We start from the raw sequence: 57,671 nt of genomic DNA, 5'->3' as shown, positions 1-57,671 counted from the left end.
AAAAGGAGAATAAATTTATTCACCTTATAATGAAAGGTCCTGCTCGAAAGAGCAGGACTTTTTTTTTGGGTCTATGCTTTAGGCCTGTTCCGTTTAATCAAAAGTCAGACAAACGTTTGCTTCATTTTTTCATTACATAGCAGTAATTCGACTATGTATCTATAAATTAGCTTAAAATACTATTGCAATGAAATTTAAGCTTTTTCTTTTTTTCCTTTTTTTTTCTTCACTGTCTGTTAGCGCCCAGATTTTAAAATATACCAATGGAAATGGTGCCTGGAATCCTGACTCGTTGGGTAACCACCGCGTTGTAATTTTTTTCAAGGGGGTAGGCAAGGTAGCGCATACTAGAATCTTTTGGCGCCGTCGTGATGAGCACCCCGGGTTAAAGGGAATGATTGTGCAGAATGAAAAAGGAAAAAACGTTAGGATATTAGGGACTGAAAATTTCAGCAGGGAAAGTGCTGATATCTATTTTGAGGCTCCTAATCATGGTAAGTATTATGTTTACTATATGCCATATAAGAACGAAGGACGAAGTAACTATCCTAAAAGTACATATCTTAAGGCAAACAACATCAAACTGTCTGGGAGCGATAAGGTTGCAATCAACGCCAGCCCCTTAGAAATTCAGTCAATTGATTCATTCAACAGCTTTTACCCTATGGAGGTTATCGCAACTGCAAAGGAAACAGCTGCTCTCGTATCCAGGTATCCTAATAAGCCCTTTCTGGTGTTTCCTGAGGACAGAATGTTTCCTGTTAAGATGCAGAGGGATTTGCCTTACCGCTGGATACGTCAGGGGCCGTCAAAAGTTTTTGTAGGTTCAGCAAGTAGGGGTGAAAATTATTCTTTTCAGTTAGGCATTTACGCGTTAAAACAATTAACAGATGTAAAAGTTAGTTTCGGCGATTTGAGGTCTGCCAAAGGCAATAGCATTTCCTCAAAGTATATTACTTGTATAAACACTAATGGAACAGGTTATGACAGCAAGCCTTTAATAAATGTTGTGACTGTAAATAAGGGAAATGTTCAGCCACTTTGGATTACGGTTAACATTCCGAAAAACATGCCTGCCGGAGTTTACAAAGGTAAGTTCACGGTAAAGTCTAATGGTGCCGCTAAGATAATCGATATACAATTAAATGTTGCTAATAACCTTTTGGCAGATGCTGGGGTAGGAACGCCTGAGAAACAGACCCGTTTAACGTGGCTGAATTCTACACTTGCACAGGCCAATACCGTTGTGGCACCCTATACTTCTTTAAAAGTTAACGGAAATGTAATTTCCCTGCTGGGCAGGAAATTTGAAATTAATGCAGATGGTTTTCCAAAACAAATCCAGACGTATTTCAATTCCGAAATGACGGATTATACAGATAAACCCAATAATATTTTATACGAGCCGATACACTTTCATTTTTATACCACTCCTAAAACACAGGAGAAATTTACCACTGCTGGCCTGCAAATTACTACTAAGGAAGATGGAATAGTTAAATGGGTAGCCGGTAATACTTCAGAAAACCTGAAGATGAATATTGAAGCATCGCTGGAATTTGATGGTTATGTTCATTATAGCGTTAAAGTTGAAGCTCTAAAAGATGTTAGCTTTTCTAATATTAATTTCCATATCCCTTTCGATAAGAATTCTACAAACTACTTGATGGGCCTGGGTGAAAAAGGCGGATTAAGGCCCGATACTGTACAGTGGAAGTGGGATGTTGGACACAAAAATCAAGATGCTGTATGGATAGGAAATGTAAATGTGGGCCTATATTACAACTTAAGGGATGAAAACTACGTGAGGCCCTTGAACACCAATTTTTATCTTCAGAAGCCTTTAGTATTACCTAAATCATGGGGTAATGAGAATAAAGGAGGAATTCAGATTAATGTAAAAGGAAGTTCGATGCTGGCAGATAATTTTACCGGAGCGAGAACAATGAAAAAAGGGGAGGTGCTGTATTATAATTTTAATCTGCTCATTACCCCATTCCATTTACTCGATACCGATTTTCAGTGGGATAACCGTTTTTACCATAAATACGGCGATCTTGATTCGATTAAAGCAACTGGTGCAACCGTAGTAAATATACATCATGCCACACCGGTTAACCCCTGGATAAACTATCCGTTTATTGAATGGAAAAAAATGAAATCATACGTTAATGAAGCACATCAGAAAGGATTAAAAGTTAAGATTTACAATACGGTTCGCGAGCTTTCCAATCATGCCTATGAATGGCCCGCCTTGAGAAGTTTGGGAACCGAGGTTTATTCGCCAGGTAAAGGTGGCGGTTTTAGCTGGTTGCAGGAACATTTGGATTCAAACTACATTGCTGCCTGGTTTGTACCGGAGATCAAGGATGCTGCGATCATAAACAGTGGCATGAACCGCTGGCATAACTATTACGTTGAGGGAATGAACTGGCTGGTTAATAATGTTGCTATCGATGGCGTTTATCTTGATGACGTAGCATTCGACCGTATTACCATGAAACGGATTAAACGTGTCCTGACTCAAAATAATCACCCAGGTATTATTGATCTGCATTCTGCTAATCAATATAATAAAAGCGACGGTTTTAACAACAGTGCCATCCTTTACATGGAACATTTTCCATATTTAAACCGGTTGTGGTTTGGAGAATATTTCGATTATGAAAAAAATAAACCCGATTTCTTTTTAACCGAAATAAGCGGTATTCCATTTGGCTTGATGGGCGAAATGCTACAGGACGATGGCAACCCCTGGCGCGGAATGATTTACGGTATGACAAACCGGTTGGGTTGGTCTGATAAAAGTGACCCCAGGCCATTGTGGAAGGTCTGGGATGATTTTGGAATTAAAGGTTCGGCAATGATAGGCTATTGGAGCGATAATTGCCCGGTAAAAACAGATAATCCAAAAGTTTTGGCAACGGTATATAAACAGAAAAATAAAACAATGGTTGCACTGGCGAGTTGGGATGAGGCAGATACAAAAGTTAATCTGACAATTGATTGGGGTAAGCTGGGATTAGATGCTGCGAAGGTAAAAATTTCCGCCCCGAATATTGATAAATTTCAGCCTTCAGGAAGTTATCCAGAAGGAAAATCTATTCCTGTTGAAAAAGGGAAGGGTATGATTTTGATTCTGGAGTAGTTTACACTCCTCTATTCATCATGCGAAGAGCGGCGGCAAAGCAATCTTATTTGTGTTAAGACTGCTTCGCCAGCTGATAAAGCCACTCTGTAATGACGGTTTGTTATTATATTTTAATATTCTCCATTCCGTATTGTTTTAGTACATCAGCAGGAACACCTTCCCATTGGTTAGGCGCATTTCCTGCATACCCAATATCTTTTACCCCAATTTCTGTTGTGTAAAAACCTGATGCAGTTAAATCACGCATCCTGTTAAAAAAAGTTACTCCAGGCTGAACCTCAGGTTTGGCCCTGTTCGGATAGGCTATTTCATCTATAATGGAAATGCGCTGGCTTTCTGAAGCTTCGACAAATGATTTTTCAAATTTGTTAAATGAATAAATATCAAGCCACTTTAGTCCGCCCCTCATCGGTACTTTATGTTCAGGAATATCCTTAACAATAAACTCGATAAATTCCGGAACCTTCGCATCTGATGCGCTTCCCGAAATATCATCTTTTGGTATGATAATGTCTGCGAGAATGGTGATGGTTGCCATTTCATGCTCATTGAAATATTTTTCAGCTTTTAGTTTTTTATCACGGTCTGTTTCCCATTGTTCCCTGCCGGTCTCTGCTTTCGGTTCTTCGGGAATAGGTTTGTCGGCAGTATTTTCAGGTTGTTTGCAGGCTTCAACAAGTACAGTTGTACTTATGGCGGTTAAACCTAAAGCCTTTATGGAATCTCGTCTGTTCATGTTAAATGTTCTGTTTTTTCTTTTGAGCTAAAATATATTCTGCAGTTCGCATAGATAATGCGAGGATAGTCCAGGTAGCATTTTTATCTCCCTGTTGTACAAACGGTCCGGCATCTACCACAAATAGGTTTTTACAGTCGTGTGCCTGGCAGTATTTGTTCAGAGCAGATTTTTTGGGATCATCGCCCATGCGGATGGTTCCAACTTCGTGAATAATCTTGCCTGGATTCAGGAGACCATAATTAGTGTCGGCACCGTGAATTTCGGAGGTAACTATAGCACCCATTTCTTTCATAATGGAAAGAAAGGTTTCCTGCATGTGTTTGGCCTGAAGAATTTCCTCTTTAGCCCATGTGTAATTAAATCTTAAAACGGGAATGCCATATTTGTCAACCATATTGGGGTCTATTTCACAATAATTATCCTTCCTTGCAATCGCTGTTCCGCGACCTGCCATGCCTACACTTGTTCCGTAGAAGCGGCGATAGTCGTCTTTTAAAGACTTTCCGTACCCTCCAGCCTCCTTAGTTTTACCGTTTCTATCCGGTACTAAGCCATTTATTTTGGCAACCCCACCTCCAAACCCGTAAGATGGCATACCCATTCCACCTCCGTATTCTATATGGTATCCCCGGGGAAAATCAAGCTTTTTATTATCCAGCCACCATGGCGAATAAATATGAACACTTCCCAATCCATCTTCGTTATAGCGTTTTCGATCCATTAGCTGCGGAAGAAAACCATAAACGCCCGCACCTGTAGAATCATGTAAATATTTCCCTACAACACCACTGCTATTCGCCAAGCCGCCAGGATGTGCTGACGATTTCGAATTCAAGAGTATCCGGGCAGATTCACACGCGCTGGCGCCCAAGATGACCAACTTTCCGGTTACCTGATACTCCTGAAGATCTTTTCGGTTTACATAAGAAACACCTTTGGCCGTACCATCTTTATCTGTAATTACTTCTCTAACCATCGCGTCTGTAATCACAGTTAAATTACCGGTTTTAACTGCGGGAATTACCAGGCACGAGGAAGCTGAAAAATCGCCATAAACTTTACAACTCCGTCCGCATTGACCACAATAGAAGCAAGGTGCACGGTCGTTATTACCTTTTATCGATTCGGTCATCACTGCTCCGCGGCCTGTAATTACTTTTACACCTGCTTTTTCGGCACCTTTTTTTATAAACAATTCATTCAATCTTGGTTTCGGTGGTTTCATGAATATTCCATCTGGCTCACTTTCTATACCTTCTACAGAGCCATAAATTCCAATCATTCTGTCAACTTTATCATAGAAAGGCTTAACATCATCATAAGTTATCGGCCATGAATCAGTTAATCCATCGGTAGGCTTAAAGTCCTGTGGCCCCATTCTTAGTGAGATTCTACCCCAATGATTGGTACGACCACCCAGCATACGCGAGCGGAACCATTCAAATTCGGTCTTGTTTTTTTGAGTATAAGGCTCACCTTCAAGCTCCCAACCTCCGTAAGAGGCATCAAAATCGCCAAAAGGACGCACCGTTCCTGCGCCACGGCGAGGGGATTCCCATGGCCACTTCAATTGATGAGAGTCTAATCTTGGGTCAAAATACTGGCCCGCCTCTAACATTAAAACTTTCTGACCTGCGTTGGCAAGTACATACGCTGCCATACCTCCTCCAGCTCCCGATCCAACAACAATGGCATCGTAAACTGTAGGTGATTTTTTAATCTGGAAATCGTTCATGAAATTATGCTGTGATGTTTTGTTTATCCTAATTTATCTTTTTTTTCTTAAATCTAAAAGATAAGACTGTTTTTGGAATCATTACAGATAATCTATTCTCCGTAATTCCTAAATCGTATTACCTCTATTGAAGTTCTGTGGCGTTTACAGCCATTGTTTGTCAGTTTAAGGATATTGTACTTTTTAAAAAGTCGCTCAATTGTTACAATCCTTTAACTTAGTTTTTCTGCAAGGAATTTGGGCTATCTTTGTATTTTAAATTTTCGTATGGCTTTTTCGACACATATTCAAACATTCATTACTGCTTTTCAGAATAGCTTAGCAACCGGGAACTTTGTTAAGATTTCTTTGGGAAATTATAAGGGAACAGAAGATTCACTAAAACAGCTATTGGTGAGGAGGGTTTTGATTAAGCATCAAGAAAAGCTAGCCATCACGTTTCGTTACAAAACCAAAGATCTTATAAAGAATTACCTGGCTACTGACGGAATAGACCTGATTGCCGGCTATATTTCCAACGGGTTTAAGATAGCTACTTTGTTTACTACCCGAAGAGATTTAATTATTGAAGAATTGAATAATGGAAAAGTTGTTTTAAGAGAAACGAGTGCGTCTGTCAAAGAGCTTCCAGGAACAGATCATGATAAGGAGAAATCCAGGTTGATCAAATCTGATGCTAAATCTTACTTAACGGACTTGAAGATAACAGATGCAGATGGAAAGGTTTTTAAAAATGCACAGGACAAGTTTAGGCAGATTAATCATTATGTTGAGATTCTAAGTTCTTTAATCAAAGAGTTACCAGAAGGCACGATAAAAAAAGTCGCTGATATGGGCTCTGGGAAAGGTTACCTTACTTTTGCATTATATGATTACCTACATTCAGTTTTGAAATTAGATTCGGCGGTGACAGGCGTTGAATATCGTAGGGATATGGTTGATTTATGTAATGATGTGGCCAGTAAATCTTCTTTTAATAAACTGAATTTTATTCAGGGTACTATTGAGGATTATAACGCTGAAGGTATCAACTTACTAATTGCGCTCCATGCTTGTGATACTGCAACTGACGATGCCATTTTTAAAGGTATCAAAGCCAATGCCGAGTTAATTGTTGTTGCCCCTTGTTGCCACAAGCAGATCAGAAAGGAAATTGAACACAATAAAGTGAATAACGACGTTACTTTTTTGACAAAATATGGGATTTTCCTGGAACGGCAGGCTGAAATGGTGACCGATGGAATCCGGGCTTTAATTTTAGAGTATTTTGGTTATAAAACAAAGGTTTTTGAGTTTATCTCTGATGCACATACACCAAAAAATGTGCTCGTTGTTGGTACTAAAAGGACAGAAAATTTAAATACGAAGACTGAAAAGGGGAGGCAGGAAGAAATTAAAGATAAAATTAAGGCAAGCAAAGCATACTTCGGAATTGGATATCATCATCTTGAAAGATTATTAGAGTTGTAAAAGTGATCCTTTGAGTTAGTGGAAACCCTTAATCACAAATAAAACTCATCTTCAGGATTTTGCCCTGAATTACAAATGGAGCAAAATCAGCGCTACCAACGCGGGAATAGACTGCACGTAAAGTACTCGTTTGCTCGCTGTCGCTGCACCATAAATTCCCGCAATAATCACACAAGTTAGAAAAAATATTGCAACATAAAATTTCCAGTGATGATCGGTTATACAGAGCGACCAAATTAATCCGCCAGCAAGAAATCCATTATATAGCCCTTGGTTTGCAGCCAATGTCTTGGTTGGCTGAAATAAATGTTTTGGTATGGTTTTGAAAACTTTTGGTGCTTTCGTTGTCCATGCAAACATTTCCAGCCAAAGAATATAAATATGGATAATGGCAATGATTCCGATAAGAATTTGAGCTGCAAGTTGCATAGGTTTGAGTTTGGTATTTAAAGATAGAAACTTTAGTTATATATTAATTGGTATTTTTCTTCCCCGGTTTAACAAAGTCTTTTTTTACCCGATTCAACGGGTTTCCAACTATCGTTTTCGAATTGTCTATTAAAGCTTAAGCGTTTCCATATTCCACTTTCTGTCATGCTGTCAGTAATATGAGCTTTGTTTTTTAACATTTTATCAGTCTTTTAAGCTTATTCTCTGCCAAAAACCAATTGGCACAAGCATTGTTTAACAGGAGTAGAAATTATAATACTTTAAAAAGAGAAAATAAAAATACAATGGGAAAAATTATTGGAATAGACTTAGGAACAACAAACTCTTGCGTAAGCGTAATGGAGGGCAATGAGCCTGTAGTTATCGCAAACAGTGAGGGTAAACGTACTACACCGTCTATTGTTGCTTTTGCAGAAAACGGTGAGCGTAAAGTTGGCGAGCCTGCTAAACGTCAGGCTATTACCAACCCAACAAAAACGATATATTCGATCAAACGCTTTATGGGTAACAGCTACGACGAAAGTGCGAAAGAAGCTGGACGTGTACCTTATAAAGTTGTTAAAGGTGATAACAATACACCTCGCGTTGAAATCGATGACAGAAAATATACTCCACAGGAGATTTCTGCAATGATTCTTCAAAAAATGAAAAAAACTGCTGAAGATTTCCTTGGTCAGGAAGTTACCGAAGCAGTTATTACTGTGCCTGCTTACTTTAATGATGCACAGCGTCAGGCTACAAAAGAAGCTGGCGAAATTGCAGGTTTATCTGTAAAACGTATCATTAACGAGCCCACTGCAGCTGCTTTAGCTTATGGTTTAGATAAAGCACACAAAGACATGAAAATAGTTGTTTTTGATTGTGGTGGTGGTACACATGATGTTTCTGTTCTAGAATTAGGTGACGGTGTATTCGAAGTGAAATCTACTGATGGTGATACGCACTTAGGTGGTGATGACTTTGACCATATTATTATTGATTGGTTAACAGAAGAGTTTAAATCAGAAAACAGCATGGATCTTGCAAAAGATCCGATGGCTCTACAACGTTTAAAGGAAGCTGCTGAAAAAGCTAAAATTGAGTTATCTAGCACAACTTCTACTGAAATTAACTTACCGTACATTACTGCTGATGCGAGTGGCCCTAAACACTTGGTACGTACATTATCTCGTGCTAAATTTGAGCAATTGGCTGATAGCTTAATTAAACGTACTATCGAGCCTTGTAAATCTGCTTTGAAAAACGCTGGTTTAAGCACAAGCGATATCGATGAAATTATCTTGGTAGGGGGTTCAACCCGTATTCCTGCAATTCAGGATGCTGTTAAAGCTTTCTTCGGTAAAGAGCCAAGTAAAGGCGTTAACCCTGATGAGGTTGTAGCAATTGGTGCGGCTATTCAAGGTGGTGTATTAACTGGTGATGTGAAAGATGTATTGTTATTAGACGTTACACCTTTATCATTAGGTATCGAAACTATGGGTGGTGTAATGACTAAATTAATCGAGTCTAACACAACTATCCCAACTAAAAAATCGGAGACTTTCTCAACTGCAGCTGATAACCAGCCATCAGTGGAAATCCATATTTTACAAGGTGAGCGCCCAATGGCTGGTCAAAACCGTACAATTGGTCGTTTCATTTTAGATGGTATTCCACCAGCACCTCGTGGTGTGCCTCAGGTAGAAGTATCTTTCGATATTGATGCGAACGGTATCTTACACGTAAGTGCGAAAGATAAAGCAACTGGCAAAGAGCAAAAAATCCGTATCGAAGCATCTTCAGGTTTAACCGATGCTGAGATCAAAAAAATGAAAGAAGAAGCTGAAGCTAATGCTGCGGATGATGCTAAGCAAAAAGAAGAAGCTGATAAAATCAACGGAGCTGACGCTTTAATCTTCTCTACTGAAAAACAATTAAAAGAGTTTGACGATAAATTATCTGCTGATAAAAAAGCGCCAATCGAAGCTGGTTTAGAGAAATTGAAAGCAGCACACTTATCACGTAACTTTGCAGATATTGATGCGGCTTCTGCTGAATTACAAGCGGCGTGGAATGTAGCTTCTGAAGAAATGTACAAAGATGGCGGACAGCCTCAAGGTGGCGAACAACCACAAGCTGATGGTCAGCCTCAAGGTGGCGGCGATAACGTAACCGATGTTGATTTCGAAGAAGTGAAAGAAGAGAAATAAATCTTTTCATCTGATGCTTACCGGTTGCAAGACCATAAATAAAAAAGCGTTTCTGATTAGTTTCAGAAACGCTTTTGTCGTTTACAGCAATCTGTTATGTCACACTTTTCGAGATGTGCTTTGTGTATGAAAAATATAACGCGAACTAAACTTTTAACCTCAATATTCATTTCGGTTTATGTTTTATTCAGTTAATCTAAATGCATTTCGATGATATCCTGTAGCTCTTTTTCCCTCGAAGTGAGATCACTCAATAACCTGAACTGATTTTTTGCACGATCCAGGTTTTGTATCAGATAGGTGGTAGGATAATATTTATCTCCATTTAAAAAATCAGTCAGAAATCGTAAGGCCTGCATGTAGATAATATACTTGCCGGAGAATAATATCAACTCTTTTTCGGTTGGAGTAAGAATGTGTTTCATTTCAGATAAATATCCCTCAATTGTTGCCTCAAAATATGGCAGACGGATTTTTATTTTATTTAAATCAGTTTCATTTTCACTGAATGCACAAAGATATGTCCGCATCATGTCGCCCAAATCCGATATAAATTTACCCGGCATTATGGTGTCCAAATCAATTACGCAAATTCCCTCATTAGTTTGAGCATTTAAAAGTACATTACTGATTTTAGTATCATGGTGCATTACCCTGTCGGGGAAGTCAGAACGAAGAATGTAGGACTGGAAATAATCAAGAATATAGCGATGAGTAATTGCATCATCAATCTCGTTTTGAGCCTGCTGTTTTAGACTCTCTGAACTTGTATTTAAAGCCGTTTGAAACTGTTCATATCGCAATCCAAGGTCGTGAAATCCTTCGATTGTAGGCTCAAGTTTAGAGGCGTCAAACTGGTCAAGCAGCCGACTTAATTTACCAAATTGTTTAGCGGCTTCGTAAGCTTGTTGGGGTTCGGTTAATACATCCAGGGAAACAGTTTCCTGAACATATGGTAACATTCTCCAATACTCATTCTGGAAAAAGAACATTTCCTCCCCATTTAATATAGGAATTGGTTTTATAAAAAGATAATCCGGATACGCCGTTAAAAGGTAGTCCGCAATTAATCTGAGATTATCCGCAATAGCCTGCGGATTTTTAAAAACGAGTGTGTTGATATTCTGAAGAATGTATTTTTTCTTCGAAATACCTTGTGAAAGCAAATAAGTACGGTTGATTAAGCCCGTACCTATTTGTATAATATCCAGATCCTCATTATTGAATCCGTATGCGTTTAAAACTTCAGAGTCTAAGTTTAGCTCCATAATTTTTCCGGATATGCCCCATTCTTGATCAGTTGATCAATACTATCCTGAACATAAGGCTTATCTTCTTTATAAGTTACACCAAACCATTTATTAGATGTGGGCACAACTTTGAAGCTTGCTTCACCAGTTCGCACTAAATTTTCGCCAATTAACGGAATAAAAAATTCAGCTTTCGGTTTGTCCTGATTTGCCAATGCAAATTCAACAAACAGCTTTTCAGTAATTTTAAATACCGAAGGTGTAAATCCCCAAAAGTTCATGGATACTGGTGTTTCAAAACTCAATGGAAACTCTTCGCCACCTTCCTCATAAAAAATCTTATCTTCCTTTGGATAAACTTTTGTACGCTCTACAATTTCTTCCAGATTGCCTGACGCATCTACTTTACATACCCCACGAGAAACAGCTCCAAATTCAGATAGTGTTTTTCCAATCTGATATCCTATAATTGAATAATTGCTGTCCGAAACTTCGGTGTTTAAAAAGTCTACCATTTTTTTAAATGCATCGTACCCGTAATAGTCATCCGCATTGATTACGCAAAAAGGCTCTTTAATTACATTTCTTCCAGATAGAATGGCATGGGCAGTTCCCCAGGGTTTCTCACGATAAATCTCCTGATCAATTCCGAATTGCTTCAAATCAAAGTTTTGAAAAACGTATTCCGTTTCAATTCTGCCATTAAGTTTGGGTTCGAATATAGATTTAAAATTATCTACAAATTCTTCTTTGATGATAAATACAACTTTGCCAAAGCCGGCATTAATTGCATCGTATATTGAGTAGTCGATAATGGTTTCTCCGTTAGGGCCGAAGCCATCAATCTGTTTCATGCTTCCATAACGGCTGGCCATTCCTGCAGCCAAAATCAATAAAGTTGGTTTCATTTACTGTTAATTTACTTGTAAAGATGACTATGCTGATGATAAACATTTATCACCTTACATTCATATTGCGAAAATAGTATTTTAAGAATTAATTATCGTATAGGTATTTTGCACTATTGAAATTGCAAAACACGTTTACAATCCAAACAGGCCACCGCCACTTTTTGTTCTGGTTTTTTTACCTGTGAGCATACCAAAAATGCCTCTAACAATCTCTTTCCCGATCTGACGGGTAATTGTAGCACCCATCACTTCTTCGATCAGGCTTTTCCCTCCTTTTTCTTTACTCGCTTGTTGTTCTTGTTTTTGAGTTTCAATCTGGGCTTTTTGTTGTTCGGCTTCCAGGGTCTGCTCATTTATTCTCTTCGTGAGAATATCATAGGCACTTTCAGGATCGAGCGTATCTTTATATTTTGCGAATCGGGGGCTCGCGTGAACCAATTGATCAAATTCATCTACAGTTAAAGGCCCCATTACTGCACGCGGAGGCGTCAGCATGGTAGCAGAGACTTCTGTGGGGATCCCTTTCTCATTGAGTACTGTGATCAATGCCTGGCCAGTTCCTAATGAGGTTAATACCTTATCAATCTCATAGAACTCAGAATTTGGATAAGTATTTACCGTTTTTTTCAAAGCGTCAACGTCGTTTGGCGTAAAAGCTCTTAAAGCATGTTGAATTCGGTTTCCAAGCTGGCCCAGAACGCTTTCAGGTACATCTGTCGGCGCCTGCGTGCAAAAGAATACCCCGATTCCCTTCGACCTTATTAACCTGATTATGGTTTCAATCTGCTCAAGAAACGCTTTCGAAGAATTTTTAAATAAAAGATGTGCTTCATCAAAAAAGAAAACAAGTTTCGGTTTATCCAAATCACCGACCTCGGGCATTGTATTAAATAATTCGGCCAAAAGGCTCAGTAAAAATGTTGAATACAAAACGGGTTGATTTTGCACATCTGCAATATTTAGTAAACTGATTGTTCCTTTTCCATCAATTCTTTCAAACAGATCCTCAACATCAAATGATTTCTCACCAAACATTCCACCTAAGCCTTGCTGTTCTATTGCAACAATTTTTCTAAGAATTGTTCCAGACGTTGCACTCGAAATGGCTCCGTAGCTTTCTTTGATTTCCTTTGCGCCAGCACCGTCTGATAAGTATGACAATAGTTTTTTTAGATCATTCAAGTCGATAACAGGCAATTTATTGTCATCAGCATACTTAAATATAACCGCCATTACACCAGCCTGGGTATCGTTTAAATCTAAAATCTTTGATAAGAGAGTCGGTCCGAATTCAAGAACAGTAGCACGCATTTGTGCCCCGTTTTTACCTGATAAAGAATAAATTTCCACTGGAAATCCCGATGCATTGAAGGATTTGTTCAGTTGTTGAGATCTCTCTTCAATTTTTGGATTTACGGCGCCAGCCTGATGCAGCCCTGATAAATCACCCTTAACATCAAGCATGAAAACGGGAACACCAGCATCAGAAAGTTGTTCAGCAAGTAACTGCAAGGTTCTGGTTTTTCCAGTTCCTGTTGCACCGGCAATTAAGCCATGTCTGTTCATCATTTTCAACGAGAGGTTTACTTCAGCATCACTGTAAACCTGCCCTTCCAAAATTCCGGCACCTAAATAAATAGATGAGCCTGCAGGGGCATAGGATGATTTTATTTTATCGATGAATTTTGAAGACAAATCGCTCATATTTTAGAAATTAGAACGCCAATTTAAGAAACAAATCTTTAATTAATTGTGTATTGAGGTTAAGTAATTGCCTAAATTATTGCACAAACGATTGATTAATCTAACCTGTACATCTGCTTATAGTAGTTTAATTCGTTCCTAAGCGCATTCATTTCATTTTCCACATGGCCAATTTGATCTAACAGGTGCGATATCGCATGCAGGCCTTCCATATTAATACCTAAATCATTGGTCAAACGTAGATAATGTTCAAGTTTAGAAAGCTCAGATGATGCTAAACAGGCAACTTTCTTCACAACAATAGTTTGGATCAATCCAAAATCCTCTAATGATTCAATGTATTTAATTTCGATATGGTGATGTGCGCATATTTCTTCAATTGCAATGAAGTGGGTTTCCATGGTACTTACATTTTAGAAAGTTTTTCAATTAATTCTTTCTGCTCAGCGTTAAGATCAGTAGGTATTCTGATCTGCCATTTTATATACAGGTCGCCAAATACATTGTCTTTCTTATAAACAGGAAATCCCTTCCCCTTAAGTCTTAGGTTGGTGTCAGGTTGAGTACCCTCCGGGATTTTAAGTTTAACTTTTCCATTCAAGGTTTCAACAATCTTTTCACCACCCAAAATAGCTGTGTAAAGATCAATTTCCTCTAAAATATAAATGTCGTTTCCTTTTCTTTTGAACCTGGGGTGATCAGTAATATTAAATTTGATATATAAATCTCCTGGAGGACCATTGTTTACTCCTGCGGCTCCATAACCTGGTAATTTAATCTTTTGGCCATTTTCAACGCCTGCTGGGATCGTAATCCGAACCTGTTTACCATTTACCGTTAAGGTTTGTTTGTGCGTTTTATAGGCATCCAGAATATTAAGCTGTAAGTCGGCATTTAAATCCTGTCCTTTAAATGGTGAGTTTTTACTACTTCGTCCTCTTGTTCCACCAAACATTGATGAAAAGAAATCTGAAAAGTCTTCACCTCCAAATCCCCCTGAATAGTCATTTCCTGTATATCCGCTACCGCCTGTACGATATTGTCTGCCCTGTTGTTCCTGCGCATCCAGCTGGTCGGCCCGCTGCCAGTCTTTACCATATTTGTCGTATTTCTTGCGTTTTTCCGGATCGCTTAATACTTCATTTGCTTCATTGATTTGCTGGAACTTTTTGTTAGCCTCTTCATTGTTAGGATTCAGGTCGGGGTGGTGTTTACGGGCTAACTTTCTATACGCTTTTTTGATATCGTCGGTAGTTGCATCTTTCTTTAAATCGAGAATTTTATAGTAATCGATGTAGTCCATATCTCAATAACAAATTATAATAACCAATGTTCAGTAATGATGGCTTAAAAGTACTTAAAAGGAACCTATTCCAATCTTCTTTTAATCAATTGATATCATTAATAAAAAAAAATGCCCCTTCAAGGGGCATTATGTTGCGCAGCAATGTTCGTTATTTTTTATTTTTTACATATTTCTCCAACCATTGGTCTTGCTCCCAAAGGGTATGAAGAATGTTCTCTTTACCACGGTATCCATGTGCTTCGTATGGTAAAAAAACAAACCTTACAGTTCCGCCTGCCCCCTTAATTGCAGCAAATAAACGCTCACTGTTGATAGGATATGTTCCGGTGTTGTCATCAGAATCGCCATGAATCAATAATAAGGGAGTTTTGATTTTATCGGCATAACTAAATGGACTCATTTCATAATAAAGCTGAGGAACCTGCCAGTAGGTACGGTCTTCATTCTGAAAGCCGAAAGGAGTTAATGTACGGTTATATGCTCCGCTGCGGGCAATTCCTGCTGCAAATAAATTAGTATGCGCTAATAAATTTGCAGTCATAAATGCTCCGTAGCTATGCCCTCCAACCGCCATTCTTTTTTTATCACCTACTCCTAAATCAGAAAGTTTATTTATTGCAGCCTCTGCATTTAAGCTCAATTGCTCAACGAAGGTATCATTTGGTTTCTTACCATCTTTGGCAACAATTGGCATTTCTGCATTGTCCAATACAGCATACCCTCTGGTTACCCAGTAAATCGGAGAACCCCAGGAGATGGCGGTAAACTTATCTTTGGATCCCCGGATTTGTGCCGCATCTGCTGCTGAATTAAATTCGCGTGGATAAGCCCATATTAGCGTTGGCAATGGGCCGTCTTTAGCTTTATTATACCCTTTAGGTAAATATAAATCACCAGTTAAGTCGACTCCATCGGCACGTTTGTACGATATTTTTTCTTTACTTATTCCATCCAGTGAGGGGTAGGGGTTTGGAAAGCTGGTAATGGGCTGGTCAGCAATCCTCATTACCAGATTTTTAATATAGTAATTTGGAACAAGTTTTTGACTTTCTTTACGTGTTAATAAAACCAGCTTTTGCGGATCAATTACATCACTAACGTATTCGTAAGTCCCTTCAGCACTTCTCCAGATGATTTCATTCTTTTTGGAATTAAGGTCAAATTTTGCCAGAAAAGGTAAATCACCTTTCTCTGATGAACCGACTATATTGTTCATTAATAGTTTTGTACCATTGTCTACAGTATGCACAACTTGCCGGCCGTATTTGTTTCTTGTCGTCACTGGCGATCCCGGATTTCCATAGGCATCGGTTTGGTTGCGGCTGTAAAGTTCTTCAATATCGCCAGTGGATGGATTGTACCTGCTCACCTTGCTTGTTTGCTTGCTGCGTAAACCTTCAGTTATCAGTGCAAGATTAGCGTCTCCCCACTGTATCCCCCTGAAACGTGTTTGAGTTTTAAATATTTCCTTTTCCGTGCCTGTAAACGGTGCACTTAAAGAATATACAGCATCATGAAAAGGAACATTATTTTTAATCAGGCCGCTATCTAAAGGTTTTGACCATATTAATGTTGCTGGTTCATCATCTCTCCAGTCAAATGCTCTGGCAATATTTTGTAAATTGTCATATCCGGATGGAGATACCTCCGATGAAGGTAATTCTGCAATGGTTTTAACGATTTTACCATTCAAATCGGTAACAGTAACTGTGGATGGAAATCCGTATGCGGTAACCAGGTAAGAAAAAGGTTTGCGAATGGTTTCCACCATCATGTAGCTTTTATCTGGAGATAGGGTTACTCTGGCATAAATAGTGGGCTTGCCGATCAAACTTTCTACGCCATTTGTATTTTTTACAAGCTGTGAAGTGGCAAAGAATTCAAAAAGCTGCTCATCAAAAGGAGATTTAATCAAATCCTGATAAGTTACGCTTGGAGATGCTTTGCCAAGATTTTGTTGTATGGTTGGCCCTTTAGGTGCCAGTGGTTTTTTGGGGGCTGTACTGGCAAGTTTTGTTACAGCGCGATAAATAATCGTTTGATCGTTCAACCAAGTTAAACCACTTCCCAATACCGTGTTTAAGTAAGCCTTATTGATTTTTGTTGCTTTTTTAGTTGCAATATCAATAATGTAAAGATCAACACCCTTCTGTGTTGTGTTTGTAAAAGCAATCTTGTTTTCTGATGGATTCCAAATGAGATTTCCTGCATAAAGCGGGGATGGCAAGCCTGCCACCTGAAAAGTCTGGCTGGATTTAATATTCTTTAAACTGAAATTATTAATAAAATTCTGCCTGCTCGGAGAATAGTTGTTAGGATTTAATCTTAACCCTGCAATACGGTATTCTGGCATGGCCAGCTCTTCAACAGAGGGGTAAGAGTTGCGCTCACTAAATAGCACCCACTCAGCCTTACCATCAATGCTAACACTAGGTGTAGGTTTTGCCAGAAGCAATTCCGAGATTTCTTTCGGTGGACTTTGATAATTGATAGCGTCCTGTGCAGATGTATTCATAGATACAAGTGCACCTGCTATAAATAGATAGAGGTGAAGTTTTTTAATCATTTCCGGTTTGTTTGATAATTAACTGTCAAATATTGCAAAATTTGCATACTCCAAGGGTAACTTCTTGTTTACAAGTGCAAAATTCTGAGATACAACATAAAATTTAGCTGGCTTTTCGTCATTTAACTATAGGTACTCCGTATGCTTTCTACAGAGTTGGTAATCATTTGTTTTAAAACCCCTAAGTCATTATCATTAAGTTTTTGAATGTATACACAGGATTTTCCCGTTTTGTGTTTTCCAAATCTGCCTAAAAGCTGATCACGGTGTTTAAACTCAGGCGACAAATAAAGAACAATAGCATTTTTTCTGGGCGAAAAACCAATTAGCGGCGCATCACCAGCTCTACCACTCTCGTATATGTAGTGGTAGCTTCCAAAACCAATAATAGCATTTCCCCACATTTTTGCTTCTAATCCGGTTACATCAGCTATTATTGCCGATAACTCGAAGCAATCAGCCCTCTTTAAATCATCAGAAACTGCGTTTAAAAAATCCTCAACACTGCTATCGTTTTCCGTTGTTTTGTTTTTTGCCATATTAGTGGTGCCAAAAGCTAATTTAAGTGAGGTTTTTAATCACTAAAAGCAAACAAAAATAGCCATCACACAGATGGCTATTTTTGTTTAAAAGAATAACTCTTTTTATGGTGTGCCTGCCCTCCGCGGATGTCCCGCTCACAGGACTTTTTTATCGTCCTTTTACGGTAAACAATTTAGTGAATCCTTGGTTTTAACGTGTGAGATAATTTTAAACATTTTCAAATAAATGTTAATATCTTAAAATTAGAAACAAGAAGAAGCAATTTTTGCATGAATTTTAGCTTTTTCTACATAAAAGCAGGCTTCTGAACATTTAAATCATCACTCTATATGTCTGAACTAAATTACGATCTGTTTTTTCAGCTTGGTTCAATATCTTCAATGGGTTATTTTATTTATCATGTAGATGAGCGTAAATTTTCTTATCTCAATAAATCCTTTTCCGAAATTCTGGAAATTGAACAAAGCGACCTGAAGTCGTTACCTCAGCAAATATTGCATCAGGTACATCCTGAAGACCGTGAGCATGCGATGTTTTGTTTCGAAGAGTGTTTATTGGATAATGAAGAAAAAATGTACGAGGTGAGGTTAAAGATAAGTGGAAGGGAAAAGTATATCAGAGTGGTTGTTTCTCCCTTGCATCGAAGGGATAATATCGACTTAGTTGGCACTGTGGAAGATACCACCATCATGCGGCATAATAAAATTCATATAGAACAGATTAATTCCCGCAAGAACATTACCCTGGAAGTATTGGCTCATGATCTTAAAGAACCTCTTGGGATGATGAAGTTAGCCGCTTCGTCTATTGAACAGGGATTGGCAAAAAATGAAGATGCAGAAATGTCAAGTGGTATCGCGTTTATCAAAAACATGTGCGAAAGAAATCTTTTATTAATCCGGAGTATGATCAATAAAGAGTTCTTAAAATCTTCAGAGGTAGAAATAGGAAAAGAGAGAACCGATATTGTGCTCGAACTGCGCGATGTAATCCGGTTTTTCAAGCGTTCCAAGATCGGAAAAACAAGAACATTTGTTTTCGAAGCCTCAGCAAACAAAATTTTTCTGCAGTTAGATAGCATGAAATTTCTACAGGTAATTAACAACTTAATTTCAAATTCGCTAAAATTCACTGATGATAATGGAATTATCCGGCTTCATGTTCAGGAATTGGAAAACAGTGTTTTGCTTACTGTTGCCGATAATGGGATTGGAATACCCGAGCCCTTGCAGCCTGGCCTCTTTACCCGTTTGCCCCAAACGCTGCGGTCAGGATTGAGAGGTGAGGAATCCGGAGGTTTCGGAATGAGCATTATCAAGGCAATTGTTGATTTACATCAAGGAAAAATATGGTTCGAGAGCAAAGTTGGTCTGGGAACAACCTTTTACATTAAGCTCCCTAAGTAGGTGTTTTTAAAATTAAATGAACGTAAGTTATATTTGAGTTATGATTAACATTATTCTTGCGGACGATCATAACATTATCCGGACTTCTCTAAAAGCGCTTATCGAAAAGCATGAAGGCATTAAAGTTGTAGCAGAAGTATCAGATGGTTCAGCCGTTTTAGAACTCCTTGAAAAAGGATTAAAAGCCGACATCATACTTTCAGATATTTTAATGCCACAGTTAGATGGAATCAGTTTAACAAGCCAGATTAAAGCGCGTGGATATGAAACCAAAGTCGTTGTTTTATCAATTCTCGACGATGAAAAATACGCATCAAATGCCTTTGTGTCAGGTGCTTTCGCTTACCTCTCAAAAGACATTGAAGAGGATGAATTATTGTTCTGTTTACAGCATGTAATGAAAGGAAAACGCTACCTTTCTTCCAATTTATGCATCTCTATTTTAGAACGTTTTAACACTCAGTTAAACATGCTTGCCCAAAAAAGCAGTAATAAAATAAATTTTACGGAGCGTGAAATAAATGTATTAACACTCATTTCAGAAGGCCTGACTAACCAGGAAATTGCTGACAAATTATACCTGAGCAGACGCACTGTAGAAAGTCAAAGGGAAGCTCTGATCAGTAAAACCGGCACAAAAAATTCAGCATCATTAGTGCGTTTTGCAATGATAAATGGCTACGTATTATAATAAATCAGCCCCTTTTACGCTTCAAATTAAGGCGATTTGAATAAACCGTAAAAAATCGGGTATTTCTACAAATAACATCCCAGCAGCCGGATTTGTTACTTTAGAACATTATCCCGGTTTACTATGGAAACACTAAATTTTGAGTGCGATATTTACAAGTATAAACAACCTCTGTTTGATAAGGCACTATCCTATACACGTGATGAAGATGAAGCCGCCGACCTGGTTCAGGATACTTTCATGAAAGCTTTTCGGTTCTCGGCAAAATTCGAACTCGGTAGTAATGTTAGAGCCTGGTTATTTACCATACTGAAGAATACGTTTTTAAACCATTATCATAAAGTAAAAAGAAAGAATGACTTGGTTCAACAAGAGGAGAATCTTTCTTCGGCACAGTTAGTGACCAGCGCAACAATCAATGCAGGTGCTGGTAAGTTTATGATGGAAGATATTCAAAAGGCCTTGCTAATGTTACCAGAGGATAGCAGATACTGTTTTTGCAGATATTTTGAAGGATACAAGTACCATGAAATTTCCGATGAACTCAATATTCCACTTGGCACGGTAAAAACCAAAATTCATATTGCCAGGGGGCTCCTTAAAAAAATGCTAAAAAACTATAAAGACAGGACCGCCGCGTAAATAATGTCGCCGTAAATAGGTTATGTAGATAATTAATCCCTTGCAAATGAAACAATAATTTGTGCACAATTGTTATTTTTGTGCACTCTTTCATGTTTGAGCACATGTTTGGGTTTAGATATGGGATAGGTTGGGGAACCTATCCCTTTTTTTATAAACCTTAACGGTTTTCCGCTTTGATTTGTCTCATTTCGGTTTTAAGCATTTCGAGTTGCTCTTTGGCTTGTTTACTTTCCAGATAAAAATAAATTGCTGTAGCCAAAAATATTTTTCCCAAAATAAATACTGCCGCAAAAACCCATCGCCAGGCTTTGTGTATTCGCATTTGGTTCGATTCAGACTCGACTTCGATGTACCGCTCGCGGGTATTTTTATCCTGACTGTCTTTTTCGAAATCCTCGTAGTAAGGACGATTTGTTAAACCCCGTTCCCGAAGTTGTATTTCATTTACTTCGTCTTCAATTTTCTTGAAAAGTCCACTTGGGGGTTCAATAGCCATCCCTTGAGCTAATAACTCCATATCATATTCCAGCTGGTCAAGGGCATCTCCAAATTCCGGGCTTTGCTTTTTAAGAAGCAATACTTGCGCTGTTTCTTCCGCAGTGGCAACACCCATTACGTAGGTTTCCAGCAAACCGCTGTTTATTATTTCTTTAATTTCCACGTACCCTCCTCATTTTATCTACTGATAACCTTAGCTGATTCCGAATTTCATCTTCGTTTTTTTTAAGCGTAACAGCCAGGTAAGCAATAGATTTGCCACTGTAGTAAACAGCACAAAAAATTTCCTTTTCCAACTCGCTTAGTACCTCAAGGTTTTTGGTTTGTCGGGGCTCAATACACATGGGTATTGTTTGTGCTGCAAGCTTACGCTGTGCATACTGCCTCAATTGAAACCAAATATTAAGATTATTGCTTTCCTGAACATTAAATTCCTTCGCAAAAGATGTGAGTATGAATGCCATCTGATCTTCTGCCTTTTGATGATCCTGTACAATTCCATTGATATAGCCTAACAACATGGCGGCATATTTATTATAAAACCAACGGATATCCATCGGTTCGGCAGACGGGACGTTAAAAACTGCGTTGAACATTGATATGAATTGATCTTAATCAGTTGCAAGATAAGGGCAAATTTTTAAAACTGACTAAAAATTGCCATAAATATTTACATAGGTTAATAGCCAACGAAACTTAATTTTTGTTTTATTACTGATTTAATTTCTTCAAATTTACCTTATGAAAATTGCAACATATAACGTCAACGGAATTAACGGTCGCTTACCTGTTTTATTAAAATGGCTGGAAGAAACCCAACCTGACGTAGTGTGTTTACAGGAGTTAAAGGCACCCGATGAAAAATTTCCGCTTGAAGCAATTAATGATGCGGGCTATAATGCCATCTGGCACGGGCAGAAAAGTTGGAATGGAGTAGCTATTCTGGCTAAGGGGTTAGAAATTAAAGAATTAAGAAGAGGGTTGGATGGCGACCCCGACGACTTACATAGCAGGTATATAGAGGCAGAAATTAACGGTATTGTTATTGGATGCCTCTACCTTCCGAACGGAAATCCTGCACCAGGCCCAAAATTTGATTATAAGTTATCGTGGTTTGAACGGTTCACTGAACATGCAGCCAGGTTATTAAGCTACAATGTCCCTGTGGTTCTCGCAGGTGATTATAATGTTATCCCAACGGAAAGAGACGCATATAAGCCTGAAAGGTGGGTCGAGGATGCGCTTTTCCGACCAGAAACCCGGCAGGCTTTTGAAAAATTGCTCGCTCAGGGATGGACCGATGCCATTCGAAAATTATATCCTGATGACACCATTTATACTTTCTGGGATTATTTCCGCAATGCCTATGGCAGAAATGCCGGATTAAGAATAGACCATTTTTTATTAAGCCCGCAAATGAATGATAGGTTGAAAGCGGCTGGCGTCGATCGGGAAGTAAGGGGATGGGAAAAAACAAGTGATCACGGGCCGGTTTGGATAGAGGTTGAAATTTAAATCTCTACATTTATCATGTTCACATCGTATGAAGTAACGTTACCTCGTCGGTCATTCCAGATAATAATGCCTGATTTTCTGTAAATTTTCATCAAGTTCATAAACGAGTGGTTTCGCGGTCGGTATTTCTAATGCGGTTACTTCATCATTGCTCAAGCGATCAATATATTTTATTAAGGCCCTTAGGCTATTGCCGTGTGCAACAATAATTACCTTTTCATTTTTGCTGATGGCTGGAACGATTGATTCGTTCCAGTAAGGCAGTACACGTGCAATTGTATCACCAAGATTTTCAGTTTTTGGAATTTCTTCGGCACTTAAATATTGGTACCGGCAATCATGCGCGGGGTAGCGATCATCACTTGCATCTACCGCGGGAGGTTCCTCATCAGGATCTCTTCGCCATTTCTGTACCTGATCAAATCCATATTTCCCGGCGGTATCTTGTTTATTTAAACCCTGTAAAGCACCATAAAAACGTTCGTTTAAATGCCAGCTTTTATATTCCGGGATCCATAAGTGATCTAAATCTTCTAAAATAATATGTAAAGTTTTAATAGCCCGCTTCAGTACAGAGGTAAAAGCAATATCAAAATTATAATCATGCTTCTTTAAAATCTCTCCAGCCTTCTTTGCTTCTTCATGCCCATTGGTTGATAAATCTACATCAGTCCAACCTGTAAAACGGTTTTCCAGATTGTAAACACTTTCCCCATGACGAACGAGTACGATTTTTTTCATAATATATTGATAGCAAACTAATCGGCAGATTGTTTATCAGAAATATGTTAAATATCTCCTTAAAGCAAAAGGCTTGAATCGGTAATTCAAGCCTTTAATCTATTGGTTTTCGTTAAGCTCCTGCTGTTTTTTTAATGCTTCTTTTTGATCACTCAGATCTTTGTAAAAGAAATACGCGCCAAAGCCAACTATCAAAATAATGTTACTAGGCTTAAAACTATGGTCAAGCCAATAACTGAATGACGGTATATGTCCACTTAAACTTGCTTTTATGCTTGGCCAGGAATTCAATGTAAAAATGATAACAATCATTAATAAAACCCTTATAAAGGTGTTAATAGCAATTTTACCATAGTTTATCTTTTCAACCTCCATTATTTAAATTCTCTAAAATCCTGCCCGTCTTTAATGTTCAGCAAGCTTTCGTAAATTAAGCTGATTACATTATCCACATCTTCCTTATGTACCATCTCTACAGTAGTGTGCATGTAACGCAGGGGTAGGGAAATTAATGCCGATGGAACACCTCCATTCGAGTAGGCAAAGGCATCAGTATCGGTTCCGGTTGAACGCGACGAAGCCTGGCGCTGAAACGGAATTTCGTTTTTCTCTGCCGTTTTAATTAACAGTTTATTCAGGTTGGTTTGAACAGCCGGAGCATACGATACTACTGGACCTTTCCCTGCCGATAAATCGCCCTGGGTATTTTTGTTAATCATCGGTGTAGTTGTATCATGGGTTACATCCGTAATAATGGCAACATTTGGTTTAATACGCTGAGCTATCATTTCTGCACCACGTAAACCAATTTCTTCCTGTACCGAGTTAACAATGTATAAACCGAAAGGAAGTTTTTTCTTGTTTTCTTTTAACAAACGGGCCACCTCAGCAATCATGAAGCCACCTACGCGATTATCTAAGGCACGGCCAACATAATAACGGTCGTTCAGAATCATGAATTCATCTTCATAGGTAATAACACATCCAACGTGAATACCCAGTTGTTCTACTTCTTCTTTTGATGTACAGCCGCAGTCAAGAAAAATATTTTTAAGCTCAGGGGCTTGCTCTTTTTCTCCATGGCGGGTGTGGATTGCAGGCCAGCCGAATACAGCTTTTACCAGTCCTTTTTCAGTATGAATATTTACACGCTTCGAAGGCGCAATCTGATGGTCTGAACCTCCGTTGCGAATAACATAAATCAGTCCGTCATTGGTAATATAATTTACATACCATGATATTTCATCAGCATGTGCTTCAATCACTACCTTATAAGCTGCCTTCGGGTTAATAACTCCAACAGCAGTACCATAGTTGTCTACAAAATGCTCGTCAATATATGGCTTCAGGTAATTCAACCACAATTTTTGACCTTCCCATTCGTAGCCGGTAGGGGCAGGGTTATTTATATATTCTTCTAAAAACTGAAGTGATTTTTTGGTCACCACAGCAACGTGTTTTTTCTTTTCGTCGTCTTTTTTCTTAGCCATGTGATATTGGTTTTACCAGCAGGATACAAAAAACATAAAATTTATATTTCTTCGTGCTTCTGTGGTTCTTCGTTATTTAATGTTAATTCCATTACTACAAAATCGTACCCGTCTTTAAAGAAGGTTTTTTCTGTTTCATGAAAGCCAAATTTATAATAAAATTCTTTAGCATTTACCCTGGCATTGCACCATAACTTAGATGCTTTCTGAATTTTACAAAAATCCAGCAGATATTCCATTAGCCTGCTTCCCAGTCCCGATTTCTGAAAATTACTGGATATGGCCAGTTTTCTGAATTGGTATACATCTCGTTTATTGAATAAGGAAACCACGCCTGTAAGCTTATGGTCAAGGTAAAGTCCGAAATGTATTCCTTCAAAATCATCATCAAGTTTCACACTGTCGAAAGGTAGTTCGGGGTACATTACTTCATGGCGGATACGCCAGGTAAGGGAAGGGAATATTTGTTCAATCTGGATGGTGGGTGCAAGATCAGCTGGTTTTACCATAAAATTTATAAATTAATATATTCAAAATGATAATGGCCGTCAATCCATAGCAAAAGAAATTCCAGCCACCTTTATCCCACAAAAGCAAACCTAAAGCCGAACCACAGCTGGCACCGATAAAGCTAACGGACATGAAAATAGTATTCAAACGGTTCCTGGCTTCCGGAATTAAGGTGTAAATCCGTGTTTGATTGGTTACGTGTATGGCCTGCTGCCCGATATCGATCAAAACAATTCCAATTACAAATAAGTACAAATGGTTGCCAGTAAAATAGAAAAGCGCAACACTCACCATCTGTAAAATAAACCCAATCATCAGGTTCTGTCTCGGATTATTTCCATCGCTTAATTTGCCCACAAGCGGGGCGGCCAGGGCACCTGCTGCACCGGCAATTCCAAACAAACCAATTTGCAGCGTCTGGAAATTAAAAGGAGGATTAGCAAGAAACAGCACCATGGTTGTCCAGAAGGCACTGATAATGGCAAAGGCCAAAAAGTTAATGATTGATGTCTCCCTCAATACGGGTTGTGTTTTAATGTAGCTGAACATAGAAGTCATCAGCTGGCGATACCCGCCCTTAAAAGACGGATAGCTTTGAGGAAAACGTTTTGCCATTAAACCAATCAGCAACAAACATATTCCCGCTGCAATGTAGTAAACGGCTCTCCATCCCAGCCAAAAGCCTATACTACCGCTTACCGCTCTGGAAGCCAAAATACCAACCAGTAATCCACTCATAATTGAGCCTATATTGGCTCCACGATTTTCATCGGTACTTAAATTAGCGGCAAGCGGTAAAATAAGCTGAGGCACTATAGAGCAGCAGCCAATTAACAGTGAGGCAATCTCGAGTAAAAAAAAAGTATGTGAAACGGCGGCAACAAGTAAGGCTAAAATGGCCAAACCGGTTATAAATAGTATTTGCTTCTTGCGCTCAAACATATCGCCAAGCGGTACTAACAGGAATAAACCCAGCGCATAGCCAATCTGGGTGATGTAGGTGATGCGCCCTGCGTAGGTTTCCGATAAGTTGAAATCTTTTGCAATCAGGATTACCAGTGGCTGGCAGTAATAAATGTTTGCAACTATCAAACCCGTGCAAAAGGCCATCAGTAATATATCAATCCGTGATAATTTTGTAGTAATCTGCATAATTGTCTTAATTCACTGGTCACCGCTCACGAGTTCCATATACATTTTTTGTGTATTTGTTGAATGATGACGGTTGAGAGTTTTTACAAAGGTATATTTCCGTGTTTCTTTCTGGGGTTATTTACTACTTTATTCTCCAGCATTTTAAAAGCTTTGATCAGTTTAATACGCGTTTGCGCTGGTTCTATTACTTCATCAATAAACCCACGTTCTGCGGCGCGGTAAGGATTCGCAAAAATTTCTGAATACAGTTTTTCTTTCTCCAGCCATTTCTCTTCCGGGTTCTCAGCCATTGAAATCTCTTTCTTGAAAATAATTTCTGCCGCTCCTTTAGCACCCATTACGGCAATTTCTGCACTAGGCCAGGCATAATTCATATCCGCACCGATATGTTTGCTGTTCATTACATCATATGCCCCGCCATAAGCTTTTCGGGTTATTACAGTGATACGTGGTACCGTGGCTTCGCTAAATGCGTATAATAATTTAGCTCCGTTCGATATAATACCATTCCATTCCTGATCGGTACCAGGGAGAAAACCAGGAACGTCCTCAAAAACCAATAGCGGTATATTAAAACAATCGCAAAAACGTACAAACCTCGCGGCTTTAACTGAAGAATTACTGTCAAGAACACCAGCAAGATAGGCGGGCTGGTTGGCTACAATCCCTATGCTTCTGCCTGCAAGGCGCGCAAAGCCGACAACAATATTCTCGGCAAAATCTTTATGCACTTCCAAAAAAGAACCGCTATCGCTTACAGCAGATATTACCTCCCGCATGTCGTACGGCTGAGATATATTTTCGGGTAAGAGTTGGTCTAACAGCACCCTGCTTTCATCAGCCAAATCATAGGGAAGTGAAGCTGGTATTTCCTCACAATTCTGAGGCATGTAACTCAAGAGTTTTTTTACATGGCTTATTGCCTCTATTTCATTGGCACAGGCAAAATGTGTTACACCGGATTTGGTAGCGTGGGTAGTTGCCCCCCCTAGTTCCTCTGAAGTGACTTCTTCATGGGTTACTGTTTTTACCACGTTTGGACCAGTAACAAACATATACGAAGTATGCTCAACCATCAAAATAAAATCGGTAATTGCAGGAGAATACACAGCACCACCGGCACATGGCCCCATAATCGCCGATAGCTGCGGGATCACGCCCGATGCCTGAACGTTCTTGTAAAAAATATCAGCATAGCCGCCCAATGAAACTACCCCTTCCTGTATTCGCGCACCTCCACTATCATTCAGGCCAATCAGGGGAGCCCCGTTTTTCATGGCCATATCCATTATCTTACAGATTTTTTCGGCGTGAGTTTCAGACAAGGATCCCCCAAACACAGTAAAGTCCTGAGAAAAAATGTAGGTTAACCGGCCGTTTATGGTGCCGTAACCGGTAACTACGCCATCTCCAGGATATTGCTCACGCTCCATTCCAAAGTCTGTGCTGCGGTGGGTTACCAGCATACCTATCTCTTCAAAACTACCTTCATCCATTAAAAAGTGAATACGCTCACGCGCTGTTAACTTTCCTTTTTGATGCTGACTGTCAATCCGTAGCTGGCCACCGCCAAGCTGAGCCTGTTTTATTTTATCCTGAAGTAGTGCTATCTTTTTATCCATAAACCGCAATTAACAGAATCTAAATTTAAAAATTAGTCCTGTGAATGCAAGTACATAATTAACCTTTGTTTTTGATTGTAAGTAAAGATAGAAAGTACCGCTGTATCACCGGGTAGCAAATCAAAACATTGGCGGCTTTGAAATTCAATCGCTTAGTGTTTTGAGATTATGTGTCAATCCGATAATTTTTTTTCAGATATACATTGAAAAACCAATTAAGCGTTTACTTTTGTACAACACATTAGAATAAGATTAGAGAACCATCATGCTTTTCAGAAAGTATAAATACCTCATCGTAACAGCATTTATGCTCATCTTTGTTGCAAAGATGGGGATTTCTGGAGCGCCGGTATTTTTTTCGAGCATTGATAAAGACATGATGAAGGCTGTAATTATGCAGATTGAGCTTGAACATGACGGTGGAAAAGATACTGCTAAAGATACAGCCAAGTTTACTGATTTTAAGCTGGTAGAACTAAACCACCCAATTTTCTCGTACGAGTTTTCTTCCAGTCATTTCATTTTAAAAAGTAGTTTCATAGAGCATTTCCGCCGCTATGCCGATCCGTATCATCCAACGGTTCCAACACCTCCCCCAAACCTTATTTAATATCCCCTTCTTAATCTAAATTCTTTCAGCAAAGCTGTATGCTGCTGCGCGCTGGTGTTTACATCCGCCACGGCAAGTACCTACGGAATTGTTTATTTTTCAGCGTACCAGATATTAATATCGTTATGAAACAGTCAGATCATTCGTCATCAGGCATAGATATAAAAAAGTATTTTCTCAAAAAGAACCTTAAAAAGGATCTCCCATCAAGTATTGTGGTTTTTTTGGTGGCCTTGCCACTTTGTTTAGGTATTGCACTTGCTTCTGGTGCTCCGTTATTTGCTGGTCTGGTAACTGGTATTATCGGCGGGATAGTTGTAGCCTCTGTTAGTGGTTCACAACTAAGTGTAAGCGGCCCGGCGGCTGGGTTAACCGTAATTGTACTGGGAGCTATAACTTCACTCGGCAATTATCCTACTTTCTTACTGGCTGTAGTTTTAGCAGGGGTTCTTCAGCTAATTCTGGGCCTGGTTAAGGCTGGTACAATAGGCAATTACTTTCCTTCTAGCGTTATCGAAGGAATGCTTGCGGCCATCGGACTCATTTTAATACTCAAACAGCTTCCGCACGCTTTAGGGGTTGATACTGATTTTACAGGTGATGAAGGATTTTTTCAGCAAGATCATGAGAATACGTTTTCGGCTATTTCCGCCGCTATTGGTCATTTTAGTCTGGGTGCTGTAGTAATTAGTCTCCTGTCAATAGCTATTCTGCTTTTCTGGCCTAAGTTAACGAAGCTCGCCATTGTGCCTGCACCGCTATTAGTGGTTATCCTTGGTGTGGCTGGTACCGTATTTTTCGCGCAAACAGGACATCCGCTCCGGCCAGATCAAATGGTGAAAATACCCGTAGTAGGAGGGTTCAGTGAATTTTTAGGTCTGTTTACCATACCCGATTTTTCTCAACTAGGCAACAAAAATGTTTACATCGTTGCGATAACAATAGCCGTTGTGGCAAGTTTGGAAACGCTGTTGAGCATTGAAGCTATCGATAAAATCGATCCCATCAAAAGGGTTTCTCCAACGAACAGAGAATTGATGGCACAAGGTATTGGCAATATCGCCAGCGGTATGGTCGGCGGTTTACCCTTAACCTCTGTAATCGTCAGAAGTTCCGCAAATGTAAATGCCGGTGGAAGAACTAAAATGTCAGCTATTTTTCATGGAGGGTGGTTGTTATTGTCACTGTTGTTCATTCCACAAGTCATTAACATGATTCCGTTATCCTGTTTAGCGGCAATCCTCCTTGTAACAGGTTATAAACTTACCAGGTTGAGCCTCTTTAAGCATATGTACCACAAGGGCTGGGATCAGTTTGTGCCATTTGTGGTGACCATCGTTGCAGTTTTATTCTCCGACTTGCTTAAAGGAGTAGCTGTGGGTATGCTCGTTTCGATTTTCTATCTGTTGCGCACCAACATGCGTAACCCTTACTTTTATAGAATTACCAATGATGGCGATAAAAAAAATGTGAGGATCAAACTGGCGGAAGAAGTGTCATTTTTAAATAAAGCAGCAATTCAGGTTGTACTAACCAATATTCCAAGAGAAACCAACGTCATTATAGATGGCTCAAATGCACGATATATTGATCCTGATGTACTGGAAACTATTTTTAATTACAAACACAATGCTTATACGAAGGGCATCATTGTCACCCTCGAAAACATCCGGAAGCATTACACTGTTCCCAAATTAACCAATCAGATTTTAGAAGATATAAATAAATAAGGTTACAGGTTTACAACCTAACAAGCCACATCATTATAAATATGATGGTAGCCTGTAACTATCTCCATAATGCAGCACCAGCATTCAATTAAGCTAATTAGTATAATCTTCAGGCCCCGGTTATTCCCGGGGCTTTATTCTGCTGCAGAGTTTGGCATATTCCCTGCATGCCCTTTGTTTCCTTTTTCCGCATCTTCACGGGCTTCTTCCGAACCAAAGTCCCCTCTGCCAAAATTTCTTCCAAGGTTACCAGCATCAGATTTTACTTTGTTTTTATCACTGTTTTCATCACTATGGTGACGTGGTACAAGCTGATCAGGCATGTTGCTTTTATCGGCACTGTTATCTGCGTTTTTGTCCTTCAAATTGTCATTCTCGTTTTTCATAATGTCTTGCTTTGATCTATTTAGAACAGCAGAAACCTGTGATAGTTTGATGAGAATGATCCGATACTAAATAAAAATCCACCGCAATGTGCATGTGTTGTCATTGCGATAATCTTTTAGAAAAAGAAAAACCCTCGATTGCTCAAGGGTTTTAGATATAAATAATAAGATAATTTATGGTATCCTGTTCAGAATATTTGTAATTAATCTTCTGCTAAAAACGGATAACGATAATCGGTTGGAGACTCGAAAACCTCTTTAATCGTACGTGGAGAAACCCAACGTAGCAGATTAATCATCGAACCTGCTTTGTCATTTGTACCAGAACCTCTGGCACCACCAAATGGTTGCTGTCCCACCACTGCACCGGTACATTTATCATTGATGTAAAAATTACCTGCAGAGTTACGCAAAGCATGGCTGGCCTTTTCAATCGCATAACGATCTTGTGCAATGAAAGCACCAGTCAAAGCATATGGAGATGTGGTATCAATTACTTCTAGAATAGAATCGAAGTCTTTATCAGCATAAACATAAACCGTTAAAACAGGTCCGAATAGTTCTTCACACATTGTAGTGTATTTCGGATCCTCAACCACTAAAACAGTTGGCTCAATAAAATAACCTTTGCTCTTATCATAATTACCACCGGCAATTATTTCAACACCTTTGTCCTGCTTAGCCTGGTCAATGTATTTCGCCAGTTTATCGAATGAACGCTCGTCGATAACCGCATTAATAAAATTGGTGAAGTCTTCAGTACCGCCCATTTTAAATGAAGCGATATCACGCAGCATTTGCGATTTAATTTCAGGCCATAAACTTTCTGCTATATACACACGACTGGCAGCAGAACATTTCTGTCCCTGATATTCGAAAGCGCCGCGTACAATTGCCGTGCTTGCAATGTCAGTTTGTGCCGAAGGGTGAACAAGGATAAAATCTTTACCACCTGTTTCGCCAACAATACGTGGGTAAGATCTGTACTTATGGATATTTGTTCCAATCGTTTTCCAGATTTCCTGGAATACTTTAGTGGACCCTGTAAAGTGAATGCCTGCAAAATCAGGGTGATTGAAAATCACTTCACCTGTTTCAGGGCCATCTGCGTAAACTAAGTTGACTACACCATCTGGTAAACCAGCCTCGCGGAAAATTTCCATTAAAAGATTGGCTGCGTAAACCTGCGTATCAGCAGGCTTCCAAACCACAACATTACCCATCATAGCTGCAGACGCCGGTAAGTTAGCTGCAATAGCTGTAAAGTTGAACGGCGTTAAAGCGAAAACAAAACCTTCTAACGGGCGTTGCTCAACACGGTTCCAGCTGCCACGAGGAGATACTGGCGGCTGTTGCTTGTAAATTTCAGACATATAACTTACGTTGAAACGTAGAAAGTCAATCAGCTCACAAGCTGCATCAATCTCTGCCTGGTAAGCATTTTTGCTTTGACCCAGCATAGTTGCTGCATTTAATTTATAACGGTATTTTCCGGCAATTAAATCAGCAGCTTTTAAAAAGATCGCCGCTCTGTGTTCCCATGCCAGGTTTTCCCAATCTTCTTTTGCCGCTAAAGCCGCATCAATTGCCTGGGTAATATGAGTTTTATCCCCAATGCTAAACTGGGCAAGAATGTGTTGATGATCATGTGGAGGAACAACCTTACCTTTTTTGGCTGTATGTACAGGTTTGCCACCAATATACATCGGAATGTCTTGCTGGTGTGAACGGGCTTCAGCAAGTGCCTCTTTCAAAAGGGCACGTTCTTTACTGCCAGGGCCGTAGTTTAATATAGGTTCGTTTACCGGAGTGGGTACGTTAAAAAATCCTTTAAGCATAGTGTATTTTTTATGAGTTGCACAAAGATAGGGCTTTTTAACAGATGCAATTCTATTATTCTGTAAAGAAAATAAAGCAAACGTTTGTGTTACCTGTCACTGCGTTCTTCCATATTTAAATTCGTATCAAAGGGGCTTTTCGTAAACGGATATATCGTTTGTTTAACAAAGCCTTTTGGATATTCCGCCTCATGTACTCCGGTTCCTGCAGGCCACTCTTTGCCGGGCAGATAGTACGTGCCGAACATCATGTCTATAAAAGGAAAGATCGATGCGAAATTATGTCCATAATATTTAGGATCCTCGCAATGATGCCAATGATGGTACTGTGGAGTAGTGAAAATATATTTCAGAAAACCAAAATTGATTCGGGTATTGGCATGGATTAATACAGCATGGATCGCAATGAATATGATGTAAACGTTAAATACCGTTGAAGAAAAACCCAGAATATACAATGGAATGAAGGTCATTGCACGCGTAAAAAAGATGTCGATAAAATGCGTTCGGCTGCCCGCCAGCCAGTCCATATTTTGTGTAGAATGATGGATGGAGTGAAAGCGCCATAGCGAAACGCGGGTATGAAAAAACCGGTGCGCCCAATATTGAAATAAATCTGTCGTAAAAAAAGCTAAAAACAAAGCAACAATAAATGGTAACCCCTGTACCCATGTATGAAGCTTATCGAGTCCCATCCAGCCAAAAAATAAAACGGCCGGCTTTTGGGTAATAATTCCAAAAAACTGAATAAATAAATGGCTGATTACAAAATAGGTTAAATCGGTTCGCCACTCTTCATGGAATTTAGTCTGACTATCATTTTTCGGGAAAAATAGTTCAAGCGGTACAAAAATCGCTACCATTAACAGTAAGTCCAAAATCATCCAGTCCAAACCAAAATGCCAGGAAGATTTTGCAACATCCCTGCCTTCTACACTCAATGCGCCTAAAACAACAGCAAGTGCTGCCAGTGCAAAACCAGGCCATCCCCATTTTAGTTTTTTGCTAAGAATAATACTCAATGCAGCGAAGAAAAATGAAGCAATCACTCCGCCAAGCATAAGCGCTTCCATACTCTCTTTGGTATAAACCTCCCGGAATTCAGGTGTGGTCAACTTTTCCGGATAATGGAAACACAAAATCCCAAGTAATGCTAAAACAGCTAAAAAAATGGATATGTAGCCGCTTATCTGGCCCTGGCCAACTATTAAACGCTTGTTAGGAGACATAAGATAGAGTTTTGTTAATCAGCAATTATACCAAAAAACTTCCTTTGATTAACCCACTTAATTAAAAAACTACTCCACTTCAAAATCTTGAGATAATCAGACAAACATTTCCTATTGGATGAGGGTTGCTTTATAGGGCATCCCACTGGGCAATGCTTTTATTTTAAATAATCTGTACTTTTGAAAACAACGAATTATGTTCCTTAATTATTTACGCCTTTTATTACTTCCTTTCTCGTTAATTTACGGCCTGGCCATTACCCTTCGTAAAAAGCTTTACGATTGGGGCCTGATGCGTTCAGTTAAATTCGATTTACCTGTAATATGTGTCGGCAACCTGGCTGTTGGCGGATCAGGAAAAACACCAACAACAGAATACCTGGTCAGGCTTCTTGCCAGTTATAAAATTGCAATTCTAAGCAGGGGATATGGTCGTACGACAAAGGGATTTGTTCTTGCAGATCACAATGCAACCGCCCTGACGATTGGCGATGAGCCTCTGCAATACTACCAGAAGTTCGATAATGTTACCGTCGCTGTTTGCGAAGACAGGGTAGCAGGCATTGAAAGGTTAAAAGAAAACCATGATTTGGTTATTCTGGACGATGCATTTCAGCATCGCGCAGTTCGGGCTGGGTTAAATATTTTACTTTTTGAATTCAGGAAACTGGGTACGCTACAGTTTTTACTTCCTGCAGGAAATTTAAGAGATGTCTTCTCTTCAAGGAAAAGAGCCGATGTATTACTGGTAACCAAATCCCCGGTTCCATTATTACATGTTGCCCAACAGGCATCAATAAATGAATTGCAACCCAACAATACACAAAAGGTATTACATTCCTACCTGAAATATGCCGATTTGCAGCACCTATATAACGAAGAGGAGAGTCTCCCACTCGATACAATCAAGGACTATGAAATTTTTCTGTTAACCGGAATTGCCAATCCTGCGCCACTTATCGAAGAACTTCAAAAGTATTCCGAAACCATTCATCATGAAGAATTTCCTGATCATTATGCATTTAAATCTGAAGACATAAAGCGGTTTAAAAAAGCATTTGAATCGGGTATCAAAAAAGAAAAAATCATCATCACAACAGAAAAGGATAGTAAGCGTTTAAAAGCTGCGGGATTTAAAGATTTACTGGTAAATTTACCCGTATATTTTTTACCCATCGAGGTTGAATTATTTGAAGAAGATAAGATTACCTTTGATGAACTTATTTTAAACTATGTTAAGAGCAATAGAAGAAACAGTTGAATATATTAAACGTAAAACCGAAAACTTCAAACCAGAAATAGGTATCATCCTGGGCACCGGCTTGGGTGGCTTGGTAAAAGAAATTGAAGTAGAGCATCAGTTGATGTATTCAAATATTCCCAATTTTCCAATCTCAACACTGGAATTTCATAGCGGTAAGTTGATTTTTGGCACCTTAAATGGAAAAAAGATTGTGGCCATGCAGGGTCGCCTCCATTATTACGAAGGCTATAGTATGCAGCAAATAACCTTTCCGGTTAGGGTAATGAAGGGATTAGGAATTGAAAATCTGATTGTTTCCAATGCTGCAGGCTCATTAAATCACGAATTTAAAAAAGGCGATTTAATGATTATAGAAGATCACATCAATCTTCAGCCCGATAACCCCTTGAGAGGCTTAATTGAAAGTGAACTTGGCCCACGTTTTCCGGACATGAGTCAGCCTTACAAACGTGATATCATTTCTAAAGCACTGGAGATTGCTAAAAGTGTTGATGTGAAATGTCACAAGGGCGTTTACGTTGCGGTATCTGGTCCTAATTTAGAAACAAAGGCAGAATATAAGTATTTGCGTTTGATAGGCGCAGATGCTGTAGGCATGAGTACAGTTCCTGAAGTAATCGTAGCCAACCATGCAGGCCTTCCGGTATTTGCAATTTCTGTATTAACCGATGAAGGTTTTCCCGAAGATTTGCAACCATTTAACCTGGAAGAAATTTTAGAAGCAGCAGCAAGGGCAGAACCTAAAATGACTGAAATTTTAACCCGCCTAATTGCCGAATTGTAAAATGGGTAAGTGTTTTCAAATCTTATTTATAATCCTCTTACTTTCAGGTATACAGAAAACTTTTGCCCAGGATTTAAAAACTGATGTAGGAACGAACAAAGAGCTAGACTCTGTCCGCAAAAAATTAGACGGAGGAAAAGACTCTGTGGTATTTACAGCAAAATACATTCGTTTTACTAAACTCTCCCTTAGCAAAGACAGCATAGTATTACTTCCCCTTGACACCTCAACGGTAAATATTCAAAATTATAGTCCGCTACTACAGCCACTCCATCCAACCATAAACAATGGAAATATGGGCCTTGCGGCAAGGCCACTCTTGTATGAGCCAAGTAAACGGATAGGTTTCGACGTTGGATTTCATTCATTCGATTATTATGCACTAACTCCAGAAGATATCATCTACTATCAGGCGCGTACGCCGTTTACAAGTCTGTATTTTATAAGTGCAGGACAAAAGGAGCAACTATTTAGAGCCATCCATACGCAGAATATAAAGAAGAATTGGAATGTCGGGTTAAACTTCAATCGCGCTGATTCCCGTGGATTTTATTCCCGGCAAAGGGGCGACAACCTAAATGTAGCAGTGTTCTCCTGGTATCAATCGCCTAATAAACGCTATAACATGTGGGCATCAGCTATCTTCAATACCATGAGAGGATATGAAAACGGATCTACACAAAAAACGAACATCTTTAATGATGACTACACCAAAATCAGCAGAGATGCAGAACCGGTTAGATTGTCAGATGCAAGAAACCTGTATAGAAAAAATACATTATTCCTAAAACAAACGTATTATGTAGGCAGAATTGATAGCACATCCAGCCAAATGAGCAGTGCTTTGCCAACAAATAAAATAACTTATACTTTAGAATACAATAACGATAGTTACGATTTCTACAAAACCGATGCAGATACCAGTCACGTGTTGCCCCCGGGAATAAACAGCAATACCTACACCAACGATTCCACCCATGTTCAGCATTTAAAAAATGAATTCATTTATAGCTTCTTCCTCCGATCTAAAAATTCTGCAGTAATTAAGAACGAATTAAAAATTGATGCAGGGATCAGGCACGAATATTTTAAGCATCAGTTTATGGGAATTAAATCTGATGGAAACAATTATGAACAAAGTAGCTTCGTTTATCAAAATGTAACCATCCTGGGGAATGCCGGCTATAGATTCAGTAGCAATGTTGATTTCAATCTGAATTTGCAACAGATTTTACAGGGAGAAAATGCAGGAGATTACCTGTATGAGGCTAAATCAAAAATCTTATTGAGCAAAGCAATTGGTCGGATTGAATTAGGCGCCTATACCCAAAATCAATCACCCGCTGCCATCTATAACTATTACCATGGCAATCATTATCAATGGAATTACCAGGATTTTAAAAATACTAAAGTAAGCAACCTTTCTTTCAATTATGTAAATGACAGGATCGGACTTAATGCAGGGGCGAAATATTTCTTAACCAGTAATTACCTCTATTTTGCATTAGACAATTCTGCTGGCTACAACTCGATTTTGCCAAAACAAGAAGGTACAGATATTAGCCTGATCAGAATTGATCTGCAAAAAAAATGGCGCTTCGGGCGGTTTGGATTGGAAAATTACATCGCTTATCAGAAAACGGACAATGAGGTCCTAAGAACTCCCGAATTTTATACCTACAATAGTTTATACTTCGAAAATACCTTTTTTAAAGTCCTCAAAGCCAACTTTGGATTTGATGTAAGGTACAACTCGGAATATGCCAACTATTATTATTCACCGGCGACATCACAATTTTATATCGATACCAATAATGCTACAGTACTAAGCTCCAAGCCTATTGTCGATGTTTTCTTCAAGGCGAACTTAAAACGGGCAAATATTTTTGTGAAATATGATTTTATTAACCAGGGACTTTTTCAAAAGGGATACTACACCGTCAACCGTTATCCAATGCAGGATGCACTCCTGAAATTTGGTGTAACATGGAACTTTTACGACTAATACCTCAAAAAAAAAGCGCCGTTTTGATCGAATCAAAACGGCGCTTTTTAATGTCAGGACAGGACTAGAAAGAATATCCAACTGTAAATCCTAATACGCGGTTTGTTAATTTACCATCTCCCGATCTTGAGTCTTTAGGAACTAAGTTAGATAAGCCTAATCCATAATTTGCGCCAACTAAAAAACCTGATGTTGTGCGGTAAGCTAAACCAAAATTAGCACCAAATTCTGTACCACTGTAATTTTTATCTGTTCCTGTACCAAATGATAAATCATCCTCACTCGATGAATTTGTTACCGCAGATGTATTGTTCGTATTATTACGAACGGTAGTAGTAGATTCTAACTTATTTTTACCCGACACATTAAACCCAACATATGGTCCTGCAGAAATTTGAACTGCACCAGCATCACCTGTAGGAATTCTGAACACTGCATTAACAGGCACTTCAATAGTCATTAAACTAGTCTTATTTGCAGATACAACTGTTGTGGTAGTATTACCAACTGTTAAAGCATTAGTGCTCTCAAACTTTGCACCCTTATTCTGCAATGATACTCCAGGTTGGATAAAGAAATTATTTCCTACACCGAAATCAGCAAACGCAGTCACGTTAAAACCAACGTTATCTTTCACGTTATCATTGAAAGCAGAGCTTCCATCAAAATCCGATGCATGGAATCTCGCTAAGTTTACCCCTGCTTTAATCCCAAATCTTGCATCAGAACCCGACATGGTATTTTGTGCAAAAGCACCTGTTGCTAATAAAATAACTGACGCACTTAATAATAACTTTTTCATAATATTTTTCTCTTAGGTAAAGAATCTTGTTTTTAAATTTCAGACTTCATGCCTGATTGTTAATTACAAGGCCTATATCCAAAAGCTGTGCCAAAGTATCATGTGTGTTACAATTAAAGTGTTTAAGCTGTTGATTTCCAGTATGGTTTTTAATGCTTTAACATTTTTTAACCATTCCCTTATCATTACCAGAAAAAGAATTTTTATTGTATAGTTATTAGGAATGCTACACGAAAAATCAAACACTAAGTCTTTTGAGGTTTCTTTTTGGCAGCTGGAAACAATACGTTATTTAAAATTAAACGGTAGCCGGGAGAATTCGGATGCAGGTTTAAATCCGTTGGAGGATCGCCTACTGCGTGTTGATAATCCTCTGGATCATGGCCCCCGTAAAAAGTAAACTGCCCTTTTCCAATCTCTCCATGCAGATACCTCACCTCGGCAGCACCTTTATTTTCTCCTAATACAGTAACACTCGTTTTAACCAGGCTCTTTTTAAATGCAGTGGTTTGTCCCATAAAGCCTTTAATCACCTTGTCGTGGTTTTGTGTAAGCATCGTCGGAACAAGGTCCCACTTCGCTGAAAAATCGAACAGTGTAAAGTAATCGTTACTTTGATTTAAGCTCCTGAACTGTGTTACATCAATATCTGAAAATTCATAATTCATAGGATTATTATCCAGCTTAAAATTTTGAAAAGCCAGTGTTTTACCAAAATCCAGTTTAGACTGCGCGTTTGGGTCTGCAGCGTCACCGTCAAACATCTGTGCACAGATATCCACACCTTCTGCAGCTAATGCAATATCAAAACTGTCGGTGCCTGAGCACATAGCAAACATAAAGCCCCCGCCAGCGCAATATTCTTTTATATGTTTAGCCACCGCAAGTTTCATTTCCGAAACCTTTTTATAGCCCATTTTCTTTGCCAAAGCCTCCTGGTTTTTCACATCTTCCTGATACCAGGTCGCATACCTGAAATTCGCCCAAAAGCGACCGTATTGACCCGTAAAATCTTCATGGTGTAAATGCAACCAATCATATTTTATTAATTTGTCCTGTAAAATGTCGTCATCATAGATCACATCATAAGGAATTTCCGCATAGGTTAATACAAGTGTTACCGCATCATCCCAAGGCAACTTACTTTTTGGCGAGTAAACCGCAATCTTAGGAATCTTTTCGAGTTTAACCATCTCCATATTTACCGATGGATCGCTGATCTCATTCAACAGGTTCACCACCTTTCCATCCGCCATTACCTCATACGAAACACCCCTGATCTTCAATTCGTCTTCAACGATTTTATTATATTTAACCAGAAAACTACCTCCCCGGTAATTTAACAGCCAATCTACTTCTGCCTGTTTACCTATTGCCCAATAAGCAATGCCATAGGCTTTAAGGTGATTCTTCTGATCCTCATCCATATAAATCAATAGAGATGAAGCACGGAGACCCAGCGAGCATAGCAAACAAAAAATAAGGATATAATATTTCTTTATCAAAATGGTAAATGCTTAAAGTACTAAAATACCGTATTTAAACTATTTAGAAAAATTTAAAGATGTTATAAGTTATACAATTTTGCTATTTTTGCCCTCTACTTTTTGAAATATACAATTGACATTGAGTAGAAATAATTTAATACCATTTAAAAATAGATATGAGTAAAGCAATAATAAAAACCGAAAAAGGTGATATGACTGTTGAGTTCTTCGAACAAGATGCTCCAAAAGCAGTTGCAAACTTTAAAAAATTAGCAAAAGAAGGATTTTATGATGGTGTAACTTTTCACCGTGTAATCCCTAATTTTATGGTACAGACTGGTTGCCCTAATTCGAAGGATGGCGCAACAGGAATGCCAGGAACAGGTGGCCCAGGTTATAAAATCGATTGCGAATTAGATGGTGAAAACCAATTCCACGATCGTGGTGTATTATCAATGGCACATGCTGGCCGTAATACAGGGGGATCACAGTTTTTCATTTGCCATAGCAGAGCAAATACGGCTCACTTAGATCGCAACCACACTGTTTTTGGTAAAGCAGTAGAAAATGTTGATCTTGTAGACGATATCCGTCAGGGTGATAAAATTTTAACAGTAGAGATTTTAGAAGACTAGAAGCAAGAAAGGGGAGGTGAGACCTAAACTTGAGCATTCAGCTGTAAGTTTAAAGTGCTTACTCACACAAATAATTAAAATAATAGATTTAGATGGCTGATGTGGGCATTGCTTATGGTCAGTTATAAAATCTCATATCTCAAAGCATATGAACTTAAGAGGAATTGTTGCCGTATCTGGCAGACCAGGTTTATTCAAACTGGTAGGACAAAATAAAGTAGGGTATATTTTAGAGAGCTTAGATGCTCAGAAAACTAAAATCGTAGCCAATATCACCAACACGAAGTTAGCTTCACTTGAAGACATTACCGTATATGGTGAAGAAGAAGAGATTAAATTGGCAAATATTTTCGAAAATATTACAGCTAAAGGTTCTACTCCCGATTTGAAAGAAAATTTACGTCCTTACTTCCTGGAAGTAGCACCTGGCCATGATCAGGAAAAAGTATATGCCTCTGATATGAAAAAAATCATTAGCTGGTATAACTTATTAAAAGAGTTACCTCTTTTTACTGAAGAAACGCCAGAAACTCCTGGAACACCGGCTGAAGTTAAATTATCAGAAGAAAAAGCTGCGGCAGATAAAAAGCCTAAGTCTTCTGCAACAAAAGCAGCAGGAGCAAAAGCAACAACAAAAACGTCTGCGCCAGCTAAAAAAGCAAGCATGACCAGTAAAAAAGGCGTTTAGGCTTATTCTACCGACAACAAAGAACACCAGGCATCAGTCTGGTGTTTTTTGTTTTAAAAGAAATAGTAAATAACTGCTCCTACCCCTAGGGCAAGGATGATACTAATCCATAGAACTTTGTTGTTCCCGCTCTGATTACTTTTAAATCTGTAATCCCTTTTATATTTATTTAACATCGCTTTTCTATTTATGATGATTGATGGATCACAATTCCATACTTATTTAAAAACCAATGCTACGCATGATGATAGGGCTCACCTTTCAAAATACTAAAGCCTCTGTATAATTGCTCAACAAAAAACAACCGGATCATCTGATGAGAAAAAGTCATGTCAGATAAGGAAATCAAACCATTGGCCCTTTTATAAATACTTTCATCAAACCCATAAGGTCCGCCAATAATGAAGATCAAATGTTGAACACTTCCAATCATCTTTTTATTCAGATAATTGGAAAAATCTACTGAACTATATTTTTTCCCCTTTTCATCCAGTAAAATCACAACATCACCATTATTGATTTGTTTGTGTAACAATTCAGCCTCCTTAGCTTTCTGTTGTGCTTCACTTAAGTTTTTTACATTTTTAACATCTGGAATCGCTAAAAAACTAAAATTGATGTAATGCTTTAATCGGTTCAGATATTTATCAATCCCCTCTATTAAATACTTATCTTCGGTTTTCCCGATTGCAATCAAACTAATCCTCATCTGGTTGTCGATTTAAGAACTTCAAACTTAGAGAAAATCTGTTGTTTTCTTAAAATAAAAATGCGTGCCACCTAAAACCTTTCGTCTCTTTGCTATTTCGCGTTCACCTCCCCACTATCATTTACACCGCGAAAAATATCTTTTTAAATACCCATTGTTCTTATACCTTTGGGAATATTCCAGGAGAAAATGCCAATAACTAAATCAGAAATCATCACTGGTTACGAAGCTAAAATAAAAGCTGTCCAAACACAGATTATACAAACAAGGAAGCTGATTGACAATCTTTCACTAATCAGGATAGCTTTGTTTCTTTCCGAAATTTTCTTCTTCGTACTGCTGCTTAATTCGGCAGACAACATATGGCGTACATTCATTCAGATATTACTGCTCATTCCAGTGTTCATTTTTGTTTATGTTGTTCGAAAGCAAAGCATGTTGGATAAAGAAATTGAGTATCAAAAACAACTACTCTGGGTTTATCAAAACGAATTCAATATACTCAATAGTGGAATCAATGGGTATGATAGTGGAACACAGTATGAATCTGAAACCCACCCGTACACCTCAGATTTGGATATCTTTGGCAAATCGTCCCTTTTTGCTTTGCTCAATCGGTGCAGCACCAAAATTGGGAACCATACTTTGGCTCAGAAACTCTCTGTTAAAAACAGGCCCGATGAAATTTTGCAGCGCCAGGAAGCGATACAAGAGGTGAAGGAGAAAATTGAAAGTACTTTCAGCTTTAGGGCAAATCTCCATGGTCACGATGTAAATAAAATAGAAGAAATCAAAACGCAGTTAAAAAATAAACTTGGCGAACAGCTTAACTTTGTTCACAAAAGGGGCATAAACATTTATGTGGCATTAGTTCCCTATATTTCAGGGCTTCTAATCCTTGCGGCTATATTTCTGGGTAGCATTTTCTGGAAGCTGTTTGTGTTGCTGCTAATTGTCCACACAGGAGTAAATGTAATCCTGGGGGCGAAAGTAAACCTGGTCTTCTATAGTTTTGGAGGAAGCGCCAATCTGCTAAACAGCTATGCCAGTGCCATTCTTTGGACGGAAAACCAGCAGTGGAAAAGTCACTATATCTCAAAACTCCTCAATTTAAAAACACCCGTAAGTCAGGAAATCAGAAGCCTATCCAAAGTAATTCAGCGTTTCGATGCACGATTAAATCTCATTGTCGGCGGAGTTCTAAACGGATTATTCTTATGGGATCTCAGATGTTGCATTAGCCTGCAGAAATGGCACCAGTCATCTTCTGGCGACGTTATTGACGCACTAAATCATTTAGGCGAATTTGAAGAATTGATTTCTTTTGCCACCACCGCTTATAATCATCCGGATTGGAGTTTTCCTGAAATAACAAACCAGTTTGCCCTTGAAGCAGAAAACATTGGCCATCCGTTAATCCCCGAAAATCTTAGGGTGGACAATAATTTCGCTGTAGATGCCCATTCTACAGTTGATATCATTACCGGATCCAATATGGCAGGCAAAAGTACATTCCTCCGTACGTTGGGAATAAATATGGTGTTAGCCTATTCGGGCGCGCCTGTTTGTGCTGCGAAAATGAAGTTGTACGTGTTTTCAATCGTTACTTACATGCGTATCAAAGACTCGCTCAATGAGAGCACGTCAACTTTTAAAGCTGAGCTAAACAGGTTAAAAATGATCCTGGAAAATGTAGTGACAGATAACGACACTTTCGTATTAATAGATGAGATGTTAAGAGGCACCAATAGCCGTGATAAATATCTGGGATCAAAAGTCTTTGTTGAAAAATTAATGGAACAGAAAACACCTGCACTCTTTGCTACCCACGATTTGCAGCTTGCCGATTTAAAAGAAAAACATCATCCCGACCTGAGAAATTTTCATTTTGATATCTCTTTTACAAACGGTGAAATGAAGTTCGATTATAAACTTAAACACGGCCCTTGTACTACCTTTAATGCCGCCATCTTGTTAAAGCAAATTGGATTGTCACTGGATTAGTTATCTGATCAGTGTAACAGAACCCGAAAATCTAACTGCAGTTCCATTTAAATTGATACCATTGATAAGATAATAGTAAACACCAACTGGTAATGGGTTCCCTTTATAGTCGCCTTTCCAGTTATCAAAAATGCTATCTGCAGAAAATACCTGGCTACCCATTCGGTTATAAATTTGTACTTGGTACTTTTTAAGATTCGTAATGCCCACATTCAACTCATCATTTATACCGTCTCCGTTTGGCGAAAAAGCATTCGGAACGAATATAGAAGCTGATCCTTTGATCGTTAAATCACCTTGCGTTACGGAATCAAAACATCCGTTATTCGAATAGGCAGTAAGGGTAATTCTAAAAGCTCCTTCAGCCTGATAAATGTGATTTGGATTTTCACTCGTCGAATGGAAGCCATCCCCAAAATCCCATAAATAATAGTCGCTATAGCTAGAGCTGTTTTTAAATCTGATTTCTGCTGGCACCGCAAATTTCACATTGAAACCCGGCTCAGTAGTAAAACTGGCGACCGGAATTCTGGCAATCGCCGGAATAGTAATACTCGCAGGCATGGAAATGCAACTCCCTGATGTAAGAGTAACTTCGTACAAGCCCGCCACATTAAAATTATTAACGGGTATGGAAATGCTACTAGTGCTATCGGCAAAATTATTCGGGCCTGTCCATCTGTAAACAATACCCTCCAGTTTAGGTACTGACAACCTAATGGTATCATTTAGGCAAAATGCTTCCTGATTAGAAATGATTTCAGGTTTTTCCGGCCTCTGCTCAACCATAACCTCTTGGGAAATTATGGATGTACATCCGTTGTTACTTTCTGCGGTAAGCGTAATGATCTTTTTCCCTGTCGAAAGAAATGAAATCTCCCTTCCGTCATTGGAAAGGTTTATGTTACTTTTTATTTCGGAACCCAGATCCCATTTTAGCCTGGCATATCCGGTAGATTGGTTAGTAAGTGTATAACTCTGGCCCGGTTCGCATCTGTTGTTAACGGTAATTGAAAATGCAGCCTTCGGGAGTAAATCAACAGATAAAACTTCAACAAAGTTGGTTTCACTGATACAATCACCAACCTGAACATAAAGTTCATATTTTCCGATATTTGCAGCACCAGTCATCGGGAGCATTGGATTTTGTTCCATGGAGTTAAATCCATTTGGTCCCGACCAGTGGTACGTGGCCAGATCAAGAAATGGGGTTGAAAGTTGCAATGTATCTCCTTCGCATAGCGTTAAATCACTAGCTGAGATGACTGGTTTATCCGGTGTTTTGGCCACAATGATTGTTTCAGTCGTGATGACATTACATTTGTTAAAACCCTCAGCTTCTAAAATTACCGTTTTTTGTCCTGGTGTACTATAAGTAATCGTAAATGGTCCTTCTCCTGTAGCACTTTGTAAGCTGGCACCTTCACCAAATGACCATTTTAACGTTTTATAGTTGCTTGCCTGTCCGCTGAAAATGTAAGACTGGTTATCAGTACATGGCCTCAGCTTTTCAACCTGTATGTGGGCAGCCGGACCTGCAAAATCTGCACTGCCGCCAAACTCCACTGTAAAGCCATTATTTCCGGGAGAAAAATTGTCAATAAGCAACGCGTAAGTATGTCCCTCAATCAAATCAACGTACTTCACCAAACCATTCTGTCCCGGCACACATCCTGCAGATTCACTTAAGTCAGTTTCTGTCATGCTTAGTCCGGTTTTGTAATAAGAAGGACTACAATTCGTCCCACTTCCCGATGCGCAACGAATGGCATTGGAAGCGTTTACCTTGCTGCAATCACCGTCCACACCCAAATCATAAAATATCCAGTCAATATCATTTGAAGTAACAGTAGGGGTAATCAAAAACGTAAAGTCTCCACCTTTAGAGGCTTTAAACATATACCAGGCAGAGTTTGATTCCTGGCCCAAACATGTGCCTGCAGATTCAGTATTGTTTAACCCGGCACCGCTTACATTTAATTGGGTAAAAGTTTCCTTCGAGCACAACAGGGAAAAAGTCCCGCAATCCTGTCCGGGTTGGATCGGTGCAGTATAGTTATCCAGACAGAGCTTAAAGGTTCCTGTATTGTTATCCAGGGCACTTACCCTAACATAATAAACATGATTTAGCTTTAGCGTGCCCACGTACAGAGAGGTTACGTTACTTGAGGTCGCCACTGTACCCGGTGTTTCGAGAAGGTTTTGATTTAACTCGTCTTCAGTGTAAAGAGCAACCAGAGGACCGCTCAAAGTATTTAGACTTGTAATGTTAACCTGTCCGCTTACGCTGATATTTACAGCATATTTAGTAGCAGTAAATTTAAACCATACATCATTTCCAGTAGCCGCCCAGTTCATCGAACGCTGCTGAAAGCTGGGAGTCGCCTCAATGTTGTTATATGCTGCATCTCCACTGCAATAACCACTTGTATTGGATATAGTCATTGCATTTGCCAATTCATCATTAACTGGCGGAGCAAGTCTGGCACATACGGCTAAACCACTTGTTACGATCAGAAGGAAAAAAAACAGAAAGCGCATAAAGTAAATCTATAAAAAAATGCTTTACTGTAAGTAATTTTCTTTATTAATGATTTGTTAATAGTAAACTTGCAACTTACGCTCTATCAATTAATAAAATGATTAAATCAAGCGATTTTGGAGACGAATTTCTATGGGGAGTTGCTGTTGCCGCTACCCAGATAGAGGGTGCCGCGGCTGAACAGGGTAAAGGCCCTTCCATTTGGGATAGCTTTGCTGCCAAAAGTGGCAAAATAAAAAAAGGACACAAGCTGGATATCACATGCGATTTCTACCATAAGTATGTAGAGGATATTGCATTGGTTAAACTGCTCGGATTTAAGGTATTCCGCTTCTCCATCTCATGGTCAAGAATTTTACCCCTTGGTAAAGAGGAAACCAACCCACTTGGAATCAGATTTTATCATAACGTAATCGATGAGTGCTTATCGCAAGGGATTGTACCATATATCACCTTATACCATTGGGATTTGCCTCAGGCTTTGGAAAACGAGGGCGGTTGGACAAGCTTTAGCATCAATGCCGCATTTAACGCCTTTGTGAGTATATGTGCACTCGAATATGGCGATAAAGTTAAAAACTGGATTGTTTTGAACGAACCTTTTGGCTACACCTCTCTCGGTTATATGCTCGGCGTACATGCCCCGGGCAAAACAGGCTTAAGCAACTTTTTTCCCGCAGTTCTACATACCGCACTTGCCCAGGCCGAGGGCGGTAAAATTCTCCGCGCCGAAGTAAGCAATGCCAACATTGGTACAACATATTCCTGTTCAGAAATTGTTCCCTATACACAAAGTGAGAATGATATACTCGCGGCCAAACGGGTAGATTGTTTAATGAACCGCCTGTTTATCGAACCTGCACAAGGTTTGGGTTTTCCAACAGCCGGTTGGGATGTGCTCGAGAAATTTCAGCTGGAGTACGGTACCTGGCGTTTGCAGGAAAGAATGAAATTCGACTTTGACTTTATTGGACTTCAGAATTACTTCCCGCTAACGGTTAAATATAATGCTTTCATTCCAGTGATACAGGCATGGGAAGTAAAAGCTAAAAGCCAGCGGAAACCACATACCGCAATGGGCTGGGAAATAAATGCCGAAAGCTTTTATAACATCATTAAACAGTTTGCTGCATATCCTAATGTTAAAAATATTATGGTAACCGAAAACGGCGCAGCTTACCACGATAAATTGGTTAATGGCCATGTGGTCGATGCAGAACGCATCGAATATTTTAAGCTTTACCTAAATGCGATGTTAAAGGCAAAACAAGAAGGAATTAATATTACCGGCTACATGGCATGGACATTAATGGATAACTTTGAATGGGCCGAAGGTTTCAACGCACGCTTTGGCCTGGTACACACCGATTTCAAAACACTCGAACGGACCATAAAATATTCAGGCTACTGGTGGCAGGAATTCCTTAAAAACTAATTGATGAGTTTCCAATCCGGAACTAAAGTTTTATATTACATATCGAATAGCCAAAGCCAGCGATTCAATACCTTTAATGAAATCTAATTATGAGCTCTTCTCAACCGGCCTCCGACAGGACAACAGTTTACAGCACCTATTACAATCCAATAGAAGCAAATATTATCAGGGCCCGCCTGGAAGATTCCGGTTTCGCATGCTTCCTTGCTGATGAAAACGTGGCAACAATCAATCCTTTGTACAATCAGGCTATAGGAGGGGTGAAATTGATTGTTTTCGAAAAAGACGTGGATGAAATCAATCAGCTTCTTGGTACGGATGAGGTGTTTTACATTGATCAGGAGAATAAAATACCCGAATCTTCAGGTCAAACAATTTGCAGCAATTGCGGATCTTCAGATGTAGGCTACGGTATGGCCACAAAGAAGAAATTCAACTGGTGGGTCAAACTGCTTGCACTTCTTACCATTACGTACCCTATTAAAGCCAATAAATGTAATCATTGCTACAACTGCGGTCATGAATTTTAATAGCATCGTTTCTGAACCAACTCACATAAACAAAAATCCCGTTCTGATTTTACTCGAAACGGGATTTTTGATATAAGTTAACGAACTTCCTGACTAGTTACCGGCTTTTGCAGCAGCTTCAGCTCTGATGATGTTTAGCGCACCACCTGCTTTAAACCAGTCGATTTGTTGAGCATTGTAACTATGATTAACCGGGAAAGAATCTTCAGAACCATCTGAATGGTGCAATACCAGGGTCAATGGTTTATCTGGCGCAAACTCAGTTAAACCTAAAATGTCCACAGTATCATCTTCCAGGATTTTATCGTAATCATCTTTATCAGCAAAAGTCAAACCGAGCATACCTTGTTTTTTAAGGTTGGTTTCGTGTATACGCGCAAAGGATTTTACCAGTACAGCCCTAACGCCTAAATGGCGTGGCTCCATAGCGGCATGCTCACGTGATGAGCCTTCGCCGTAGTTTTCGTCGCCAATTACTATCGAACCAAAACCTGCGGCCTTGTAAGCGCGCTGTGTTGCCGGAACAGGACCGTATTCACCTGTGATTTCATTCTTAACATTATCTGTTTTATCGTTGAAGTAGTTCACTGCACCGATCAGCATATTATTTGAGATATTATCTAAGTGACCGCGGAACTTTAACCAAGGGCCTGCCATAGAAATATGATCCGTTGTACACTTACCTTTAGCCTTGATTAACAGTTTTAAACCTTTTAAATCTGTACCTTCCCATGGAGTAAAAGGATCCAGTAGCTGCAAACGGTGAGAAGTAGGTGAAACCAAAACCTGAACCGAAGAACCATCAGCAGCCGGAGCCTGATAGCCTGCATCCTCTACAGCAAAACCTTTGGTAGGTAATTCAAAACCAGAAGGTGGATCTAATTTGATTTGTTCGCCTTTATCATTCGTTAGCGTATCCGTCAAAGGATTGAAACCCAAATCACCCGCAATAGCAATCGCAGCTACCATTTCTGGCGAGGCTACAAATGCAAATGTATTAGGATTACCATCGGCACGCTTGGCAAAGTTTCTGTTAAATGAATGTACAATGGTATTCTTCTCCGCTTTCTCAGCACCTGTCCTGTCCCACATACCAATACATGGTCCGCAGGCATTGGTAAAGATAGTAGCATTTAGATCCTCGAAAGTTTTCATATAACCATCACGATTCGCAGTATAACGTACCTGTTCCGAACCCGGATTAATTCCAAACTCCGCTTTGGTAACCAAACCTTTCGCAATAGCCTGATTGGCAATTGATGCTGCTCTCGATAAATCTTCATAAGAAGAGTTTGTACAAGAACCGATTAAACCCCATTCCACTTTCAATGGCCATCCGTTTTTCTCTGCCTCAGTTTTCATTTGCGAAACAGGAGTAGCTAAATCTGGTGTAAACGGACCGTTCAAATACGGTTCAAGGGTGTCGAGGTCAATTTCAATAACCTGATCAAAATATTGTTCAGGATCTGAGTAAACTTCAGCATCACCTGTTAAGTATTCCTTAATTTTATTAGCTTCGTCAGCAACCTCATTCCGGTCAGTAGAGCGCAAATAACGCTCCATACTTTCATCGTAACCGAAGGTTGAGGTAGTCGCACCAATCTCAGCACCCATGTTACAAATGGTACCTTTACCGGTACAGCTTAAGTTGATCGCGCCATCACCGAAATATTCAACAATTGCACCAGTACCACCTTTTACAGTTAAAATACCTGCAACTTTCAAAATTACATCTTTAGCAGCAGTCCAGCCATTCAGTTTACCAGTCAATTTAACACCAATTAACTTAGGAAATTTAAGCTCCCAGGGTAAACCAGCCATCACATCACAGGCATCAGCACCACCAACACCAATTGCAACCATACCCAAACCACCTGCATTTACAGTGTGTGAGTCGGTTCCGATCATCATCCCGCCTGGAAATGCATAGTTTTCTAATACTACCTGGTGAATGATACCCGCACCTGGTTTCCAGAAACCAATACCATATTTATTTGATACAGACGATAAGAAATCAAAAACTTCCGCACTTTCTGTTCTCGCATGAGGTAAATCTATTGATGCACCTTCTTTTGCAGTGATCAGGTGATCGCAGTGAACGGTAGAAGGAACGGCAACCTGTGGACGGCCAGCTTGCATAAATTGCAATAGAGCCATCTGAGCAGTCGCATCCTGCATCGCAACACGGTCTGGTGCGAAATCTACATAATCCGTTCCGCGCGAAAATGCTTTCTTAGGATCGCCATCCCAAAGGTGAGCGTATAAAATCTTTTCTGAAAGTGTTAAAGGCCTGCCAACAATTTTGCGGGCCGCATCAACGCGACTGCCAAAATTTGCATAAACCTTTTTGATCATTTCTATATCAAAAGCCATACTGCTTAAATTTAATCGTTATTAATTGTGTGTTTTAAACAAGGTATACTCCTTTATTGTTTTGTTGATATGGGGGTAAACTTGGTCAAGTTAATTCCTTCAACCGCTTCTTTGTATTCTGCAATATTTGGAATACGGCCTAAAATAGCAGATAAGACAACAACTGGTGTCGATGCTAATAAAGATTCGCCTTTTTTACCATCTCTGTCTTCCACCACACGACCTTGAAACAATCGGGTAGATGTAGCCATTACCGTATCGCCTTTTGCTGCCTTTTCCTGGTTACCCATGCACAAATTACAACCCGGACGCTCCAGATACATAATATTTTCATACTCCGTCCTCGCAGTGCTTTTTGGCAGGGCATCACTGAATTCAAAGCCAGAATATTTTTGTAAATATTCCCAGTCACCTTCAGCTTTCAATTCATCAATGATGTTGTAAGTCGGTGCTGCAACTACTAGTGGTGCCTTAAATTCTACTTTGCCAGTTTTCGTCTCAACGTTTTTCAACATCTGTGAAACTATTTTCAAATCATCTTTGTGTACCATACAAGATCCTACGAAACTAAGATCTACTTTTTTATCACCACCATAGAAAGTTAAATCCCTAATGGTATCGTGGGTATAACGTTTTGAAACATCTGCGTTATTTACATCCGGATCGGCAATCATTGGCTCATTGATTAGATCAAGGTCAATCACAACTTCAGCATAATACTTCGCATTCTGATCAGGCATTAAAGCCGGCTTGATACCCGTTTTAATTTCCTCAATTCGTTTGTTCGCTTTATTAATTAATCCCTGAAGTACCTGGTTATGGTTATCCATACCCTTGTCAATCATGATCTGAATACGGCCTTTGGCTATTTCCAGTGATTGAATCAAAGTATCGTCTTGTGAAATACAGATTGAGGCTTTTGCCTTCATCTCTGCTGTCCAGTCTGTAAAAGTGAATGCCTGATCTGCTAATAAAGTACCAATATGCACCTCTATGATACGGCCCTGGAATACGTTTTCGCCATCAAACTGCTGTAACATCTGTAATTGTGTAGCATGAACCACATCACGGAAATCCATGTGCTCTTTCATCGAGCCTTTGAAGGTAACTTTTACCGACTCAGGGATTGGCATAGATGCCTCACCAGTGGCCAACGCTAAAGCTACAGTACCTGAGTCTGCTCCAAAAGCTACACCTTTTGACATACGCGTATGTGAGTCACCACCAATAATGATCGCCCATTCGTCAATGGTAATGTCGTTCAGTACTTTGTGAATTACGTCAGTCATTGCATGATATTCACCTTTCGGGTCACGTGCAGTTATAACGCCAAATTCATTCATAAACTTCATTAGTTTAGGAATGTTTGCCTGTGCTTTTTTGTCCCAAACAGAAGCGGTATGGCAACCTGATTGGTAAGCTCCGTCAACAATTGGAGAGATTACTGTAGCAGCCATTGCCTCCAGCTCCTGAGCAGTCATTAACCCTGTAGTATCCTGCGAGCCTACAATGTTTACTTCTACACGAACATCAGAACCTGCATGTAGTACCTTGCCTGGTGTTAATCCTACAGCGTTCCTGTTAAAGATTTTTTCTACAGCAGTTAAGCCTTGGCCTTCAATGGAAACCTCTTTAGCCGGAGCGAAAACAAGTGGTGACTCGATACCTAAAGTTCTCGCTGCAAAAGTCTGAATCTTCTTTCCGAAAACGATGGCATACGAGCCTCCAGCTTTCATAAACTCCATTTTTTGTGGAGTTAAAGCCTTCGAAATATCAATCAGCTCCTGATCGCCATTATATAGCTTTTTAGTTCTTGTATTGATCGTAAGTACGGTGCCGGTTTCTATCGAATAAACTTCTTCCAGAATCGGTTCATCTTTTTCATTACGGATTACATTTCCGTTTTCATCTGTTTTCTTAACCCAGTTTTTAAGGTCGATACCAATACCACCAGTTACATCAACTGTAGTTAGGAAAATCGGAGAAATTCCGTTGGTGCCGCCTACGATTGGAGCGATGTTAACAAAAGGAACATAAGGGCTGGAACGTTTACCTGTCCAGAGTGCAACATTGTTTACTCCCGACATACGCGACGAACCTACACCCATGGTGCCTTTTTCAGCAACCAGCATCACACTTTTATCCGGATGTTGTGCCTGCAGCGCCTGGATTTCCTCCTGCGCTTCAGGTGTAATCATACACTTACCATGCAACTCACGATCCGAGCGGGAGTGAGCCTGGTTGCCTGGAGACAATAAGTCAGTGGAAATATCACCAACACCGGCAATAAAAGTAACAACCTTAATCTCCTCCGCAACAGGAGGTAGCGAGGTGAAAAATTCAGCTCTCGCATAACTTTCTAATATTTCTTTAGCAATTTCATTGCCATTATGATAAGCCTCTTTCAAACGCTCTGTATCCGCATCGTACAAGAAAACCTGTGTTTTAAGCACCTCAGCCGCTTTTTTAGCCTTATCTCCATTGTCAGTTAGGGCAATGTCTAATAAAACTTTGATGGAGGCTCCACCCTTCATGTGCGATAACAACTCAAAAGCAAAGTCAGGTGTAATTTCCGGAACAACCGTTTCACCTGATATAATCTCTTTTAAGAAAGCTGCTTTTACACTCGCCGCACCGGTAGTGCCCGGTAACGTATTATATATGAAAAAATTTACAGATTCTGCTCTGTTAAAGTTATTTACATTTCTGATTTGAGTGATGATTTCACTCAATAACTCTGCTCCGTCAATAGGTTTAGGGTGAAGACCTTGGATTTTTCTGTCTTCAATCTCCTGGATATAATCGTTATAAATACTCATCTTGATTTTTTATTCTTTTTGCTGTAAGCTCGCGCAGCAAAACATACACCTCACTTTTCACAAAAAGAATATTGTTATTGTGTATTAATTTGTCTTGGTGACTAAAAAACTCGTTTTTTTGGTCAAAACAAAAATAGTAAAAAACAACCTTTAAATGCAATTTAGGCAGGCGGTTAAGCAATTTGGAATTGTTCTAAACTACGAAAAATTGCTGTGATTAGCAGTCATAATAGCTTCATAAAATAGAGAATATCTAAACCTAAACTTGTGGTTGCTGGAATTTAGATGTCCGGTAATGAACGGTTATGTTCAGTTACGAACACCATTACAACCATGATCCCATTCGGTATTGCATCCTAACTGCCTCAGCACATTTTCTCGAACTTGGCACAGCAATCGCTTACCGCTAAAGCGTTGCAAAAGCAAAACCTTTTTTAGCAAAATATTTTAAAACCCGTGGTAATGTGTATTCAAGCCGGTCAAAAGCTTTTAAGCTATCATGAAAAACGATAATAGAACCGTTCTCCGTATGTTTGATCACGTTTTGATAGCATTTCTCAGGAGCGAGGTTGATGTCAAAATCACCGCTGAGCACATCCCACATTATGATTTGGAGATTTGAATCCGTACCATTAATCTGCGAACCAAAAGCCTGATTAAGCAACATGGATTTTAGGCTACGGATCTGAGACTTCTTAATCCGGCCGTAAGGGGGTCGAAAAAGATTGGTCTGCGTCAACTTCTGACATTTTATTGTATTTTGGAGATAGGTTTCATTGTCGGTTTTCCAACCTTTTAAATGATTGAAAGTATGGTTACCTATTGCATGTCCGTCATTTTTAACACGGTTAAAAACTTCGGGATGCTTTTGTATATTATCGCCAATGCAAAAAAATGTAGCTTTAGCATTGAAAGCTTTCAAAGTTTTTAATATAAAGTCTGTAACATTGGGTATAGGTCCATCGTCAAAGGTCAGATAAATGACTTTTTCCGAGCGGGATTTATTCCATACCAGGGATGGATAATACCATTTTAGCAGAAGCGGTGATTTGATCAGGTACATTTTGCATCAAAGTTAGTAAATGCCTGTACAGATTGAAATTATTAAAGTTGTTTATATAGATTTGAAACAAATTATGAAGATGTTTACCAAAAATAAAGTTTTTTCGGGCCTTGCTCTCGCCCTTACATTAGTTTTTGTAGAATCTGCTAGCGCTCAACAGGTTTTAACCATTCAGCAGGCAGTAGATAATACGTTAAAAAATAATTTGCAAATCAAACAGGCCGCTTTCAGCGCTGCACTAACTGCTGAAGATTTAACGCAATCTAAAAATGCATTATTGCCCTCACTTAACGGTTCCGCAAATTACAACAAGAACTTTGGACGTAGCATTGATCCATCAACCAATCAGTATATCAGTCAGCAGTTTTCTTCTGCCAGCGGAAGTTTAACAGCCAGTGCCGATCTCTTCCAGGGCTTTCAAAAAATAAACCAGATCCGACAAAATAAGCTCCTCCTTTCTGCAGATAAAACCAATGTAGAGAAAATTAAAAATGATTTAATTCTGCAGGTAGTAACGGCCTACATGCAGATCCTCTATAATAAGGACTTATTGGCAGCTTCCCAGCAACAGCTGGATGTGGCCAAACAAACCTTGAAAAGAGAACAGGCATTACTTGATGCCGGAAACAAAACCCTTGCCGATATTTCCCAGGCAAAGTCTCAGGTGGCTACAGCAGAATTAAATACCACTAATGCACAAAACACGCTATCAATATCTTATTTAACACTTAATCAGCTCATGGAAATGCAGCCCGAAAACCGTTTTGAGGTTCAGGCGCCTGCAGTTGCAGATAATTATTCTTTGCAAAACAACTTCGATATCAGCACGATCTTTGGTGCAGCGGTAAATAGTTTCCCCGATATCAAACTGGCTTCTTTGCGTACCCAGGCAGCATTAAAAGGAGTTGACATTGCCAAATCTTCCTACTATCCACGCCTCTCAATTGGCGGGGGATTAGGATCTAACTTTTCAAGCGGCAGAAGTAAGGTATTATCCATTACACCTAACGGGTTTTCTGAAATAGGTAGAACACAGCTAACTAACGAGGCAGTCGTAACACCGGATTTTGTAACCGTATTAAGCAAACAAACATTCTCTTCTCAAATCGAAGATAATTTCAATCAGTACATCGGTCTAAACCTTTCTATACCTATTTTTAATGGCTTTCTTGCCCGCACAAATGTGAGAAAGGCAAAAATTAATTATCAGAATACACAGGTTCAGGAACAATTAGCTAGAAACAACCTGAGCAAGGTAATCTCACAGGCAGTTTACGACCTTAAAGCAGCCGAAAGCAGATATACTTCAACTCAGAATGCATTTAATGCACAAAAGGATGCCTTTTATGTGGTCGAACAACGCTATAATGTGGGGCTCGTAAATTCACTCGATTACAGCACTGCCCAAACGAATAGAAATAAAGCTGAAATAGACTTTATACAGGCTAAATACGACATAATTTTCAGAGCCAAGGTCATTGACTATTACTTAGGCAAACAAATCACATTTTAATAACCCGTGAAATAACTCATCAGCATAATTAAATTAACACGAACAACCGGTGTAATCACCACAATAAATAAACTATTATGAAACTGAAACACATTCTAATTACCCTTGGTGTTATCATAGCCATTCTAATCGGCTTAAAAGTAGCTGGAGTAATTGGCGGCGAAAAAACCGAGAAGGTAACTACAGAAAAGGCATCCGATAAAACTGTTATTGAAACAGTAACCGCAAGCGGGAAAATACAACCCGAAACAGAAGTTAAATTGAGTTCAGAGGTTTCAGGAGAAGTTGTAGAATTAAAAGTTAAAGAAGGTGATATTGTTAAAGCTGGTCAGTTACTTTGTAAAGTCCGTCCTGATGTTCTTCAGTCTGGTTACGAGCGTACTGTGGCTACCTATAATGCACAAAAAGCAAGTGTTGCCGGAGCGCAGCAGCAGCTGGCACAAAACCAGGCAAATTTTATCAATGCAGAGGCTACCTATAAACGTAATGTTGAGCTTTTTGCAAAAAAAGTAATATCGGCATCCGAATTCGATTCAGCCAAAGCTGCCTATCTTAGTGCAAAAGCTACACTGGAAAGCGCTAAAGAAAATGTTGTAGGCGCTAAATTCACCCTGGAACAAACTGGTGCCAATGTTAAAGAAGCAGGTGCCAATTTAGCCAAAACTACCATTTATGCACCTGTTGATGGAGTAGTGTCAAAACTATCAATCGAATTGGGAGATCGTATCCTGGGAACTTCGCAAATGGCAGGTACCGAAATCATGCGCATTTCAAACCTTTCATCAATGGAAGTGAATGTTGATGTAAATGAAAATGATATCACCAGAGTTAAAGTTGGTGATAAAGCGTCAATAGAAGTTGATGCATTCTCTGATAAAAAATTCAGGGGAGTGGTTACAGAAATAGCAAGTTCATCAACCGCGGTTGGTACCACCACC

48 protein-coding genes (2 of these 48 only partly in view) are annotated in these 57,671 nt (G+C 39.3%); 20 read left to right on the top strand and 28 right to left on the bottom strand.

The window, feature by feature from the left end:
• Both rplQ and AB669_RS07965 read left to right on the top strand, forming a co-directional pair.
• Positions 1-13: the final stretch of a 50S ribosomal protein L17 gene (gene rplQ, locus AB669_RS07970; RefSeq protein WP_047798762.1), read on the top strand. Its footprint begins 488 nt before the window's first position; only the last 13 of its 501 coding nucleotides appear in the window; its start codon lies beyond the left edge, outside the window; its stop codon occupies positions 11-13.
• A gap of 174 nt (positions 14-187) precedes the next feature.
• Positions 188-3,148, top strand: a complete 2,961-nt coding sequence (locus tag AB669_RS07965) for a glycoside hydrolase domain-containing protein (protein WP_047798761.1) — start codon at positions 188-190, stop codon at positions 3,146-3,148.
• Between the two features lie 106 nt (positions 3,149-3,254).
• On the opposite strand, the gene AB669_RS07960 is transcribed toward AB669_RS07965, so the two are convergent.
• Positions 3,255-3,887 carry a gluconate 2-dehydrogenase subunit 3 family protein gene (locus AB669_RS07960; protein ID WP_047798760.1) on the bottom strand — a complete coding sequence of 211 codons (633 nt, stop codon included), beginning with the start codon at positions 3,885-3,887 and terminating at the stop codon, positions 3,255-3,257.
• Position 3,888: 1 nt separating this feature from the next.
• Positions 3,889-5,625 carry a GMC family oxidoreductase gene (locus AB669_RS07955; RefSeq protein ID WP_047798759.1) on the bottom strand — a complete coding sequence of 579 codons (1,737 nt, stop codon included), beginning with the start codon at positions 5,623-5,625 and terminating at the stop codon, positions 3,889-3,891.
• A gap of 267 nt (positions 5,626-5,892) precedes the next feature.
• Here AB669_RS07955 and AB669_RS07950 point away from each other — a divergent pair, with 267 nt between their 5' ends.
• Positions 5,893-7,095 carry an SAM-dependent methyltransferase gene (locus tag AB669_RS07950; RefSeq protein ID WP_047798758.1) on the top strand — a complete coding sequence of 401 codons (1,203 nt, stop codon included), beginning with the start codon at positions 5,893-5,895 and terminating at the stop codon, positions 7,093-7,095.
• A gap of 69 nt (positions 7,096-7,164) precedes the next feature.
• Here the strand turns inward: AB669_RS07950 and AB669_RS07945 are convergent, their stop codons facing one another.
• Positions 7,165-7,524: a DUF1304 domain-containing protein gene (locus AB669_RS07945; RefSeq protein ID WP_047798757.1), complete on the bottom strand. Its 360-nt coding sequence runs from the start codon at positions 7,522-7,524 to the stop codon at positions 7,165-7,167.
• 305 nt (positions 7,525-7,829) lie between these two features.
• On the opposite strand from AB669_RS07945, the gene dnaK reads away from it, so the two are divergent.
• The gene (gene dnaK, locus AB669_RS07940; protein ID WP_047799066.1) at positions 7,830-9,734 is read left to right on the top strand and encodes a molecular chaperone DnaK; all 1,905 of its coding nucleotides are present in this window, start codon (positions 7,830-7,832) and stop codon (positions 9,732-9,734) included.
• Positions 9,735-9,925: 191 nt separating this feature from the next.
• Here dnaK and AB669_RS07935 read toward each other — a convergent pair whose 3' ends face one another.
• The 7 genes from AB669_RS07935 to AB669_RS07905 form a co-directional block, all read right to left on the bottom strand.
• On the bottom strand, positions 9,926-11,002 hold the full coding sequence (locus AB669_RS07935; protein ID WP_047798756.1) for a phosphotransferase enzyme family protein: 1,077 nt from the start codon (positions 11,000-11,002) through the stop codon (positions 9,926-9,928).
• Positions 10,993-11,892 carry a sugar phosphate nucleotidyltransferase gene (locus AB669_RS07930; protein WP_047798755.1) on the bottom strand — a complete coding sequence of 300 codons (900 nt, stop codon included), beginning with the start codon at positions 11,890-11,892 and terminating at the stop codon, positions 10,993-10,995. The genes AB669_RS07935 and AB669_RS07930 overlap by 10 nt, the downstream gene beginning before the upstream one ends.
• A 135-nt stretch (positions 11,893-12,027) precedes the next feature.
• Positions 12,028-13,599: a helicase HerA-like domain-containing protein gene (locus tag AB669_RS07925; RefSeq protein ID WP_047798754.1), complete on the bottom strand. Its 1,572-nt coding sequence runs from the start codon at positions 13,597-13,599 to the stop codon at positions 12,028-12,030.
• 95 nt (positions 13,600-13,694) lie between these two features.
• On the bottom strand, positions 13,695-14,000 hold the full coding sequence (locus AB669_RS07920; RefSeq protein WP_047798753.1) for a chaperone modulator CbpM: 306 nt from the start codon (positions 13,998-14,000) through the stop codon (positions 13,695-13,697).
• Between the two features lie 5 nt (positions 14,001-14,005).
• Positions 14,006-14,902 (bottom strand): DnaJ C-terminal domain-containing protein, encoded by an 897-nt coding sequence (locus AB669_RS07915; protein ID WP_047798752.1) that lies wholly within the window; start codon positions 14,900-14,902, stop codon positions 14,006-14,008.
• Positions 14,903-15,053: 151 nt separating this feature from the next.
• A complete protein-coding gene (locus tag AB669_RS07910; protein ID WP_053058331.1) occupies positions 15,054-17,471 on the bottom strand; it encodes a S9 family peptidase in 2,418 nt (805 codons plus the stop codon).
• 122 nt (positions 17,472-17,593) lie between these two features.
• Complete coding sequence (locus AB669_RS07905) at positions 17,594-18,010, bottom strand: DUF1801 domain-containing protein (protein ID WP_047798751.1); 417 nt, start codon at positions 18,008-18,010, stop codon at positions 17,594-17,596.
• 333 nt (positions 18,011-18,343) lie between these two features.
• Between AB669_RS07905 and AB669_RS07900 the strand changes: the two genes are divergently transcribed.
• The 3 genes from AB669_RS07900 (at position 18,344) to AB669_RS07890 (ending at position 20,753) form a co-directional block, all read left to right on the top strand.
• On the top strand, positions 18,344-19,420 hold the full coding sequence (locus AB669_RS07900) for a PAS domain-containing sensor histidine kinase (RefSeq protein WP_047798750.1): 1,077 nt from the start codon (positions 18,344-18,346) through the stop codon (positions 19,418-19,420).
• 40 nt (positions 19,421-19,460) lie between these two features.
• Complete coding sequence (locus AB669_RS07895; protein WP_047798749.1) at positions 19,461-20,111, top strand: response regulator transcription factor; 651 nt, start codon at positions 19,461-19,463, stop codon at positions 20,109-20,111.
• Positions 20,112-20,234: 123 nt separating this feature from the next.
• Positions 20,235-20,753 carry an RNA polymerase sigma factor gene (locus tag AB669_RS07890; RefSeq protein WP_047798748.1) on the top strand — a complete coding sequence of 173 codons (519 nt, stop codon included), beginning with the start codon at positions 20,235-20,237 and terminating at the stop codon, positions 20,751-20,753.
• A 160-nt stretch (positions 20,754-20,913) separates the two neighbouring features.
• Here the strand turns inward: AB669_RS07890 and AB669_RS21495 are convergent, their stop codons facing one another.
• Both AB669_RS21495 and AB669_RS07880 read right to left on the bottom strand, forming a co-directional pair.
• Complete coding sequence (locus tag AB669_RS21495; RefSeq protein WP_053058330.1) at positions 20,914-21,417, bottom strand: hypothetical protein; 504 nt, start codon at positions 21,415-21,417, stop codon at positions 20,914-20,916.
• Complete coding sequence (locus tag AB669_RS07880; RefSeq protein ID WP_047798747.1) at positions 21,407-21,850, bottom strand: hypothetical protein; 444 nt, start codon at positions 21,848-21,850, stop codon at positions 21,407-21,409. The genes AB669_RS21495 and AB669_RS07880 overlap by 11 nt, the downstream gene beginning before the upstream one ends.
• A gap of 145 nt (positions 21,851-21,995) precedes the next feature.
• Between AB669_RS07880 and xth the strand changes: the two genes are divergently transcribed.
• A complete protein-coding gene (xth, locus tag AB669_RS07875) occupies positions 21,996-22,769 on the top strand; it encodes an exodeoxyribonuclease III (protein ID WP_047798746.1) in 774 nt (257 codons plus the stop codon).
• Between the two features lie 51 nt (positions 22,770-22,820).
• On the opposite strand, the gene gpmA is transcribed toward xth, so the two are convergent.
• The 6 genes from gpmA to AB669_RS07845 all read right to left on the bottom strand — a co-directional run bounded on the left by gpmA (position 22,821) and on the right by AB669_RS07845 (position 28,287).
• Positions 22,821-23,510 carry a 2,3-diphosphoglycerate-dependent phosphoglycerate mutase gene (gene gpmA / locus AB669_RS07870; protein WP_047798745.1) on the bottom strand — a complete coding sequence of 230 codons (690 nt, stop codon included), beginning with the start codon at positions 23,508-23,510 and terminating at the stop codon, positions 22,821-22,823.
• A 99-nt stretch (positions 23,511-23,609) separates the two neighbouring features.
• Complete coding sequence (locus AB669_RS07865) at positions 23,610-23,885, bottom strand: hypothetical protein (RefSeq protein WP_047798744.1); 276 nt, start codon at positions 23,883-23,885, stop codon at positions 23,610-23,612.
• Entirely contained in the window at positions 23,885-25,000 is a 1,116-nt protein-coding gene (locus tag AB669_RS07860) for a M42 family metallopeptidase (RefSeq protein WP_047798743.1), read from the bottom strand. Before AB669_RS07860 ends, AB669_RS07865 begins: the two co-directional genes overlap by 1 nt.
• A 41-nt stretch (positions 25,001-25,041) precedes the next feature.
• On the bottom strand, positions 25,042-25,509 hold the full coding sequence (locus AB669_RS07855; RefSeq protein WP_047798742.1) for a GNAT family N-acetyltransferase: 468 nt from the start codon (positions 25,507-25,509) through the stop codon (positions 25,042-25,044).
• Positions 25,493-26,662 (bottom strand): MFS transporter, encoded by a 1,170-nt coding sequence (locus tag AB669_RS07850; RefSeq protein ID WP_047798741.1) that lies wholly within the window; start codon positions 26,660-26,662, stop codon positions 25,493-25,495. Before AB669_RS07850 ends, AB669_RS07855 begins: the two co-directional genes overlap by 17 nt.
• 83 nt (positions 26,663-26,745) lie before the next feature.
• A complete protein-coding gene (locus AB669_RS07845) occupies positions 26,746-28,287 on the bottom strand; it encodes an acyl-CoA carboxylase subunit beta (RefSeq protein ID WP_047798740.1) in 1,542 nt (513 codons plus the stop codon).
• 265 nt (positions 28,288-28,552) lie between these two features.
• Between AB669_RS07845 and AB669_RS07840 the strand changes: the two genes are divergently transcribed.
• Together AB669_RS07840 and AB669_RS07835 are read left to right on the top strand one after the other, a co-directional pair.
• On the top strand, positions 28,553-28,897 hold the full coding sequence (locus tag AB669_RS07840; protein ID WP_047798739.1) for a hypothetical protein: 345 nt from the start codon (positions 28,553-28,555) through the stop codon (positions 28,895-28,897).
• Positions 28,898-29,022: 125 nt separating this feature from the next.
• The gene (locus tag AB669_RS07835; protein WP_047798738.1) at positions 29,023-30,627 is read left to right on the top strand and encodes a SulP family inorganic anion transporter; all 1,605 of its coding nucleotides are present in this window, start codon (positions 29,023-29,025) and stop codon (positions 30,625-30,627) included.
• A 134-nt stretch (positions 30,628-30,761) separates the two neighbouring features.
• On the opposite strand, the gene AB669_RS07830 is transcribed toward AB669_RS07835, so the two are convergent.
• The 3 genes from AB669_RS07830 to AB669_RS07820 form a co-directional block, all read right to left on the bottom strand.
• Positions 30,762-31,013: a hypothetical protein gene (locus tag AB669_RS07830; RefSeq protein ID WP_047798737.1), complete on the bottom strand. Its 252-nt coding sequence runs from the start codon at positions 31,011-31,013 to the stop codon at positions 30,762-30,764.
• Positions 31,014-31,216: 203 nt separating this feature from the next.
• A complete protein-coding gene (gene pruA / locus AB669_RS07825) occupies positions 31,217-32,851 on the bottom strand; it encodes an L-glutamate gamma-semialdehyde dehydrogenase (RefSeq protein ID WP_047798736.1) in 1,635 nt (544 codons plus the stop codon).
• An 89-nt stretch (positions 32,852-32,940) separates the two neighbouring features.
• Positions 32,941-34,080, bottom strand: a complete 1,140-nt coding sequence (locus tag AB669_RS07820) for a sterol desaturase family protein (protein WP_047798735.1) — start codon at positions 34,078-34,080, stop codon at positions 32,941-32,943.
• Between the two features lie 196 nt (positions 34,081-34,276).
• Between AB669_RS07820 and lpxK the strand changes: the two genes are divergently transcribed.
• From lpxK to AB669_RS07805, 3 genes are read left to right on the top strand one after another with little or no spacing between them, the layout of a single operon-like run.
• A complete protein-coding gene (lpxK, locus tag AB669_RS07815; protein ID WP_047798734.1) occupies positions 34,277-35,341 on the top strand; it encodes a tetraacyldisaccharide 4'-kinase in 1,065 nt (354 codons plus the stop codon).
• The gene (locus AB669_RS07810; RefSeq protein ID WP_047798733.1) at positions 35,313-36,128 is read left to right on the top strand and encodes a purine-nucleoside phosphorylase; all 816 of its coding nucleotides are present in this window, start codon (positions 35,313-35,315) and stop codon (positions 36,126-36,128) included. The genes lpxK and AB669_RS07810 overlap by 29 nt, the downstream gene beginning before the upstream one ends.
• A gap of 1 nt (position 36,129) precedes the next feature.
• Positions 36,130-38,133 (top strand): putative porin, encoded by a 2,004-nt coding sequence (locus AB669_RS07805; protein ID WP_047798732.1) that lies wholly within the window; start codon positions 36,130-36,132, stop codon positions 38,131-38,133.
• Positions 38,134-38,197: 64 nt separating this feature from the next.
• On the opposite strand, the gene AB669_RS07800 is transcribed toward AB669_RS07805, so the two are convergent.
• A complete protein-coding gene (locus AB669_RS07800; protein WP_047798731.1) occupies positions 38,198-38,935 on the bottom strand; it encodes a porin family protein in 738 nt (245 codons plus the stop codon).
• A gap of 245 nt (positions 38,936-39,180) precedes the next feature.
• Entirely contained in the window at positions 39,181-40,362 is a 1,182-nt protein-coding gene (locus AB669_RS07795) for an asparagine synthetase B (RefSeq protein WP_082120617.1), read from the bottom strand.
• Positions 40,363-40,598: 236 nt separating this feature from the next.
• On the opposite strand from AB669_RS07795, the gene AB669_RS07790 reads away from it, so the two are divergent.
• Complete coding sequence (locus AB669_RS07790) at positions 40,599-41,057, top strand: peptidylprolyl isomerase (RefSeq protein ID WP_047798729.1); 459 nt, start codon at positions 40,599-40,601, stop codon at positions 41,055-41,057.
• Between the two features lie 148 nt (positions 41,058-41,205).
• On the top strand, positions 41,206-41,745 hold the full coding sequence (locus AB669_RS07785; protein WP_047798728.1) for a DUF5606 domain-containing protein: 540 nt from the start codon (positions 41,206-41,208) through the stop codon (positions 41,743-41,745).
• A gap of 235 nt (positions 41,746-41,980) precedes the next feature.
• Here the strand turns inward: AB669_RS07785 and rlmH are convergent, their stop codons facing one another.
• Entirely contained in the window at positions 41,981-42,454 is a 474-nt protein-coding gene (rlmH, locus tag AB669_RS07780) for a 23S rRNA (pseudouridine(1915)-N(3))-methyltransferase RlmH (RefSeq protein WP_047798727.1), read from the bottom strand.
• A gap of 189 nt (positions 42,455-42,643) precedes the next feature.
• On the opposite strand from rlmH, the gene AB669_RS07775 reads away from it, so the two are divergent.
• On the top strand, positions 42,644-44,458 hold the full coding sequence (locus AB669_RS07775) for a DNA mismatch repair protein MutS (protein WP_053058329.1): 1,815 nt from the start codon (positions 42,644-42,646) through the stop codon (positions 44,456-44,458).
• Here AB669_RS07775 and AB669_RS07770 read toward each other — a convergent pair whose 3' ends face one another.
• The gene (locus tag AB669_RS07770) at positions 44,459-46,999 is read right to left on the bottom strand and encodes a T9SS C-terminal target domain-containing protein (protein WP_047798726.1); all 2,541 of its coding nucleotides are present in this window, start codon (positions 46,997-46,999) and stop codon (positions 44,459-44,461) included.
• A gap of 98 nt (positions 47,000-47,097) precedes the next feature.
• Here AB669_RS07770 and AB669_RS07765 point away from each other — a divergent pair, with 98 nt between their 5' ends.
• Positions 47,098-48,435 (top strand): GH1 family beta-glucosidase, encoded by a 1,338-nt coding sequence (locus AB669_RS07765; RefSeq protein ID WP_047798725.1) that lies wholly within the window; start codon positions 47,098-47,100, stop codon positions 48,433-48,435.
• Between the two features lie 89 nt (positions 48,436-48,524).
• The gene (locus AB669_RS07760; protein ID WP_047798724.1) at positions 48,525-48,965 is read left to right on the top strand and encodes a DUF2007 domain-containing protein; all 441 of its coding nucleotides are present in this window, start codon (positions 48,525-48,527) and stop codon (positions 48,963-48,965) included.
• Between the two features lie 93 nt (positions 48,966-49,058).
• Here the strand turns inward: AB669_RS07760 and AB669_RS07755 are convergent, their stop codons facing one another.
• From AB669_RS07755 to AB669_RS07740, 3 genes are all read right to left on the bottom strand, one after another.
• Positions 49,059-51,338 (bottom strand): aconitate hydratase, encoded by a 2,280-nt coding sequence (locus AB669_RS07755; protein ID WP_047798723.1) that lies wholly within the window; start codon positions 51,336-51,338, stop codon positions 49,059-49,061.
• A 53-nt stretch (positions 51,339-51,391) separates the two neighbouring features.
• On the bottom strand, positions 51,392-54,157 hold the full coding sequence (locus tag AB669_RS07750) for a bifunctional aconitate hydratase 2/2-methylisocitrate dehydratase (RefSeq protein WP_047798722.1): 2,766 nt from the start codon (positions 54,155-54,157) through the stop codon (positions 51,392-51,394).
• Positions 54,158-54,563: 406 nt separating this feature from the next.
• Positions 54,564-55,220 carry a polysaccharide deacetylase family protein gene (locus AB669_RS07740; RefSeq protein WP_047798720.1) on the bottom strand — a complete coding sequence of 219 codons (657 nt, stop codon included), beginning with the start codon at positions 55,218-55,220 and terminating at the stop codon, positions 54,564-54,566.
• 19 nt (positions 55,221-55,239) lie between these two features.
• On the opposite strand from AB669_RS07740, the gene AB669_RS07735 reads away from it, so the two are divergent.
• Entirely contained in the window at positions 55,240-56,733 is a 1,494-nt protein-coding gene (locus tag AB669_RS07735; protein WP_231582644.1) for a TolC family protein, read from the top strand.
• Positions 56,734-56,810: 77 nt separating this feature from the next.
• A protein-coding gene (locus AB669_RS07730) for an efflux RND transporter periplasmic adaptor subunit (protein WP_053058328.1) crosses the window boundary here: on the top strand, positions 56,811-57,671 show its 5' portion. It continues 477 nt past the right edge of the window; 861 of the gene's 1,338 nt are visible here — the first part of the coding sequence; the start codon lies at positions 56,811-56,813; its stop codon lies off the right edge, out of view.

It is taken from the genome of Pedobacter sp. BMA (genome assembly GCF_001027745.1).
Classification (GTDB): Bacteria; Bacteroidota; Bacteroidia; order Sphingobacteriales; family Sphingobacteriaceae; genus Pedobacter.
Note: the sequence above shows the minus strand (reverse complement) of the source record. Positions and strands in the feature narration are given on the sequence as shown.

Coding starts and splice junctions, on each gene's coding strand:
- AB669_RS07965 (WP_047798761.1), top strand. CDS start 188: ATGAAATTTAAGCTTTTTCTTTTTTTCCTTTTTTTTTCTTCACTGTCT.
- AB669_RS07960 (WP_047798760.1), bottom strand. CDS start 3,887: ATGAACAGACGAGATTCCATAAAGGCTTTAGGTTTAACCGCCATAAGT.
- AB669_RS07955 (WP_047798759.1), bottom strand. CDS start 5,625: ATGAACGATTTCCAGATTAAAAAATCACCTACAGTTTACGATGCCATT.
- AB669_RS07950 (WP_047798758.1), top strand. CDS start 5,893: ATGGCTTTTTCGACACATATTCAAACATTCATTACTGCTTTTCAGAAT.
- AB669_RS07945 (WP_047798757.1), bottom strand. CDS start 7,524: ATGCAACTTGCAGCTCAAATTCTTATCGGAATCATTGCCATTATCCAT.
- dnaK (WP_047799066.1), top strand. CDS start 7,830: ATGGGAAAAATTATTGGAATAGACTTAGGAACAACAAACTCTTGCGTA.
- AB669_RS07935 (WP_047798756.1), bottom strand. CDS start 11,002: ATGGAGCTAAACTTAGACTCTGAAGTTTTAAACGCATACGGATTCAAT.
- AB669_RS07930 (WP_047798755.1), bottom strand. CDS start 11,892: ATGAAACCAACTTTATTGATTTTGGCTGCAGGAATGGCCAGCCGTTAT.
- AB669_RS07925 (WP_047798754.1), bottom strand. CDS start 13,599: ATGAGCGATTTGTCTTCAAAATTCATCGATAAAATAAAATCATCCTAT.
- AB669_RS07920 (WP_047798753.1), bottom strand. CDS start 14,000: ATGGAAACCCACTTCATTGCAATTGAAGAAATATGCGCACATCACCAT.
- AB669_RS07915 (WP_047798752.1), bottom strand. CDS start 14,902: ATGGACTACATCGATTACTATAAAATTCTCGATTTAAAGAAAGATGCA.
- AB669_RS07910 (WP_053058331.1), bottom strand. CDS start 17,471: ATGATTAAAAAACTTCACCTCTATCTATTTATAGCAGGTGCACTTGTA.
- AB669_RS07905 (WP_047798751.1), bottom strand. CDS start 18,010: ATGGCAAAAAACAAAACAACGGAAAACGATAGCAGTGTTGAGGATTTT.
- AB669_RS07900 (WP_047798750.1), top strand. CDS start 18,344: ATGTCTGAACTAAATTACGATCTGTTTTTTCAGCTTGGTTCAATATCT.
- AB669_RS07895 (WP_047798749.1), top strand. CDS start 19,461: ATGATTAACATTATTCTTGCGGACGATCATAACATTATCCGGACTTCT.
- AB669_RS07890 (WP_047798748.1), top strand. CDS start 20,235: ATGGAAACACTAAATTTTGAGTGCGATATTTACAAGTATAAACAACCT.
- AB669_RS07880 (WP_047798747.1), bottom strand. CDS start 21,850: ATGTTCAACGCAGTTTTTAACGTCCCGTCTGCCGAACCGATGGATATC.
- xth (WP_047798746.1), top strand. CDS start 21,996: ATGAAAATTGCAACATATAACGTCAACGGAATTAACGGTCGCTTACCT.
- gpmA (WP_047798745.1), bottom strand. CDS start 23,510: ATGAAAAAAATCGTACTCGTTCGTCATGGGGAAAGTGTTTACAATCTG.
- AB669_RS07865 (WP_047798744.1), bottom strand. CDS start 23,885: ATGGAGGTTGAAAAGATAAACTATGGTAAAATTGCTATTAACACCTTT.
- AB669_RS07860 (WP_047798743.1), bottom strand. CDS start 25,000: ATGGCTAAGAAAAAAGACGACGAAAAGAAAAAACACGTTGCTGTGGTG.
- AB669_RS07855 (WP_047798742.1), bottom strand. CDS start 25,509: ATGGTAAAACCAGCTGATCTTGCACCCACCATCCAGATTGAACAAATA.
- AB669_RS07850 (WP_047798741.1), bottom strand. CDS start 26,662: ATGCAGATTACTACAAAATTATCACGGATTGATATATTACTGATGGCC.
- AB669_RS07845 (WP_047798740.1), bottom strand. CDS start 28,287: ATGGATAAAAAGATAGCACTACTTCAGGATAAAATAAAACAGGCTCAG.
- AB669_RS07840 (WP_047798739.1), top strand. CDS start 28,553: ATGCTTTTCAGAAAGTATAAATACCTCATCGTAACAGCATTTATGCTC.
- AB669_RS07835 (WP_047798738.1), top strand. CDS start 29,023: ATGAAACAGTCAGATCATTCGTCATCAGGCATAGATATAAAAAAGTAT.
- AB669_RS07830 (WP_047798737.1), bottom strand. CDS start 31,013: ATGAAAAACGAGAATGACAATTTGAAGGACAAAAACGCAGATAACAGT.
- pruA (WP_047798736.1), bottom strand. CDS start 32,851: ATGCTTAAAGGATTTTTTAACGTACCCACTCCGGTAAACGAACCTATA.
- AB669_RS07820 (WP_047798735.1), bottom strand. CDS start 34,080: ATGTCTCCTAACAAGCGTTTAATAGTTGGCCAGGGCCAGATAAGCGGC.
- lpxK (WP_047798734.1), top strand. CDS start 34,277: ATGTTCCTTAATTATTTACGCCTTTTATTACTTCCTTTCTCGTTAATT.
- AB669_RS07810 (WP_047798733.1), top strand. CDS start 35,313: ATGTTAAGAGCAATAGAAGAAACAGTTGAATATATTAAACGTAAAACC.
- AB669_RS07805 (WP_047798732.1), top strand. CDS start 36,130: ATGGGTAAGTGTTTTCAAATCTTATTTATAATCCTCTTACTTTCAGGT.
- AB669_RS07800 (WP_047798731.1), bottom strand. CDS start 38,935: ATGAAAAAGTTATTATTAAGTGCGTCAGTTATTTTATTAGCAACAGGT.
- AB669_RS07795 (WP_082120617.1), bottom strand. CDS start 40,362: ATGGATGAGGATCAGAAGAATCACCTTAAAGCCTATGGCATTGCTTAT.
- AB669_RS07790 (WP_047798729.1), top strand. CDS start 40,599: ATGAGTAAAGCAATAATAAAAACCGAAAAAGGTGATATGACTGTTGAG.
- AB669_RS07785 (WP_047798728.1), top strand. CDS start 41,206: ATGAACTTAAGAGGAATTGTTGCCGTATCTGGCAGACCAGGTTTATTC.
- rlmH (WP_047798727.1), bottom strand. CDS start 42,454: ATGAGGATTAGTTTGATTGCAATCGGGAAAACCGAAGATAAGTATTTA.
- AB669_RS07775 (WP_053058329.1), top strand. CDS start 42,644: ATGCCAATAACTAAATCAGAAATCATCACTGGTTACGAAGCTAAAATA.
- AB669_RS07770 (WP_047798726.1), bottom strand. CDS start 46,999: ATGCGCTTTCTGTTTTTTTTCCTTCTGATCGTAACAAGTGGTTTAGCC.
- AB669_RS07765 (WP_047798725.1), top strand. CDS start 47,098: ATGATTAAATCAAGCGATTTTGGAGACGAATTTCTATGGGGAGTTGCT.
- AB669_RS07760 (WP_047798724.1), top strand. CDS start 48,525: ATGAGCTCTTCTCAACCGGCCTCCGACAGGACAACAGTTTACAGCACC.
- AB669_RS07755 (WP_047798723.1), bottom strand. CDS start 51,338: ATGGCTTTTGATATAGAAATGATCAAAAAGGTTTATGCAAATTTTGGC.
- AB669_RS07750 (WP_047798722.1), bottom strand. CDS start 54,157: ATGAGTATTTATAACGATTATATCCAGGAGATTGAAGACAGAAAAATC.
- AB669_RS07740 (WP_047798720.1), bottom strand. CDS start 55,220: ATGTACCTGATCAAATCACCGCTTCTGCTAAAATGGTATTATCCATCC.
- AB669_RS07735 (WP_231582644.1), top strand. CDS start 55,240: ATGCCTGTACAGATTGAAATTATTAAAGTTGTTTATATAGATTTGAAA.